Origin of the sequence: Pelagicoccus sp. SDUM812003, assembly GCF_031127815.1 — a bacterium.
Classification (GTDB): domain Bacteria; phylum Verrucomicrobiota; class Verrucomicrobiia; order Opitutales; family Opitutaceae; genus Pelagicoccus.
On the sequence record NZ_JARXHY010000015.1, the window covers coordinates 115,344 to 161,240 of the forward strand.

Here is a 45,897-nt window from a genome sequence, read left to right on the forward strand (position 1 = left end):
AATTGCTTGGCCTTGGCCAGGATGTCCGCGGACTCCTGCTCGCTGAATCCCATTTCCACCAGGTCGTCCGCCTCGACGTCGAGGAAGAGTTCCGGGCTGATAAGTCCGTTGTTGACGAGGCGCTCCGCCGTAGCCGGATCGATGCCTTCGATCTGATTCAGACCTTCCGCCGCTGCAGCTTGCTTGGCCTCGAGGGTGACTTCCTTCACTTCCTCCTTCATAATGTCAATCTTCCAACCGACGAGCTTGGAGGTGAGGCGGGCGTTCTGGCCCTTCCGGCCAATGGCGATGGCGAGGTCGTCCTCGGAAACTTCGATCGTGATGCGGCGGTTGCGCTCGTCCATGATCACGTTGCGTGGGATCGCTGGCTTGAGCGCTTCGAGAGCCATCTCCTTGGGATCCTCGAAATAACGAATGATGTCGATCTTCTCGCCACCCAACTCGCGCACGATGCTCTTGACCCGAGCTCCACGAGCCCCGACGCAGGCCCCGACGGGATCGACCTTGGGGTCGCTGGAAGTGACCGCGATCTTAGTGCGGTAGCCCGGCTCGCGGGAGAAGGCTTCGATCTTCACCGTGCCGTCCGCGATCTCCGTGACCTCGAGCTCGAAGAGGCGCAGTACGAACTTGGCATTGGAGCGGCTGAGGATCAGCTCCGGCCCGCGATTGGTGGCCTCGATTTTCAAAAGGTAGCAGCGGATGCGCTCGCCCGGGGCGTAGTCCTCGCCGGGAACCTGGTCGCGCGATGGCATCATGGCTTCCGCCTTGCCGAGATCGACGATCAGATCGCCGCGCTCGCGACGGCGCACGATGCCGCTCACGATGTCGCCCACCTGATCCTTGAAATCGTCGTAGATGCGCTCCTTCTCGAACTGACGAAGGCGCTGCATGATCGCTTGACGAGCGGTCTGGGCCGCGATGCGTCCAAGATAAGCAGGGTCGATATCCTTCTCGTAGACGTCACCGATGTTGAAGGTATCGTCGACCTGGCGGGCCTTTTCCAAGGAAATCTCCGTCTTCGGATCGCTCACGGAATCGACCACATCGAGCAGCGCCCAAGCCTGCATCTTACCATTTTTCGGATCGATGGTAATCTTCAGCTCCTGTCCAGCGTTAACGCCCTTCGCCGCGGCGTTCTTAATAGCCGTGATGATCGCGGAGATCATGTCCTCACGACCGATCCCCTTCTCCTTTTCCATGTACTCAAGGACTGAAAGAATTTCGCTGCTCATGCTTGTGGTTGGTATCTAATTGAAAAAAAAAGCGGGTCGGCGACCCACTTTCAAAGAAATTGAAATTGTGAAGCGGGCAATAAATTTCCCGCAATAGATAAAGTCAAGCATGGCTTAGGAGCAGCCGTCCCTGCATTATTAGAACAGCTCCGCCTACTCCGGTGGTGGAGCAGGACCTCCGGGCAGGATCTCCCAACCCCAAATCCACCCTCTCGTAGCCGCGATTTTGCAAAACGCGCGCCCCTCCCAAAACGCGCTCCACTCCCTGCGCCAACCCTCACACCCCCCTTCGATCTTCCCTCTTAAACGTTACTTTTTCCTTCTTCAATTCCTCTCATTCCCAACATCCCCTGCAGCCAGCCGTTTCCCATCGGAAAGCGACGCGGCTCCAGCACATGCGCCTGACGCAGCGAACGGGCCATCTCCGACGGACCGTCGCCCATCGGCCAATGAAACCAAAACGGAAAGCAATCGCAGCCAAGCTCCGCTTCCACCAAGGGAAGAAACCCGTCGCAAATCAGCGTATTAGCCCGGGCTCCTCCCACCGATCGAGCCAGCACCAGCTCCGTCAGGCGATCCCCCAGCTCGGCGATGCCCAACTCCCTGCGGAGAACGGCGCTGCCCCAGTCCGTTTCCTGAACCGGCAAGCTCGATCCCTGGCAAAACGCCTGATTCCCAAATTCCGCCAGCAAGTCCGGCCAGCATGGGCGCGTCCTCACCCAGGCAAGGTACTGCTGCAACCGCAGGCGCGGGTGATTCGCCGGACGGCTTCCCCGCGGTCGCCAACGATCTCCCCCCGCCAGCCATAGAGCATCCGCATCCACCGACCCATCGAGCAGCCCCAGCAAAGGGAAACGCTCCGCCACCATCAGCATGGGCACCCGATTTCGCGCGTAGCCCAGCACCTCCAAAGCCGTCTGGTGACAGGCCCCCTCCCAGCCGAGACGCTCGATGCGCTTGGCTGCGAAATAGCGCTTCGCCCGCCAACGCTCCCGAGCTCGCTCCACCAAATACAAACGCCGCTCCTCGCGGCCCCGTTCCATCAATCGCTCCACTTGCTCGCTGAAACGCACTCCCGTCGAAGCGATGATCGAGTCGTCGCAAGCGTATTCCTCCAGCGAATACCAAAGCGCAGGCATCAGGGCGGCGCATTCCAACAGGTCGCCATTCTCCTTGAAAACCGGCCGATCGCGAGAACGCGGCGGATGGTAGACCACATGCAGGGCCACCTTGTTGTAGCCCGCGTCAAACTGATGACCGTGAGCATTCCAATCGCCCAGGCAAAAGTGCACCTCCACATCGCCAACCACCCGTTCCCCATCTACCAGCAAGCGAGCATCGAGAAAATCGGGGCCATCGAGGCGATTCCAAACCCCTGGCGATTCCACCACGATCGACCGGCCCGCCCGATCGCAAAGCCGCTCCTGGTCAAAGGCTCCCTCCAGCCAAATGCGCTGCAACACCAGCTCGCTGACCTGAAAGGGTCCATACGGCCCGTGAAATTCCTCAACCGACAAGGAACCGGACGAAATCGACATTCAAAGATGGGTTTAGGGTAACAAGATAGGATTCGACCCAACTCTAAATCCTCGCACGCGCCACGCCCAAGCAAAAAACGCTTGCCCGCCCTCATCACCTCAAAAGCTCCCCCTCCCACCGCGCCCTCCCTCTCCTGCAACGTTTCTTTGCAACCTCGCAAAAAAGAGTTGCCAGACGGGCCATCTCGCCGAGGCGCCGAAAAAATTAACGTGACTTTCGACGCCTCGTCGTGGCAATGATCCGAACGAGAGCATGACCCAGCAAAACGATCCAAAGTGGGAAGTCGTCGACGAAATTCCCGGCGAACGCCCCAAAGAAGCGCCGTCTCAGCCCGCCAAAACACCGCTATTCAAGCGAAAAACCCTATGGCTGGGAGTCGGAATCGGAGTGGCGCTCGTCTTCGCCATACCCGTTCTGCGAATCCTCGCCGGCAACCTGATCCGCGCCTGGTGGCTCTGGCTGCCCATCGCCGCCTACTACCTGTACCGCCGTCTCAGGTAGGGCTCGTCCGCCGCGGCGAGCCTCCCTCCAGCGATCAACCTCATTCTGCCGCAGCATCCCGCTCGCGCAGCGATCATTCCCATTTCCACTCCTGTAGGTCGGAGCGCCGACCCGATACCCCCAAAAGTCGCCTCAGCGCCCCGCCCCACATGAAAGGTGGCGCTCGACGTCCCCGGCGGGCGCGAAAAGATGGGCAACCGCCAAGAACGCGAAGGTCACGAAGCTGCTTTGCGAATTGCTGGTTTGGCTGAGGAAGGGGCTGATGTCCACTGGCTTCGAGAGAGGGGGAATTGCCACAAAAAAGCCTCAAACGATCCGCACTCCTACCTGTAGGTCGGGGCGCCGACCCGCCCCCCTTTACAACTCACCGCCACGTCCTTCAAGGGTGTGCAAAGGTGGCGCACGACGTCTCCGGCGAGCGTAAGAAGATTGGCAACCGCCGAGGCCACCAAAAGGCCCCAAAATGTCGAATTTGTTGTAGGCCGCCGCGCCAAATGAATCACCTCGCCGCGTCGATCTACAAATCGATCCAAACGCCCTTACGCTCCTCGACAAGGCGTCAAATGGCGGACCATGAAGGGAAGTGATGCAATTCACTCACGGAGCCAACATGCTGAGCAAAATGGCGGAGTTCCGAACGAAGCGAGAACTGTTCGCGAAGCGAATACATACCGACTAGCGAAGAGAGGACATCCAAGGAGCGAACCGACGAAGGCAAGGGACGCAATCTCTCGAAGGGTGCCGCTGAAAGTGGCGGAGAGTACCGACGAGCGCAGTGAGGACACCCGAGGAGCGCCAGCGACGCAGGCAAGGGATGCAATCCCTCGAAGAAAGCCGCTGAAAGTGGCGGAGAGAGAGGGATTCGAACCCCCGGAACCTTTCGGCTCAATGGTTTTCAAGACCACCGCATTCGACCACTCTGCCATCTCTCCATTGGTCTAGGCGAAACAGGAAGTTCCGCCCTACGTTTTGTCAACCGCTGATTCCGATCGCACCCTTCCATTGTTTCGCTTACGCTCAAATGTCGGCTACGCTTCGGAACTCCGCTGATCTGGGCGAAAGAGGACGTTTGGCCCTGCCTTTTGTCAATCTCAGATTGCCAAGAACCTGCCCCGCGAATGCTCTGATTTCACCCAAATAGCATTTTGATCGAGCTGCATGCGTCTCGCCCCCGCTAGACCGGGTCAAATACAGTGGGTTCGGATTCGGAGGTCGTTTTGCAAATCGAGAACTCCCACTTCATTGGAAATTTCGATGAGCCTCTTCAAGGACTCTCGACAGCCGATTAAAAGAGATTGTCCGCAAAACGAGCTGGATGCTCAAGGATGCCCATCCTTTCCCGATTATGGGGAGAACTCTCTACGTTCTCGACAGCGTCCTCCCATTAAGTCCCTAATTCACCGATAAATCCAACCTTTGATGAAAATCCGGAAAGCCCTCATCACTCTCGCAGATCCCAATCAGAGCACCCTTCCTCTGCAAACGCTCATCGATCGAAAGGGAGATCGTAAACCCGCTCTCGAGCTAATCCTAGACGAAGCCGCCTCCGCCGGAATAGAGGAAATCATCCTTATCGTGTGTCCCGCCGACATCGAGCCGTACAAGAAAGCAGCGGGCAAACATCGCGAAAGCCTGCGTTTTCTGGAGCAGGAATCTCCAGCTGGCTACGCCAACGCCATTCTGCTCGCTAAGGATGCGATCGGCGATGAGCCGTTTCTCCACTTGGTGGGCGACCACTTATGCGTTTCCAACCGATCGATAAGCTGCGCACAACAACTGGTAAAAGTCGCCGAACAGTCTCAATCCTCCGTCTCGGGAGTGCAAGCGACGCGTGAAAATCTGATCACCTCGTTCGGGGCGGTAGGAGGCCGGCTCGAAGGTCGAGAAAGCGGTCTCTATCGGGTCGACACGGTATTGGAGAAACCAACCCCTACAGAAGCGGAACTGAGCCTTCTCGTCCCAGGGCTAAGAGCCGGATTCTACCTTTGTTTTTTTGGAATCCATGTATTGAGTCCGACCATTTTCGAGATTTTGGAAAGTACCACTCGATCCAACGAGCGCGGGGCTCGCAGTCTTTCCTTGGCCCTCCAAAAACTCGCCGAGAAAGAAAAAGTGCTCGCCCTTGAGATTCATGGAGACCGCTTCGATATCGGCTCCGAATACGGGATTTTCTTCGCTCAACTGGCTTTGGCCTTATCCGGGGAGGATAGGGACAAAGTCATGAGCGGGCTCCTTGAGCTTGTCGCCCAAAAGGTGAAAAGCTAACAGATCGAAGGACTAGTCATGTCACTGATCGACCTTATCACCACCGAGGACGAAGCCCTTCGTAACACCTCGCTTTCCAAAGCGTGCGCCTCTCTATCGCTACAAGATTTGCTAGGAGAAGCCGAGCGACTAGAAACGTTTCGGCAGTCGGAAAACAGCTTGTATAAGAAGGTTCGAGCGCTGTTCTTTCTACACTCGATCCATCGTTACCACCTTCCGTCGCGTTCCGAGTTTCCCGACCGCGGCAAACTACCTTATCAGGCCCACTTGATGGTCTTGGAACGCCGATTCGAAGAAGCAATTTCGCTGATGCTGAGCGAAATGAAAAAGGCTGGAGCCAACGATACCCTATCCAGCGCCCTTGCCCACGCCTACCACGAACTCGCTTTCCAAACCTTGGCAGATCAGGTGCGCCAAACGGTAAGGTCCACTCGAGGCAATACATGGATCTTCCGCATGGGACACAGCCTGGATCATCCGCTAAAGGTGAAAAAGGAGCTGCTTCAAACTGCGTCGCCTAAATCCGCCTACCCGCTGCTCCGCGAGCAAACGGCCGTTCGCATGGACCTGACGCACTGCGCCTGGAGTGACATCTTTTTCCTCGGTATGGACTTTCCGGAAGGGGCTCGGGTCATCAACGTCTCCGTCGATCTCGGCGTCCACGGGCGCGATGATGCAACGAATCCCCCCGTCGAGGCCTATCTTCGCGTGATCGACACGCCTGTGCTACGACTGCGAAGCATCGACCTCGGAGCGACCGCTGACATTCACGAGATCGACGAGGTTTTCGATTTCGCACGCGACTACCTTGGTCTCCTCAAAGCCGCTATCATTTCGGCGGGGATCGTGCCTCCAGGATTAGAAGGATCCGGTCTTTCGATAAAGAGCGTCTTCTCCACCCTCATAGGACCCGACAAAGGCCTCGAGATCGTGAGCAACGTGAATAGAATCCCCAAAGGCTCGCGCCTCGCGGTTTCAACCAATCTGCTAGGAGCCCTCATTTCCCTCTGCATGAGAGCGACCGGACAAACCCAACGCCTCTCTGGGCCGCTGACAGAAGATGAACGTCGCGTAGTGGCAGCCAGAGCGATCCTGGGCGAGTGGCTTGGCGGCTCCGGAGGTGGCTGGCAAGATTCCGGTGGCGTTTGGCCCGGCATAAAAATCATCGAGGGACAAGAGGCCACCGAATCCGATAGCGAATTTGGAACGAGCAAAGGCACCCTCCTACCCCGACATCGCCTTCTGGACTCCACCCAGATCGGCTCCGCATCCAGAAAAGCGCTACAGGATAGCCTAGTCCTCGTTCACGGAGGCATGGCTCAAAACGTCGGGCCAATCCTCGAAATGGTCACAGAGAAGTATTTGCTTAGAGACGACAAGGAATGGTCCTCCCGTCTGCAAGCCCTCGACAATTTCGACATCATTCTCGAGCGGCTGAAAGCCGGCGAAGTGAAACAGCTCGGATCGCTCCTCACCGAGAACTTTTTCGGCCCCCTTCACGACATCATCCCGTGGGTTAGTAACATCTATACCGAATCTCTGATTCAGGACGTCAGAGACGCTTTCGGAGAGGACTTTTGGGGCTTCTGGATGCTTGGCGGCATGTCAGGTGGCGGCATGGGCTTTATCTTTGATCCGAAACGAAAAACCGAAGGCCAAACGTTTCTATCCGAAACTATGCTTCGAAGAAAGAAGCAGTTCGAGCACTCGCTGCCCTTCGCCATGGATCCTGTCGTTTACGATTTCTCCATCAACGAAAACGGCTCCACCGGCACATTGCTCGAAGGCGAGGACGCCCTGTATCCGTCGGATTACTACATGCAAACCCTGCCAGGTTTGCTTCGCATCAAAGCAAAAGACCTCGATCGGACCCAACAGAACGATTTACGCCTCTTCACCCTCGCCAGCCAACGATCCGACAAAGGCAAGTTTTCGACAGTCGAGCTGTTGGATCGACTTTTGCCAACCCAAAGCGGGTCGAAGAACGAAACGGACGACCTTCAGTCGTTGCTCCACCAAAACGGTTTTGATCGAGAGCTTCACGAACAAATCAAAAGCGACGTGAAAGCGGGTCGGATCGGTCTGGCCATGAATCGACTTTCGTCTTCCGTTGAGATAAAGGACGTCGCTCCAGAGCAGCTTTTCGACGCCGAAAAGGCCAAAAGCGATGAGCTTATCGAGATCGGGACAAAGGCGATTGAAGACGGAAAGGTCGGCGTGGTCACCTTCGCCGCGGGCGTAGGCAGTCGCTGGACTCAAGGAGCGGGAGTCGTAAAGTCATTGCATCCGTTTTTCAAATACAGCGGAAAGCATCGCAATTTCATCGACATCCATCTCTCCAAATCCGCTCTCACCGCAGAGCGATTCGGCGCGAATATCCCGCACGCCTTCACCACCAGCTACCTAACGCACGCCCCAATCGAATCCTACCTGAACGGAGAAGAGAAAAAGCAGGGCGTCACCGCTTATCTCTCCCCCGGAAAATCGATCGGTCTTCGCATGATCCCGACCGAGCGCGATCTCAGATTCGCCTGGGAAGAAACGGCTCAACAAAAACTGGATGAGCAAAAGCAGAAGATGCTCGAAAGCGTTCGGGCCGCGTTGCTCACCTGGTCAAAGTCTCAAGGCGAGGCAAGCGACTACACGGACAACCTCGCCGCCCAGTGCCTCCATCCCGTCGGTCATTGGTACGAAATACCAAACATGCTCAAGAACGGGACCTTGGCCGCGATGCTGGAAAAGCAGCCAAGCCTTGAATACCTTCTCAGCCACAATATCGATACCCTAGGCGCATCGATCGATCCCCTGCTCCTTGGTTGGCACATTCAGCAAGGAAACCACCTATCCTTCGAAGTGATTTCCAAGCGCAACGAGGATCGCGGTGGCGGTCTGGCAGCCATCGACGGAAAGCTTCGCATCCTGGAAGGCATGGCCCTCCCCCGCGAAGAAGACGAATTCAAGCTCACCTACTACAATACAAATACCAGCCTCATCCGCATCGACTCACTTCTCGAACTTTTTGGGCTCGATCGAAGTTCCTTAAGTCAGCCTCAACGCGTAGAGGACGCGATTCGCGAACTCGCTCTACGCATGCCCACCTACCTGACTCTCAAGGACGTCAAAAAACGCTGGGGCGAAGGCCAGGAGGATATCTATCCTGTCAGCCAATTCGAAAAGCTATGGGGAGACATGACCGGACTTCCGGGAGCGAAATGCGGATTCGCAGTTGTACCCAGATCTCGAGGACAGCAACTAAAAGATCAGTCCCAGCTCGACTCATGGGTGAAAGACGGCTCTGCAAAACACATCGAAACGCTCTGTCGCTGGAGCTGACCCGCCTCCTCCGAAGCGTACCCGAACAGATCAAGCCAAAGCGCTAGGGCGTGGCCGCCGGACCGTACCTAGTTTCACCGCTGAATTCGCAATTCGAGAAGAAGATATCGGCCGCTGACCCGCCTTCGCCTTCGCACCAATTGAAGACAAAAAAGAATCGGTGCCCATCGATCTCATCAGTGATTGAAGCGATTCCAGAGAATACGGACGGAAAGGTGGATATAGAGGCTTCAACGCTCTTTGCCGTCTTGCGAGCTCAACCGCCTCCGCGAACTCCGCGTCCACTGCGGTTGAACCCAATCAGCCCTTAGGCATCAGCGATTCCCTCCTACTCAACAATCACCGCCTGATAGTAGACAGCCCCTTCGATCGCTTGCGGGTCCCTCAACGTCACTCGGTTCCCGTCGAGCTCGATCTCCAAGCCCTCTACTGGCGTCCACTCGCCGCCACGCAGCGAGTCAGTCTTCACGAGGGCGAAATCGACTCCTGAACGGTACATCACTTCAGCCACAGCATGACCGTTTTCTACCCGGAAATCGACCAATTCGATAGTCCCGTCCGGCGCAGCCACCGTGACCTCGATAGAATGCGTCGTTGTTTTCACTCCATCGAAGACTTCTACTGTTATGACCGCCGTACCGTGCTGGCGAGCTGCTGGCGTGATTTGCAAAGTGCGGCTTGTGCCCGTTCCCGACAGGACAATGCCTGACTCTGGCACGAGCAGCGTGTTGCTTGAGCTCACGCTAACCTGCAGTTCGGCAGGCGAGGTCTCGCCATCGCCGATGGTGAAACTGAGTCCATCGACGGACTGACCAGAACCAAGCTCCAGCTCGCTTGCCAGCCCCACGATCGTCGGGACTTCATTTTCGCTGACCACAATCTGAAAGGATTGACTGGCCGAATTCACCCCATCGCTTACCGAAACCGTAATGCTCGCCTCGCCAGAACCGCCCTGACTGGTAGCGAAGCGAAGCGAACGGCTCTCGCCCGTTCCCATAAGCTCAATTGACTGCGACGGGATCAGCCCCTCGTTCGACGAAGCGACCGTGACCAACAGGTCCTCTCCTGCCGACTCCCGATCGGATACGGAAACCGAAATCCCGTCCACCACAACGCCATCATAAACCGCTAGATCCTCGATCGCGGAAACCGTCGGCACATAATTCGGCAGAACCGAAACCAGGAAACTGGTTTCGACCATCTCCGCACCGTCGCTCAGGAGAAGCGTCACTTCCGACGAACCGGCCGTGGTCCGCACCGGATCAACCGACAAACTCGCCACGCCCTCCACGATTTCAAGCGATACGCGATTCAGCGGCAGCAGCTCTAAGTTAGAGGAAAGGATTTCAAACGACAATTCGTCGAGCGAGGACTCCGCATCGGAAACATCCACGGGGATCGCGGCAAATTGCGTTTCATCTCCACGCAAGACTTCCAAGTCCTGAATCGTGCCCACCGCAGGCGCAGTGTTGTCAGCCGCTCCGACAGAAACGTTGGTGTAGCCGGAATATCCGAACTCGTTGTAGGCGCGAACTCGATAGGAATAAGGGATGCCGGGGATCACGCCCTCATCGGAATAGCTCTGAACATCGGCGCTCACTTCGCCGATCACCTCGTAGCCCACCCCATCCAGCGATCGTTCGATCTCGAATCCGACTTCGTTGTCGGAATTGTCCTGCCAGGTCAGATTGAGCGTGCCCGCCGCGTTGGCAGCCGTTGTCAAGAAGAGCAAAACAGCGAGAGAAGCGGCTCGCAGCCCCCCCGTGGGAAGTCGGTTCGATCGGGCATCGGAAAAGTCTGTGTGGGTAAAGAGTCTGAGTCCCATGATGGGCCTCGAAATCGCCTCGCAAAAGACCTTCTACAGATCCCGGCCCAAAAATGAACGATCTCACGCTCGCCCTAGTCAGCGTTCACACAAATGCAGTGAGTATCTGAAGCGCAAAGTCCTTGGGGGAGGAAAACCACCCAGCGGTGAGGAAACCCAATCACGCGCTAGACCCCATACCCTAGCTCGCAGCGCTCGATGGCGGATCGCTAATAAAAGCCTCAAACGATCCGCACTCCTACCTGTAGGTCGCCGCGCCGACCCTGTAGGTCGGGGCGCCGACCCGACACCCCACCAACGCCTCAGCGCCCCGACCCACAAGAAAGGTGGCGCTCGACGTCCCCGGCGGGCGCGAAAAGTTGGGTAACCGCCAAGAACGCGAAGGTCACGAAGCTGCTTCGCGAATTGCTGGTTTGGTTGTGGCAGGGGCCGATGTCCACAGGCTTCGAGAGAGGGGGAATTGCCACAAAAAGCCCCAAACGATCCGCACTCCTACCTGTAGGTCGCCGCGCCGACCCGACACTCCCCAAAGTCGCCTCACCGCCCCGTCCCACAAGAAAGGTGGCGCTCGACATCCCCGGCGGGCGCGAAAAGATGGGTAACCGCCAAGAACGCGAAGGTCACGAAGCTGCTTCGCGAATTGCTGGTTTGGTTGTGGCAGGGGCCGATGTCCACTGGCTTCGAGAGAGGGGGATTGCCACAGAAAGCCCCAAAGGATCCGTGTAGGTCGCCGCGCCGACCCGACACCCCTCCAACGCCTCTCCGCCCCGTCCTACATGATTGGCTTGAGGGTGGCGCTCGACGTCCCCGGCGAGCGTAAAGGGAGCCTAAAACCGATGATCAACCTTCGCCAAAGCAAGATGGCCTAAGGCCAGCCTGATCAGGCCTTCCTAGTCTCGAAATTAATATCAAGCAAACCGCTACCGCTGTCCCAGAGATGGAGCGGGACCTCCAGGCACGCTTCCCCTCATCCGATCGCAACCAGCCTCCCCCATCCCGCAATCGGGGAAACTCGCTTTCTGCGCAGGCAAACGGGTTACGGGTTGCAATGAAACCCCTAGATCAGCCAAATACCGCCCATTCCTAGCCGCCATTCGCCCGCTGAGCAATTAAGACCATCTGCCGCCTCAAGTTTCCCTAACTCCAACCGTAAAAAAGCCTAAAAGACCACTGCCCTCAAGCCGTGGATCAATCGTATCGCAAGTGAGGTTTGGGCGCCGCCCGGGACCTCCGACAGAACAATCATCACCAAAACAATTCCAGAAGACTGATCCGCAGCGTTCTTTCGCGACCTCAGCGATCAATCCCATCAGCCATTAGCCATCAACCATCAGTCATTCGAGCTCCGCTCGACCACCTGTGCCTTCACCTCCCACAGCTCATTTGATGCAATCCAAGGAGCAGAAACAAAGCTCTTCTAGCGAACCGACAGAAACAATCTGTCGCGTTTTCTCGCGTGCGGACCGAGACAATTGGAAACGTGAGCTAGCATCGCTCGATCCAAGCGCCCAGTTTCTGGCCAACGAATGGGCATCGTTGCTGGAAACGACCTACGGCTACAAAACCCATTTGGTGACTCTTAAGGCCGGCGACCAAACAATAGCCGCCATCCCTGTTTCGGTGGTCCGCTCCACGCTTACCGGAAGTCGAGCGATTTCGATGCCTTTCTTCGACTTATGCCCCCCCATCGCGAAAACAGCCGATTTAGCGAAGTCACTCTTCAACGAACTGCTCTCCTTCGCTGAGAAGCAAAAATTGGACTATGTCGAAGCGCGTGGCTGGAGCAACGAATCCACCTGCGGAACTCCGTCCTTAAGTTTCTACAATCATACCGTCCCCCTTTCTGAAGGACCGGAATCCATATTCAACCGTTTCTCTTCGTCGAACCGACGGGCTATCCGGAAGGCGCAGAAGGAGGGGGTCGACGTCGGCATCTCTACAGGCATCGAAGCCGTCAAAGACTTCTATCGCCTTCAGTGCATTACCCGGAGACGACATGGATTGCCGCCGCAGCCGTTCACATTCTTCAAGAACCTACACCGCGAGATACTTTCCGAGGGAAAAGGCGTAGTCGTCTATGCGAGGGTCGAAAACCAAACCGTCTCTAGCTCCATCTATATGGAACAGGGAGACACGGTACACTATAAGTACGGCGCCTCGGACCTCGCCTACCAAAACGCCCGCTGCAACAACATCGTTATGTGGAAGGCTCTGGAGCACTTTTCGCAAAAAGGACTGAGGGTCATGGATTTTGGACGAAATTCCCCGAAAGGCCAAGAAGGTCTAAGAAGGTACAAGCTAGGCTACGGAGCCGAGGAGAAAACAGTTCACTATCATCGATACAGCCTGAAGAAGCAGGCTGTGGTACCTATGTCAGACGATATTTACGGCTGGCATAACGTTGTATTCGCGAACCTGCCAGCTCCACTCGGACGCTTGGCAGGAAAACTCATTTATAAACACATTGCATAGAAAACAGGACAAAAGTCTTCCTGCCGAAAAACCTCAACCTGCTCTTGTATTCAGCAATACCAAACGGAACACTCTATGAATAATCCCGCACCCAACCCTGCGAACACCGGATTTAAAATTACACCAGGCGACGTAATCTTCACGCTTTTCCGGCATAAAAAGAAGATCATCTTTTTTATCGTCCTGGGAGCGTTTGTAGGCGCAGCCGCCTACCTCACCGCGCCTTTGCCTCATGTTTCGCATGCTAAGCTACTCGTGCGCTACGTCACCGAGGCGAATGACTTCATCTCTCTGGACAACGAAACGAACGTCGTGAGGCCCGGCGGTCGAAGCAATACCGTCATGAATGCGGAACTGGAGATTCTTCGCAGTTCCGATATCGCGCGAGCGGTTGCGGAGAAGGTCGGACCGCAAGACCTACTCGAAGGGAAAGGGGAAGGGACCGAAGAGCAACTGCTTGACGCCGCCACTTTGCTCGTAGCCTCCAATATGGGCATCGGAACTGCCGGTTGGGACAGTACCGTGATCGGCCTCAGCTATTCGCACGCTCAACCAGATATCGCTCAGGAAGTACTTAAAACGACTATCGAAGAATATCTCAAGAAGCACACCGAAACTCACCGTGCGAGCGATAGCTACAACAACTTCCTTTTGCAGCAATCTGACCATTTGAAAACCCGCTTAGCTCAAACGGAGTCGGAGCTCCAGCGCGCCCGCCAGAAAGCGGGGGTCGTCAATCTCGCAGATGCGAAGATCGCCCTCAGCCAAGAGATTGCGCGCATTCGCCAAGCGGTCTTCCAAACAGACGCGGAACTTGCGGAATACAGGAGCGCCTTGGAGGCCTTCAAACAGATTCAGGCGCCTCTTAGCGAGACCGTCGAAGAAGGAGACGAGGTCGAAAGTAGCAGCGAACTAGCCGAGCTTGCCAACGCTATCGAGCAATACGAAAGCCTTCGATCGACTATCGATGTGCAGAGGTCACGCGAACGCGCCCTGCTGCTTCAGTTCACTGAAGAAAACCCACGCGTGAAGTCCGTTAGAGCAAAAATCAACGAGACCGAAGCGAAGATGGCCTCACTGGTGGAGACGTATCCTAACATCCGCGCCACCGCGATTACTTCGGACCCCAAAACGAAAACAGGTCTCAACCCTGAGCTCGAGGTACGGGCCCAATCAATTCGCATTCGCGCTCTTCAATCTCGCTCCGACGTACTCAAATCCCAGTTGGCGGAACTGTACGAAGAAGCGAAGCGCATCGATGAGGTTGAAGTTGAAATCAATGAACTCGAGCGTCGTCGCGCCCTTGAGGAAGCTAACTATAAAAACCTCGTCGTTAGTCTCGAGAGCACACGACTTGAAGAGGATCTTCGCGCCAGTCGCACCAACAATATCAGCGTCATTCAGTCCCCTTCGCTCGGGGCAGTTGACACACGACAGAAACGCAAGCTCGCCGCAACCGCAGGCGGCGGCGTAGCGGCCATCGGCCTGGTTTGGGCATTTCTTGTCGACCTACTTCTCGACCGATCAATCAAGCGACCGACTGAGATCCAACGAAATCTGGGCATCCCCCTCTTCATGAGTCTCCCTGACCTGAACGACAAGCGCTACAAGAAAGCGGGACGCAAAGCCAGCCGACAGCAGCTGCGACAAGCAGGTAAAGCCAAGCTTCGAAACGCGAATAAGAACAAACGAACCTACGCTCCCAATTCTCCAACGCTCAAAGCAGCGGCCTTGTCCAAGCCAGAAGAATACGGAACAAGCGCGGTCGAGTCGAACAATCAGCAAATAGCGCCATGGGATGATGAATACGCCTTGAGCGAGCACTTCGAAGCTCTTCGCGACAAGGTGATCACCTATTTTGAAAGCAAGAACCTCACCCATAAGCCAAAGCTCATCGGCATGACAGGTCTCGGTCAGGAATCGGGCGTCACCACCATCGCGTCGGGCCTGGCGGGTAGCCTTTCGAAAATCGGCGAAGGAAATGTTCTCTTGGTCGACATGACCCTAGGGCAAGAAACCGCTCAGCAGTTTTACAAAGGAAAAAGCATACTCGATCTGGATCAAGTGCTCGACTCGAGCGATGACGCCAAAATGCACAACAATTTGTACGTCGTAGCGGAAGGCACCAATGGCACCAAGCTGCCGCGCATCATGCCTCAGCGCTTCAACAAGATCATGCCAAAGCTGAGAGCGAGCGACTTCGACTATATCATCTTCGATATGCCTCCTGTTAGCGCCATAAGCTCAACGCCTCGCCTCGCCTCCTTCATGGACGTCGTCCTCATGGTCATGGAATCGGAAGAAACCAACCGCGACGTCGCGAACCAAGCACTAGAGCTGTTATCGGATTCCAAAGCCCACCTCGGCGGCATCCTAAATAAAACCAAAAGCCATGTCCCCCGTAAACTCGAGCAGGACCTGCTCTCGCAAGCATAGCATGCGAAGCAGGATCAGTGATCGGTAATCTGCAATCACCTATCGGAAATCAAAAAGAGAAATCTCAATTCTACCGACTCGATGCCCTCGTATAAAGATTTCGAAGAACTGCCGATTTGGAAGGATGCTAGAGAACTGACAAGAGAAGTTTATATGCTAACGAACCAAAGAGAATTCAAAAACGACCGCGGACTGAGGGATCAATTGCAGAGATCAATTGTATCCGTTGGCAGCAATATCGCGGAAGGGTTTGACCGTTCGACCGACAAGGACTTCGCCCACTTTTTGAGTATCTCTAAAGCATCGATAGCGGAGGTTCGTGCCCAGCTATACTTTGCCCTCGATCTCGGATATATCACAGATGCTCAACAAACGGAAACGAACCGCAACCTCAAGCAACTTGGCAATCAGGTTGGCGGATTCATTCAGTATCTACGCGGCGAGAAAAGAAACCGTGCCGCGATCAAGAATCATGGATCATGAATCAGGAATCTAAAGCCTCTCCAGATCCACGATTCGCGGTTCCCGATCGCACATCTCACGATGCGATAGATTCGAAATCTAGCGTAGCAAGGGATCCTCGATCACAGATTCAAGATTCGCGATCAAGCGCAGCTTGCGATTCGAGATCCGAGATTCAAGATTCGCGATCCGCCAGCGGACGCAAACGCAAGGTCGTCCTTGCGGTTGCTTCGGCTGGCGGCCACTGGGTGCAGCTGCGTCGTCTTCATCCTGCTTTCGAAGGGACTCGACTGCTATACGCCACTACGCGTGAAAGCTATCGCTACGAAGTTGAGAATGACGGTGCCGAATTCTTCGTCATCCCAGATTGCAATCGTTGGGATAAAAAGGCCCTCATAAAAAGCGCTTTCGCTATTACACGACTGATCATCAAGCAGAAACCCGATTTCGTAATCACCACCGGGGCAGCTCCAGGCTATTTCGCAATTCGCATTGGAAAGCTCTTTAGCAAAAAAACGGTGTGGCTCGATAGTATCGCGAATGCGGAAGAGCTCTCCCTGTCTGGGCAAAAAGCCGGCAAACATGCCCACCATTGGATCACCCAATGGAAGCACTTGGCTAGCGATTCTGGACCCCACTTCTTCGGCAACGTCCTGGGAGACAACGCCAGAGAAGAGATCGCCAATGACTCATCACTCATCCCTAATCAAAATCAGCGATCAGCCATTAGCCAAAAGTCATCTGACGCAGTCAACAGTCAGCCATCTGAGCCCAGCTCATCTCCATCAGCGATGAACGATAAGTCATCCGCCATTAGCCATGAGCCATCTGGGCAAAGCCCAGCTCAGCCATCTGAACCCAGCTCAGCTCCATCAGCCATAAGCAATCAGCCATTAGCCATTTCCAACCGTCACAAGGATCAACTAAAAATCTTTGTGACGGTTGGAACCGACCTGCCCTTTGACCGGCTCGTGAAAGCCGTGGATTCGTGGGTTGCGGAAAATCCTGATTACGAAATCTTCGCTCAAATAGGCGAGTCTACCTGGACTCCTCAAAACATCGCCTACTGCAAATTTATCGAGCCCTCCGATTTCGCAAAGCGATTCCGTGAAGCTGATTTCATCGTCTCGCACGCAGGCATGGGGACGATTCTCACTTCTTTGCAGTATCAAAAGCCGCTTCTCGTCATGCCACGGATAGCAGCGAAAGGCGAACACCGCAACGAGCACCAGCTAGCCACCGCAAAACACCTGCAAGCGCTAAACCTGATCAATGTAGCCCAAGACGAGACAGAGCTACTCACGATCCTCAACTCCCTCCATCAGCCATCAGCCATTAGCCATCAGCCATTGGTCGAAGGTCATGATCACACATCATCTCCTCAGCACAGCGAAACAATCAGCCATCAGCTACCGAGCGAAGCGACACATCGACGCCGCGAAGCAAGTGCCAAGCACAGCGACACCAACATAACATCAGTCATCAGCCATCGGCCGCAGGCCGTCATCGGTCCCTACGCATCCGAATCCCTTCTCTCACAGCTTAAAACCTATATCCAAACTGCTTAGTCACTGGAAATTGATCCTCTAGCATGAACAACAACTCAAATCACCTTCGAATCAGCATCTTCGGCCTCGGTTATGTCGGGTGCGTGGGAATAGGCTGCCTTGCCAGCCAAGGACACACCATGATTGGCGTCGATCGCCAGCAATCGAAAGTCGACTTTATCAACTCTGGAAAAGCGACTATCATCGAAAAGGATATCGATGGGCTGATGGAACAACAGTATCAAGCGGGTCGCGTGTCCGCTTCTACTGATAGCAAGAAAGCGGTGCTTGAATCAGAGGTCTCCTTTATCTGCGTTGGGACTCCCTCTACCTCCCAAGGTCATTTGAATCTCAACGCGATATATAAAGTCGCAGAGGAAATAGGAGCGGCCTTGAAAGAGAAAAACGCTCAACATGTCGTCGCGGTGAGATCAACCGTGCTACCCGGCACCTGCGAAAAAGTGGCGGCGATTATAGCCGAACACTCCGGAAAAGCTGAGGGCATCGACTTTGCAGTCGTTTCAAATCCTGAATTTCTTCGCGAAGGGTCTGCGATCAAAGATTACCGAAACCCTCCCTTCACCCTGATTGGCTGCCAGCACGACTGGGCAGTGGAAACGATGCGCAAGGTCTATGCCGAGCTCGATGCTCCCTTTCTGCCTGTCGCTGTCCCCCTAGCGGAAATGATGAAGTACGTCTGCAATTCATTTCACGCCCTGAAGATCACTTTCGCTAACGAAGTTGGTAACATTTGCGACACGCTCGGCATTGATGGTCGACAGCTGATGGAAATCTTCTGCAAAGACACCAAGCTGAATATCTCTCCCGCCTATCTGAAGCCAGGTTTCGCATACGGCGGTTCTTGCCTTCCCAAAGACCTGAAAGCCCTTCGCACCATTGCTCACGACAACTATCTGAAGAGCCCGGTATTGCACGCCATCGAATCCAGCAATGAGTACCAGAAAGACCTAGCCCTCAACAAGATTATGGAAGCTGGGAAACGGAAGCTCGGATTCATCGGACTAGCGTTCAAGGCAGGCACAGACGATCTCAGAGAAAGTCCCATCGTAGAAGTTATCGAGAAGCTGCTAGGAAAAGGCTACGAGATCAGCATCTACGACCCGCACGTACATATTTCGCAGCTCACTGGAGCGAACAAGGAGTACATACAAAGTAAGATCCCTTACATCTCACGCTTCATCACCAATGATTTAGACGAAGTCATAAATGCATCCGAGGTTCTCGTCAGCGTCAATGTCGACGCGACTTCCAGAGAAAAACTAAAGGCTCAAGGCAACACTACCCAGCTCATCGACCTGTCAGGATCACTATAAAAAAATTACTCCCAAACAGCCTAAAACGACTTACAATATGGAAAAATTAGTCATAGAAGCCGGACGTGCTGAGAAGCACTATTGGAAAGACCTCTGGCGCTACCGCGAGTTATTTGCCTTCCTCGTCTGGCGAGATATCTTGGTCCGATACAAGCAAACAGTAGTCGGTGTAGCTTGGTCCCTAATAAAACCCCTGCTCACCATGCTTGTTCTCACCTTTGTCTTCGGGAAAGTGGGCAACATGCCATCAGGAGGCGTCCCTTACCCTCTACTGGTATTTTGCGGAATGCTTCCTTGGCAATTCTTTGCATCGGGCCTTTCTGAAAGCGGCAACAGTCTTGTTGGCAACTCAAGCTTGATATCAAAGATCTATTTCCCCAGGCTGATAGTGCCAGCCAGCAGCGTCATCACCAGCTTTGTAGATTTTATTATATCTTCTGCATTCCTAACAGCACTCATGGTGTGGTTCCAGTTCCTCCCATCGAATAATATCATTTTCCTACCTGTATTCATGCTGCTAGCTTTTTCTGCGTCCTTCGGAATCGGCCTTTGGGTGGCCGCCCTGATGGTTCGCTACCGTGATTTCAGGTTCATCATTCCATTCGCTGTCCAATTCGGACTCTACATATCTCCTGTAGGGTTTCTCAGCAGCGTTGTACCAGAACAGTACCGGCTAATCTACTCGCTAAATCCGATGGCTGGCGTCATCGATGGCTTTCGTTGGAGTATACTCGGAGGAGAACACGACATATACATAACAGGACTACTCTTGTCCTCAGCTATGATCACAATCATACTAATCTCCGGAATTGCCTATTTTCGTAAAACAGAAAAAACCTTTGCCGACGTAATATAAACACCATGTCCAACACAATAATTTCTGCAGAAAACGTAAGTAAAAGGTATATAATCGGACACCAGCGATCGAAAGACGATGGATTTCGGCACGTCATAGAGGATGCGCTACGGGCTCCTCTTCGGTTGATGGGCTCGAAAAAGGAACTACGTCCAACAAAAGAGGAGTTTTACGCACTCAAAAACCTTTCATTTGATGTCAAACAAGGCGAAATACTAGGCATCGTTGGACGCAACGGAGCCGGGAAAAGCACCTTATTAAAGGTGCTTAGCCGCATCACCGAACCAACATCAGGAAGAATCAGCATTAGAGGACGCGTCGCAAGCCTGCTCGAAGTGGGCACTGGCTTTCACCCAGAACTCACTGGACGCGAAAATATCTATCTTAATGGCGCCATCCTCGGCATGACCCGTGTGGAGATTAAACGCAAATTTGATGAAATAGTAGCCTTCTCCGAGGTCGAACGCTTTCTCGACACTCCTGTCAAACGCTACTCATCTGGTATGTATGTGCGATTGGCTTTCGCCGTCGCAGCTCACCTCGAACCCGAGATACTTATCATTGATGAAGTGCTGGCTGTTGGTGACACACAGTTTCAAAAGAAATGCTTAGGCAAGATGGGCGAGGTAGCAAAAGGCGGCCGCACAGTACTTTTCGTGAGCCACAACATACCAGCCGTACTTCAACTGACAACCCGCTGTATCCTTCTTGAAAATGGTAGTCTAACTTTCTCTGGGTCCCCTAAGGATTGCGTAGCGATGCACACAGGGAACGGAGCGATAAAGAACCAGACAATATTCGACCTCACCAAACACCGCCGAGAGCACGATACAAAAAAACTGGCTGAATTTACCGAGCTCTCAATTGAAAGACCCACCCCCACCTTCAGCCCAAAAGAAGATATCGTATTCAATGCGAAATTCAAAACTTCAAAGGAAATAAGCAATTTCAGATTCAGCCTGACCATTTACAACAACAACAACGAGACTCCAGTTGGCTGTTCCTTCGGAAAGACTATCAATCAAAGAATCGAGGCAAACAACATCGGCCGCCACGAAATACGGATACCAAACCACAGGCTTGCACCAGGTAAATACCATATCGGAATCGCTATAGGTAAAGGCGACCACAAAACCGGATTCACAGACTACGACATCGTACTGAACACATTACATTTCGAAATACTGCCAGTCGAAGGAGAAGAAGGGACGCTCGCTCACTGGAACGAAAACTGGGGCAACATTGTTCTCGATCAACTGTTGACAAAAAATTTGGCTTAACCTCAACGCCAAAAATTTCAAGATGCCCAAAGTCAGCATAATAATCCCTGCATATAACCATGCAAACCTCATATCTCAAACTATTGACAGCGTACTCAACCAAACATTCACAGACTACGAAATAATCGTTATCAACGACGGATCACCAGATAAAACAGAAGAAGTCCTCCAACCGTACATAAGACAAAATCTGATAATATATAAGAAGCAAAAAAACATGGGACAATCCCATGCAAGAAACATAGGACTTACAATCGCAAAAGGTGAATACATCGCACTACTTGATGACGATGACATCTGGCCACAAGACAAATTGGAATGGCAAACTAGATTCCTCGATGAAAACCCGAATACAGGAATGGTAGTAGGCACATGTGAAACGATTGAAGAGACACCGAAAAAATACACAACTACGGAATCATACTCTATCCTCTCCTTTGAATCTCTTCTCATTCAAAACCCAATAATATCACCAGGACAAACTCTAGCGAGGAGGGATACGTTAGCAAAAACGGGAGGGTTTTCGCCAGAAATATGGGGCGCTGACGACTGGGATATGTACCTAAAAATTTCAAAAATCTCTACAATAGTATTAAGCCCTAAACTAGGACTGCACTACAGAGTCCACGCCAACAATGCGTCAAAACGTTTAATCCCGATGCTTAACAACACGATTCGCGTATTCGAAAAACATATAACAAGCGTGCCAAAAGAGAGACAAACAAAAACCGCAAGACTAGCATACCGATGGTTTTACACATTTTCGATCAAGCCTAGAACAAGTTTACTAAAGCACCTAATACGAAGAGGAAACACAATACTTTCAATTAAAACTACCATAGAGATCCTCAATCTCCTAGCCGCACTTATATTGAACAGAAATTTTCTAACTTGGTGCATCCTCAGAAGGACTAAAACCGAACTCAATTCATCTACAGGAATTACTTCGACAACGCCAAAGTGAAAATTGCAATCGTCAACGAACACTGGTCCGCGGGAGCCACCCGCTGTGCAAAAGACCTGCAACGCGGGTTGCAAGACCGACATGAAGTTACCTACTTTCCCGAAGAACGCCTTTCCCAAGAGCAACAACTCAAACAGCTTGAGAAGTTAGCGCCCGACATCGTACATCTACACTCCTACTACGGTGATCAGCCCTACTCCTTCATCGAAGCGGTCGCAAAACGCTACCCTACCGTATTTACCCCGCATGACCCGCGTCCCATCGGCAGTACGGAATTAAAGTGCTGGAATTGCGAAGCGTATAGGACTTGTTTCAAATGTCCGATAATCGGAAACCCGAAGCGGTACTCCCTAATAAAGCACAACTACTTTTGGGAACGCCTTGAAAAACGTCGCATTCACAACCGACTTCCCTTGCGCACTACCGTTGTATGCGTAAGCGAATGGATGAAAAAACGAGCCTCGCAAACAGAGCTGGGACGCCTTCGACTAAAATGCATTCACAACGGAGTCGATTCGGAAAAGTTCAAGCACGATCCTGAAGCCAGAGGCAAACTCAATATACCCAAGGGGAACAAGGTCCTCTCCTTCATCGCTCATCATGCAGGCTGGAAACTGGACGAACGAAAAGGAGTACATATACTTGCCCAAGCCCTCACCGAGCATGTACTCCCCAAGCACCCAGACGTTATCGTGTTGGCAGTAGGTGGAGGCATGATCCCCAATATTCCCAATGTTCGCCCCATTGGCTACGCGTCTCCGGATACCTTGGCAAAGTACTATTCAGCGTCCGATATATTCGTAGCGCCCTCCCTCGCCGATAACCTGCCCTACACTGTTCTCGAGGCTATGGCTTGTTCTACCCCTGTAGTCGCCTCGGACATAGGTGGGATTCCGGAAGAAATAGAATCAGGCATTACTGGCCTAACTTTCAAAACAGGTTCTGCTCAAGCTCTCGGAGAGGCACTTCTAAAAATGCTCGGCAGCCCTCCCGAAACTCTTAAGCAAATGGGCGAGAAGAGCCGTCAACGGATAGAGAGAGAGTTTTCTATTCCTAGATTCGTGGCTGAATACGAGAAAATCTATGAAGAGCTGGTGCCGAGCGTTGCTCGGATTGGTAATCGGTAATCGACTGGTTCAATTGAATCGCTAATGGCTCATCACTGATGGTTTATATCACAAAAATGCATTTATCCTCAGAGCGAAGGTTACAAATGAAACAACAAATAAAGAGTCTATTTAGTAACCATTGTGGACCTTTGTGCACTTTGTGGTTAATAAACTCAAAACACGTATCCTCTCATGAGTCGAATTAGCGACATTATAAAGAGTCTCCTTGCGGGTCGCGGCTACACCCTGGAAAAAGAAGTACCCGAGACTCCTCCTACGCTCAATAGGGTCCTCGAGCGAATCAGGGACTCTTCGAAAGAGCCCCCCCACGTTCTTTGCATCGACAACGAAGTACGTATGCAATCGGAACTCCTCGATGTGTTTTCTCTGGCCCAAGTGTCTTTTGCCACCCCCCTTGAAGACTCTCCCGCATCCGCACCACCCAGCAAACCGTCAGGAAGTTTTCTCGCAGTTATCGATGTCGATACCCATCCGCTGGATACACTTTTTAGCTCCTTCCCTTGGTTGAGCGAAGCGAATGATATATTGGTCTGCGCCAGACTCGGTTCTTACGTATGCTCTAAACTCGATGCCACTTCCCAAAACCACTTGATTGAACGAACAGGCTTCAGGATCCAAGACGCTCTCATACCTCAACGACTCTCCTATATTCAATCTTCTTCAGCCCGAGTCGTACTTCATTACGCAAAGACCGACACCAGTCTAACTCAAGCCGAACGGTACCGCTGTAATGAGGCCCTCGCCTTCCTAAGCCAGCCTATAGCCTCCTCCACCCAGAGCCGTCTGCTCGCTGGACGAGGAAGCTTCGGCTTCCAGGCAGGAGTGTTCAACCCCGGTGCCATCCAAAAGGACGGCAAGACCCGTCTGCTCGCCCGAGCGGAACGAGCCCCCTGGCACGTGCAAAAGCGTGATCCATCGAAATTCTACGTCTCCGCCGAGGCCCTTCTCCTTACCCTCGACTCCGAGCAAACTATCGAAGCAGCTAGGCGGGTTCACCAAAAGATGCCGCCCTCGAAAACACCTTCTCGCACTGAAGACTTCCGGCTCTTCAGTTGGCTTGGCCAAACCTATTCCAACCATGCGGTACTCAGTGAACCAGAAGCCAAAGCGTCCGCGCAACAGACCATCGCCTTCGACCAACTAAAATCGTCGGTGGCAATCTCGACCCTCGATATCGAAACCGGAACGCTCACCTGGCAAGCCTACCCCAGCCTCGACCGACCCATCCAGCGCATCGAAAAGAATTGGGCCTTCTTCACGCAAGGCGACGAGCTCTATCTGCTCTACTCCACTAGCCCTTATATTCTTCTCAAAGCAGACAAAACAAAACCATGGCACTTCCAAACGATCATTGAAGAACCGATTGGCTTACCGATTGATGGAGACGGCCTTTCTATTCGCAATAGCATAAATCCTATCGACTACGACCAAGACCACCTCCTGCACATTGTGCATAAGGTGTATCCAGATAAAACGTATGCCTACTGGGCACTTTTAATAAACAAAATCAACCTTCGTACCTGTAAGGTTAGCAATCGCCCACTTATCGCCAACCACCAGAGCCGAAGTTCTTCAATCTGCTACCTTAGCTCTACAGTTCTATCCAAAGGAAAGCTAGAACTCTTCACCGGCTTAGACGACTCTTCACTTTCGACGACCGAGGTTTCAAAGGAATTACTCGAAACGACCTGGGTGCCGCTAACCTGTCAATAACCAGCGAAGATGAGTATTCCAAATAGAGCTCCTCAATCAGCTTGCGTCATCATAGCAAGCTACAACCGACCCGATCTGCTCAAACAAACGCTTGAGTCCCTCGAATCAGTTTCACCAGTCCAGAATCTGGATACGAGTATACTAATAATCGAGAACGGAACCAGCGCTCCAACGTTGAATCTCGATTCCGACAGAATCGGCCCGTTCAAGGTCCAGTACCTCCATACTCCCATTCAAGGAAAATCAGCAGCCCTAAATCTGGCAGTCAAAGAGACCAAAGCTGACATATTGGCTTTCACGGATGACGATGTAAGATTTCCGAGAGATTGGCTCTTTGAGATAACTGAACCTATCATCTCCAATGAAGCAGACGTCACTGTTGGAGGCTGCAGAATATCAGAGGAATTGAATCGCAAATGGATGACACGCTACCATAGACCGTTTTTAGCATCCACCGAATACCTAGACGACACAGATCCTTCCGAATTCGCCGGAGTAAATTATGCATGCCACCGTCGAGTCTTTGAAAAAGTGCCCGAGTTCGACACGGAACTTGGGGGAGGTGGACTTGGCAATTGCGAAGACTCGATTTTCGCCAAGCAATTGAAACAAGCAGGGTTTCGCTTCGCTTCAAAAACTAAGAACTTCGTAATACACCATCCCGATTCCTCTCGTTTGAAATACCAAAGCTGGTTAAAAGCCTCCGCAGCTAAGGGAAAGTCCGAAGCATACGTTCTGCACCATTGGGAACATCGCAGCATCGCTTTCCCTTTACTCAAATTGGCTTGGTTAAAAACCAAGCTATCCACAAGAAGCCTGCTCTCCTCCAAACAACCACGGATCGAAGAGGGCATCAAAGCTTGGGAAATGAGTTATCGTGTCGATATCGCTATTATCTCTCACTATCTAAAAATTCACAAAGAGCCTTACAAATACGATCTGCTAGGGCTGAAAAAGCTAACGCCAAACGAGAACAATGCCTAAAGCAAAGCTTATAGCGATTCACTTACCCCAGTACCATCCAACAAAAGAAAACGACGAATGGTGGGAGAAAGGGTTTACCGAGTGGACAAATGTCACCAAAGCAAAGCCACTCTTCACCAATCACTACCAGCCAAGACTGCCGGCCGATCTAGGTTTCTATGACCTTCGCGTTCCTGAAGTCCGTGCTGCTCAAGCCGAGCTTGCTCGAAATGCCGGTATCGAAGGATTTTGCTACTGGCACTATTGGTTTGATGGTAAGAAGCTCCTTGAGCGACCCGTCGAAGAAATTGTCAAATCAGGAGAACCAGATTTCCCCTTTTGCCTCGGTTGGGCAAATCACACCTGGAGCAGCCATTGGATCGGTGCTGAACGAAGAACCCTCATCGAACAGACCTACCCGGGGCCCGAAGATCACGAGAAGCACTTCTACGACGTGCTGCCCGCACTAAAGGATCAACGCTATATCTGTGTTCACAAGAAACCGATGTTTGTCATTTTTAGGCCCGCAGAGATTCCCAACTGCAAAGACTTTATCGATCAGTGGCAGCGCTTAGCCAAAGAAAACGGACTGAACGGTATTCATTTCGTAGCTCACTTGTTCGATGACGAGCTCGAATACCCGTATTCAGAAAATGGCTATGATGCAGCTGTCGTCACGAACGAACTAAAGCTAATGAAACGACGTTTCGGCGACATCGTAGGGAGGCGCTTAAAAAACGCAAATTCCCAATCTAGCCTCTCCAATAAAGTGTTTGGCTATCTCGATACTCTTAAATGCATCACCAGATTGACCGCGCTTAGAACCTTACAAAGACTTCTTCGCCGCCCCGGAGGTATCCATTATTACGAAGATGCCCTTCTCTTTTTAAAGGCAGAAGGACCAGCGAAAAAGGGGCAATATCCATCGATCGTCCCCGGCTGGGACAATACAGCACGAGCTGGAAGGAAGGGAATTGTACTACACAATTCCACACCAGAAAGATTCAAGTCTCACGCGGTAGATATATTAAAATCAGTTTCACAAATTCCCGAAGAAGAACGCATCGTTTTTATCAAATCGTGGAATGAATGGGCGGAAGGAAACTACATGGAGCCCGATCGGAAATATGGCACTGCGTATCTCGACGCATTGAAAGAAGCGATTTCAGAAACAGAAACACCAAACGCGAATACACCATGAGCCGGCGTATATTATTCATATCTCACTCGGCTGCTCGCACTGGAGCCCCAATCGGGCTCCTTGCATTCATGCGTTGGGTCGTCGAGAACACCGATTACAAGATCTCCACGATTCTTAAAAGCACGGGACCGCTCGAGTCTGAGTTTCGAGAACTCGGCCCCTGCCTCGTTCTCAGAACCAATAGCATCTTCAACAACAGAATCGGTAGAAAAATCGCTAAGGCTCTACCGCAGAGCCTGACGTCACAGTATCGAGCGGTCCATTCATTCCTACAAGGCAAGAATATCGACGTTATCTACTCCAACACGTCGACCAACGGAGAGCTTCTGACCGAACTTGCCAAATACGGAATCCCCGTTCTCACCCATGTACACGAACTCTCCTATTGGATAACGCAAGCGGGTGAGAAAAACTGGAACGAAACGAAAAAAGCATCCTCGTATTACGTAGCTGCCTCACATGCCGTACGCGACTACATCGTAGAAGAAAAAGGCATTCCCAGCGAACAAGTTTCAGTCGTTTACGAACACATAAGGGAGCTCCCAGAAATTCCCACGCCGGAAAAGAGGCAAAAAGCCCGCAATGAACTGGGCATATCAGATGAAGTCATCTTGATCGGAGGTTGCGGTTCTGAGTACTGGCGCAAAGGAAAAGATCTAATTCCTCAGCTACTAATTGAACTTCGAAAGCTACGCCCCGACATAAGCTTCCATTTCCTCTGGCTCGGCTCGAATTGGTCCGACCACGATGAATACACGCTCAGCTACGACCTCAAAACTGCCGGTTTCTCAAGCCATTTCCACAATCCAGGAGAAGTAAAAGATCCCTTCTCGCTCTACGCAGCCCTAGACAGTTTCGCACTGCTCTCACGAGATGACCCCTATCCACTCGCCTGCTTGGAAGTGGCAGCCATGCAGATCCCCATCGTCTGCTTCGAAAACTCGGGAGGCATCCCAGAACTAACCCACAGGGACGCTGGGTTAACAGCTCCTTATCTAGATATGGCGGCCTTCGCCCAAAGCTTAATCAAGCTTACAGAGTCAACCGAACTCCGCGAGCGGATCACCAAAAACGCGCGAATCAATGTTGACCAAGAAAGCACCCTAGAGGCTACCGCTCCGAAACTACTCGAAGCCCTAGAGGATGCAGCAAAACTTGACAACTAGCCGCGACTTTGAGCAGCACCCCAATCGGCAAAATGAAAATACTAAGATTCGCTCACTGCTTTAACTCTGGAGGAGGAACCGAACGCTACCTTGAGGATCTGGACACTGCTCTTCTTGCGAAGAATCCATTCACCATATTCCGAATTCAATTCTCAGAGACGGGGGAGAAGGAAATAAGCGAAAAGCAAGTCGGCCTCGGAAAAGTCATCACCATAGGACTTCCAAGACATTCAGACGACAAGGGACCCAAGCAGGAGCGAACTCAATCGAGGGCAAAGGAGCAATTTAGAAACCACGTACTCTATAACCCGCTAGTTTGGAATGCCTTCACTAAACGTAAAATAGCGAACTACGCGCTCAAAAAAGAAGCCGGCCAAGTGATCGGTGCAGGGGTTGCCGCAAAAGAGATTTTTAGAAACCACAAAATCGACCTTTGTATGATGCACTTTTTCGGAGGCTCAGACGCCGAAGAAGTCATTCTTGCAGCTCGAAAAGTGAAAGTCCCCATAGCCGTACAAAACCACTACTCCAACGACCGCTTCCTTCATCTCGCGATCAGAAAACACGCCATGTTAGCTGATGCGACAAGCGGAGTCAACTCCCTGCAAGTTCCAAAATACCTGAAGGGCCAGTTTCACAATCTTTCCGACGGGATCGACACAGAATTCTTCACCCCAATCGAAATAGACCTTGAAGCACAGAAGAACGAACAAGTCATCCTCTTGCCCGCCCGCGTCGTGCCGGAAAAAGGACAGGAAGATCTAATCGAAGTCCTTTCCAAACTCCACCAGGACTTTCCTAAAGCCCGAATCGCCTTCGCCGGAAGAGCGACTGATGAAGTTTTCAACAAAAAGCTGCGCCAAAAAGCGGAACAATACGGCATTCTTCAAAATGTAGAATTCCTTGGCGACCTAGATGTGCATCAGCTGAAGCAGCAATACCAAAGATCCTCCTTGGTCGCTTTTCCATCTTACCATCACGAGGGATTGGGCCGCATAATCGTGGAGGCCCAATCGATGGAAAAACCCGTAGTTGCATACGCGACTGGGGGAGTCCCAGACGGAATAAAGGACGAAGAAACAGGTTTCTTAGTGAAAACAGGAGACATCAAAGGCATGACCCAAAAACTAGCAGTCCTTCTTAGGTCCGATAACCATAGGACAGCCATGGGACAAAAGGGCCGCAAATACGTACTAGAGTACTTTAGCTTGGAAGCTCTAGCAGCAAGACACCTTGCGTTTTATCAGGAGGTAGCCGTAAACAAATCAACACAAAAGTAGGGCCCCAAAGTCCATGCCTCCAACTCTAGCACTTTTACTAACAGTTGCGTTTATAGTATTCGCAATTTCTCGTGAAAAACAAAGAGCTGAAAGAGCTAGTTTAGCCATTATATGGCCGTTCCTATGGTATTTGGTAACGTCCAGCCGACCAGTCGGTGTTTGGTTCTCCATTTGGAACATACCGATTTTATCTGCAGGAGGTGCTGCAGAAGGAAGTCCTGCAGACCGTCTTTTCTACGCAACTCTCACCCTTATTGGCTTCATAGTCCTCTACCAGAGAAACCTAAACTGGTCCCAACTGTTTTCCAGAAACAAGCTACTTATTGCTTTCCTAGTCTTCCTATTTCTTAGCATAACCTGGTCAGACTACATGAGCGTCTCTTTCAAGAGATACATAAAACTCCTGGGCTCATTCGCGATGGCTCTAATAATCCTCACAGATCGCAATCCCCTTATTGCTCTAACAACCGTAATACGCTGGACCGCCCTGATCCACGTACCACTTTCCATACTCTTCATACGGTACTTCAGGCATCTTGGTGTTTCATTTGACTGGAGCGGCACCGCTTACGCCTGGAATGGATTATCTACAAGCAAAAACACGCTAGGGCAAGTCGTTGTCATAGCGGCAATATACTTTCTTTGGGAAGTTTCTAAAAACTGGAAAACCCACAAGTTCAAAAGCATAAACTTCGTCTATCTACTCTTATCGCTCTATTTACTGAAGGGATCGGACAACTCAGTCAGTATGACATCTGTTTCGATCTTTGCCTTGTCAGTCTTCATATTTTATCAACTCCACAGAATCCGAAACAAAAGCCAAAATTACTACGGATTCATCAAACTAGTGATGACTGGGACTTTTTTTCTTTTGGGCTTCATGATACTACACAGCATCTACATCTTCTCGGAAGACTCTCCACTCGGCTGGCTCATCACCAAACTCGGCCGTGATATAACATTAACGGATCGGACGTACATTTGGAGTGATGTCTACCGAATAGCAGCTGACAGCCCCCTACTGGGGACCGGTTTTGGTGGGTTTTGGATAGGTAAAATCGCGAACATTCCTTGGAACGCTTCAATGACTTGGGTATTAACCCAATCCCACAGTGGCTACATAGACACCTACCTTCACACAGGCATCATAGGGGTAATCTTTCTTGTATCAATAATCAACAAAACAAGCAAAAGACTATCCCTGTTTATCCACGAAGATTTCACACTCGGAAGACTTTTGATAATCATCTTTTTAGCGATCGTATACATCAACATAACTGAATCCACATTTCTCCGAGGCGATCACCACATGTGGTTTCTCTTCCTTTTAACAGCAATTAGCATACAGGTACCAGCAAGCAAAGGCAGCTAACTGGAGACATGAAACTTTCCATTGTGAGGACCGATTCCTACTGTTCATATGAATTCAAAACGCCATACGAGAGAAAACCCGCTTACTAGATTTAGCGATTTTCAAAAAACGTAAGCGTGTCGCGAAGCGCCACGCTTACCTACGAGGCGGACATCGAAGTCGTCGTTCACGGCAATGCCGAGGCGAGAGAGGCTGCGCAGGTGGTTGAGGGTCTACCAGAAAAGCTCCTGCATGAGCGTCGGGTGTTGCGCACAGGTGCGCTCGCCCCGCGAAGCATGCCCAGGCGCGATGCGCGAAGCGCGGTCGCGTCTCAGACGTCCGCAAGCGAGATGCTGTGACAAAGCTGGGCGAAGAGCAGACTGACGACATGACTCCACGCCGAGAACGTCCGAGCGTATTTCTCCTGCTCGAGTTCCCGTGCGATCTTCGCGGTCGCGTGGGAAGGTATGAACTTGCAAAGCTGGGCGAGTACGCAGAGCCTCGTTCTGGCTGGTCTTTTTCTTTTATTCACTCGCCAATTCTTGGTGGAATCGGCGGCCAGCCACCTTCTTTTTATCCTGCTTTCAACTACAGTCCATGGGATGACTGTGACTCGTTTTCATATCTTTAACTTATAGTCACTTAAAATGATAGATTGACATAGAAGGCGATGCCCCCCCTTGAGACCAAAGTGGTTTTTACAGCGAACAAAACCAAGATCCTCGAATCCAATCTGGACAACCTCCCTTTACCGAATACCTCTTGACACCAGAATCCAACCCGAGAGGCCTCGTTATTTCTAGCAGATAAAAAGTGTGATCGGTTCATGCGAAATGAGTGAGAAAAAACTTAAAAAGTACGAATACATCGACGCCCTAAGAGGCATAGCGATCCTTGCCGTATTTATGATACATGTGGCTCAAACAGCAACCCCATCATCGAGCGCATTGATTCGAATCACAAACTTCGGGCATTTAGGAGTACAACTCTTCTTCTTGACCAGTGCCTTGACACTTTTCCTTTCAATGGCGTCCAGAAAGGGAAACGAGAGCCACCCAATCACGTTCTTTTTTATCAGACGTTTCTTCCGAATAGCGCCAGCATTCTATCTGGCACTGATTGTCTACCTCATCCACAACGGCACATCAGCCAGCTATTTCGCCCCCAACGGAATATCTTGGTGGCATATAGCAAGCACTGTCTTCTTTATCCACGGATGGCACCCAGAGACCATAACATCTGTAGTCCCAGGAGGCTGGTCCATTGCAGTAGAGATGACATTCTACGCAATAATCCCATTCCTGTTTAAGACGATCAAATCAACGCATACCGCTGTAGCTGCCTTTATCGGATCCGTGATACTATCAATCATAGTACACACCATCCTCATCAATCACCTCCTGCCCTTCTTTCCTCAAAACGAGCAATACCTCGTGAAGGATTTTGCATACTTAATGTTCTTCAATCAACTTCCCGTTTTCATTCTCGGCATCCTCATCTACCATTTAATAAAATCGGAGGCTTTGAGGAAAAACTCAGACACATCATTGCTCTTCTCATCCCTTTCGCTCCTCCTCCTTTTTATGACCTACATGGGCTCTCCTCCTCCTCTCAAAATGCCCGAGCACATCTACTCCAGCATATGCTTTAGCCTACTAATAATATCCCTCTACGCTCACCCGCTCCCCCTTATTGTAAATAAACTCACAGTCTCAATTGGAAAACTAAGCTTCAGCCTGTACCTAAGCCATTTCCTAGTAATCGATTTGCTAAAAACCTTCGTTCCAGATGGATTTCACCTAAACAAGAATATAGGGTTCATTGCATTTTTCTCAGCCGCTTTTGCGCTATCAGCAACGATTTCTTACATTAGCTACAGGACCATAGAAGCAAATGGCATTAAGCTTGGCAGAAAGATCATTGCACGAATTCAGAAAAAGGCAGCACAGTGACCAACAAACAGGCGTTGGCATAAGGATTGGCTAGCGCCTTTCGGGTTCATCACGACAAGTGACAGGTCAGGAATAACCCCCAGCAACTCTCTGACGCCAAGTCTCAAAAGGCTGCAAGAAAACCCGCTGCAGTAGATACGATAAAACCAACACGGTTAAAGTCGTAAACTCACCTTGCAGCATGGGCACATTAAAACGCGAGCAATAAGCCCCTACAATCAAAGCAATGGTGAAGTGCAGCAAATAGACAGGATAGGACAACTCACCTAGATTCCTATCCCACTTGAGATCACGAGACAGGGTAAATAGAATCGGTATGATTATAACCCACAATGCCATCAGCAACTGCCCAGCCCCCCAAGCGAGGAGATCGAAATGCTCAACTGAAGAGCGATGCAAAATAGACGAGAGGTGGGTGTGTCCAAACAAGAACAGCAACAAACAAGCCCCAAAGTAGGGAATCGTGCACCACCCCAAATAGTTGCAAAAAGCAGCGGACCGTTTTCTCAGCTTCCTGAAATACAGAGGATTAGACAACATCAGACGGCACCCCAGCATCCCCAACAAAAAATTAGAAAGCTCAAAAGGAAAGAACCTGTATGACCATGGGTCGTTAGTGAGCCCTGTCATACTGTAGAACCAAACACGCAAAACCAAGGAGGCCAAAGCCACCAAGGCGACCCTCTTCCAAGATAGTTTAGAAACGAGAACAGGAGCCAAAGCATAAAAAGCAAGCTCAACCCCCACAGACCACGCCTGCGGAATCCAGAGGTATAACCAAAGTGGTTTTTCGCTATTCTGAAAGTTCTGGGAAAACTGCAACATACCTTCTGGCGAAGATTCCAGGAACATGACCCAGTCCTGGAAAATCAGAGAAAAATTAGTGAAAGCCGCAAATGCGCTGGAAAAACTAACCCCCTCCCTCAAATCGACCGTCTGCGAGAGCGTGAGCCACCCGCCAAAGCCCAAGCCCCACCAGCAAAAAGACATCCCGACCACACATAGCAAAACAAGAAAGTAAGGTACATAGATTCTCAGGATTCGACTGCGATAAAAAGAAAGCACGCTTCCATATTTTCCGCTAGCGAGGACAAACTGCATATAGAATCCAGACACGATAAAGAATATCTGAACAGCCTCTCGGCCTGAGTGCATAGCCCAAGGAAGCACCTTCTCCGAATGGGCAGCAACCACACAAACCGCAAGATAGACTCTCAAGATGCCCATACCGCTAACTCACAGGCCTCTTTTTTTGATGTCCAGACAGACTTGGGCGTTTGATCGTGTATGTAAAATGTAGGCAGCACAAAAACGGAGTTAGCAAATTGCGTACCCAACGCTTCCGCCTGAAGTAGAATCCATGCAGCCAACAACACAGCCCCTTTGTAACAATCAGCGCAACAAGACCTTCAACCTCGACCGAAGCCTAAAAACCTTGCGCAGTCGTACAATGAGTGGAGGGGTGTATTTGTAAACATAGTTTACAGCTCCACATTCAGAGCCTGAACCTTCCTCCTTTTGCACTACCTCATCGGATCGGACTTGAACGTTGTCCACACCATAGCCCAACATCTTTTTCATATTCCGCGGGCTAGCATTCCAATCTCCCCTTTCGATGTAACCAGGAAAGCTGTAGCTCAAAATCTCTATGCCATCCACGCCTTTCATCTTGAAATAGCAAGGTTGATGAAGTCTCTTCAAACAACTCGACATCAGAGCGGAGCACCAACTGAATGTTGAATGGCCAATCACTAGTTCCTTAGCCCTCATAAATGTTATAATATCTTCGATGCGCCCCCCATGTTTCTTCAAAGAGACATTATCCCTTTTGAGTAGTTCAGAGATAACTGGATTCTTCATGTCCGGCTGAGTGACTAGCAATACACTCTTGTAATCTCCCCCATCAAGGATCCGCTCATAGTACGCTAAGGGCGGTTGTACGTAGCCTGGAACTCCCGAAGTGATCGCATCTTCGCTTTTCCAATCATCCCTGAAAACATCACCGCTTCGTACGTGAATAACCAAATCATAGGCCAAATCTGGAGTTTTCACTTGCTCCAGTTGCTCTGCAGTAAAGATCAAAGGACGTATATAATCTAACAAGATTTCTCTTCTTTCGGAGTCTAAGTCTAAAGCAAACTGAAAGCACTCTTCCTTCAGAAAAAAATCGCCTAACAGATTATTGTCGCAGTTAACATTCTCAGAGCTCCGAAAATCCAATTCACGCGAACGGAATATAGAATGCTCAGGAAACACCAGCAGTGAAGCTGTTCCCTTAGCTACATTGACCGCATTAGACAATTGAATTATATTATTCGCAAACCCACCAATCCATCGTTTAATCTCGATTTTATACCCAACTCCCTGAAGAACCTCCCCCGAGCCACCAAGCTTTACATTATCCATATTATTTAAGTAAAATAATCGCCCCCCCAAAAAAAAGGTGCCTATTAAGCCTGATCGATGCTATTTAAACCTCAAGTTGCTGGGATCGCTAGGCACTCGAGGTCCGAAACCAGGATGCGGATACAAATATGGCACGTAATGCAATGCCCAGCTACTTCCATTCCAGCGATACAACTCACCATCAGGCATTTCACCATTTGTCTCATTCCACTCTCCCTTATCTGTCACCCAAAAGCCGACTCCAACCTTTGTCGGCACTATTGCCCTCATCTCTGAGAAAGTTCCAACACCTACTCCACTTGACCCATCAAAGCCCCCCCCGTGGACCTGCCTGAAATAATCACGATCCGAGCGTACAACATCTTCCCAGCCAAAGCTCGCATTCTCGTCTCCAGTCTGGGACCTGTAATGATTAAGAGCTTCTTCTTTAATTACTTTGTAGCTAAGAGGCCACGCTGACCCTCCCTTCAAATTGTTCCAGACGTACATCGGTTGGCCTACCGCAGTACGCCAATCCCCTGGAGTTTGATACATACCCCTACCAATCTGATCACGAATCGGATAGTCAGCTGGAGTCTGAAAATTGGGATAAAACGCTCCGTTATTATTAAATACCCCATATTCGGTTAAATAAAACCAAGCCATATTGGAGGCATTTTCAGCATCTGCAGCATTATCGAAAACCATGCCCGTTCCTCCTCTCATTTCGATGGCTGGCCAGGCTCCATCTGTTTTAGTCCAACGATTGCCATACACCTCCATATGCCGCACGCCGAGCTGTGGACCCCCATTCGACCAAACGCCATGACCATCGACTTTAATGCCACCATTGATGGTGTTGTATCGAACGACAACTCGAGCGGCAGAATTCGCGTCGCAGACATAGCCCGATCCATTCCAAGTACAGTTCTCGATAAAAACATTATTCGAAGACCCGAGAGTATTCGGAACATCCCAAGCATTCGTAGGTCCTCTGACAAACACTAATTCAGCGTTCCCCGCGTCACCCGTAATTACACAGTTATCAATTAGTCCACGCTCTGAATATTGGATAAATCCGAAATAGCCCCCTTGTCCTCCTTGTTGTACATACTCAACCTCCGTCACCCGCCAATCCTTAGCCGCCCCTGTCGAAAACAGATTATTTTTGGCTTCTGGTGAATCGTAAAAACTAATCCCCTTCAGGGTAGCTCCATCCGTGAGAGAAATCAAAGTCGTGGTCCACCCCGGCGTTGCGTCCTTGCCAATATCAATGATCGTCTCTCCAATTCCAGCCCCCTGAAGAGTGACCGGTCTGTTGATCGAGATACCGCGATCCCAAAAGAATCGACCTTCGGGAATGCCAATAATATCGCCTGAACTAGAATCCTCGATCGCTGAACGGATTTGGAAATACTCCCCATTGGTTGTATACACATTCCCCTCCTTAGTCCACCCTGGAACTGGCGAGGAGTACTTAAACGACACGTGACCATGAGTAAGTCCCCAACCACCAGTACTGGTAAGCTCTCCTCCTTCAACGCGAGTAGCGCTCCCGAAAGCGCCAATGTCCTCTTTCCCGATAAACTCTCCTCCTCCTGGTAACCTAGGGCTACTATAAGCATTCACCCACTGGTCCCCTCCGCTTCTCTCGCTACTCATGAGTGCGATGACTTGATTAGGGCTGACCTCGATTGGCGTCGAGAGACGCCCCCAAACAAACTCTCCAGCGTTAACTCCTTTACAATCAACCTCAACCATCCCCATTAGAACATCAGATTCGAGATCATATACTGAAAGAGTGTGGCTTTGATTGTTGCCATGAAGAACCCAGCGACCAAGTTCCGTTATAACAACAGTCTCTCCTGAGAAGTTGGAAAAAAATGCACCAACCTCACCCTGGAAATCATTTCTATTTACATTCCCAGGTGAAACTACATTGTAAAACACAGTGTCCGCTAAAATTTCCTCTGAGGAGAACAAACAGAAGCTCGAAATTAACAGTATACTAAGGCGAAAACACATCACATTATCCTTCCAGTATTAGTTACCTATTTTCATATATCGCATCCACTCTTCCATTACAATCAGACTAAACAGAAGCTTGTGGTTATCTTGGCGACCGCTCTCGTGAGCTTTTCTTAACTTTCCTACCTCAGAATGATCTAGGTAGTTGAAAATCAGTGATTTTGAGTCCCCTAAAAAGTCGGCATGCTTTCCTTGTTCTTCAGACTTGAACCAGTCGTCGACCACGTTGACAGCAAACCCTCGCTTCTTTCGGTTCACGATCTCGCGAGGCAGATAAGACCCGCAAACTTCCTTATGCAGCCACTTTCGCTGGCGGCCTCTGACTTTCATCGACGCGTCGAGTTGCTGGGAAAACTCTACCACTTCTCTGTCAAGAAAGGGTACGCGAAGCTCTAAGCTATGCGTCATAGAAAGTTTGTCTGCATACATGAGCAACTCGTCCGGGAGCGACGAACGAATTTCAAGCATCTGAAAACCTCCGAGCTCATCGAGGTGCTCCATCTGTGGTTCCAACTCGGACCAACAATCAAGAACCACTTGCCCGGGATCTCTCGATACGAGGCCATCCTGGAACAAAGCGTCCACCTGAGAGCCTGGCATTAGACTGAATACATCTCGGTATCGGGCAAGCCTGTCTGATTGGTCGAGAGACTGAATGCCTCTCTTGAGCGTTTCCTGACGGGGCAGAGCTGAAATCGCTGCTCCCGCGGCTGATCGAACGAAGCTAGGCAGGCGTCTCCACTTCTCGCCATGAGCAACCCCCAAGTGACGGTTGTAACCACCAAAGAGCTCGTCCGGTCCCTGGCCAATCAGGGCTACGGTGACATCTTGGCGGGCGCGCTCGCTGACAAAGTACATCGGTACGATCGAGGAAGAGGCTATGGGCTCTTCTAAAATACTGACGATCCTTGGCAATTCGCTCTCGAATCGTTTTCGATCGATATGGACCGTGTGGTGATTCGAGCCAAGAAGCTTGGCCGTTTCAGCGGCGTCATCCAGCTCATCATCCTTGAAACTGCTGCCATAACCTACCGTGAAGGTTGGCCAATTCTTGCCATAAAGATTCATGAGCGAAAGCAACATGCCAGAATCCACGCCTCCACTTAGCAGCAGTCCCACGGGCACATCGCTCACAAGATGACGCTCCATTGCGTCCTTGTAGAGCTGAAGCAAACGCTCCTTAGCCTCGTCGTCAGTCAATGGAGGCGAGAAGCGTTTTGGCGTAAAGTCATAATAGCGACGCCGTTTCAAATTTCCATTCTCGACATATAGAGCTTCGCCCGGCGCTAGCTTTTTAATCCCTTCGTGAATCGTGTAGGGAGCTGGAGTATAGCGATACCTCAGAAACAGATTAAAGGCGACGGGATCCACATTCGGTTTCGTTGGAAGAACCGCGAGTATGGGACGAATCTCCGACCCAAAAAGGAGAGATCCATTCGATACATGGTAGTACACCGGCTTTATCCCCATAGGATCACGAGCCACGATCAAACGACGCTTGGAAACATCCCAGATGGCTAGTCCAAACATCCCGTTCAACCGATTTAGAATGGAATCACCCCATTCCAAGTAACCATGGAGAATGACTTCCGTGTCGCTCCCGCCCTTGAAGCTATGCCCCAATTCGAGAAGCTCCTTCCTCAACTCACGAAAGTTGTAGATTTCTCCATTGAAAATGATCCATGCGCGTTGATCTGGATCGCACATCGGCTGGTGCCCAGCGCTGCTGAGGTCGATGATCGACAAGCGCCTGAAGCCGAGCCCCAAACCGCCATCGACATGGATACCCGAATCATCCGGTCCGCGATGCGTGATGGTGTCCGCCATCCGTTCGATGGTTTCCCGTTCGACAGGTTGATTGGTCTTGAAGTTGAATTGGCCAGCTATGCCGCACATAGGTCTTTGTCTTGAAAGGATCTCAATCTTTGCGGTGGTCAGCACGATTGAAGCCAACGCCATGAGATCGCTAACTCGTAAACGGATCTCAGGCAGCACACTTTACCCAAACCCTATGGTCAAACTTCATTTAGACTTAGAGTTAAGATCTCAATTCATAGAATTTTCAACCCCTACGTCCCAAACTCGATTTCTCTCAATGAAACGAATTCATTGCCGATAGCTATTTAGTTGTAAAACGCCTTACCTGACTCTAGCCAGTTGCCGATTAGTCCCAAGCAATGCTCTTCAATAGCTTCGCCTTTCCCATCTTCTTCGCAGTTGTGCTGCTTGCCTACTGGCTGCTCAAGCGATCCATTCGCTACCAAAACGCGTTGCTGCTCATATCGAGCTACTTTTTTTACGGGTGGTGGGATCCACGATTTTTGACCCTCATCGCTATCTCCACGGCGCTCGACTACTCCTGCGCGCGACTAATTCAGGGCGACCGATTCAACGCGAGCGACCGGATCAAAGTTGGCGCCTTTTCCATTGTCTCCTTCACCCTTTTTCTCGGCCTTGACTTTTCGGCGCTCGGATCACTCGCCGAGTTCAACCTAACGCTGCTTTTTGAACCGCTTCTCGAAAACAGGTTTCTCATAGCCGGACTGTCGATAACCGTCGTAGTGTCGAGTTGCCTCGTTCCACTTGGGAATAAACTTACACTTGAAGCGAGGAAACGGCTCTTTGTTACAGTATCCGTCGTCTCAAACCTGGTAATTCTTGGGATCTTCAAATACTTCAATTTCTTCGCCAGCAGCCTTTCCGAGCTTCTTCAACTCGCGTTTGGGTACACCCCTAACGAACTGACTCTAAATATCATACTTCCGGTTGGAATATCCTTCTACACGTTCCAAACAATGAGCTACACGATCGACGTGTACCGAGGGAAACTCACGGCTTGCAGAAGCCTACTCGACTTAGCCACTTATGTCTCATTCTTTCCCCAACTGGTAGCCGGACCAATTGAACGCGGAGCGCACCTTCTTCCCCAGTTTCAGAAACCTCGAAGCGTTTCGATAGAAAACATCAAGAGCGGACTTTGGCTCATCCTTTGGGGACTATACAAAAAGGTGGTTATCGCGGACAATGTCGCAATCATAGTGAATACTACATTCGGCCCTTGGGACAAACTTGATACCGCCCTTACGACACCGCAAGACGGTGTTCGCATACTCGTCGCAGTGTACGCATTCGCTTTTCAAATCTACTGCGATTTCTCAGGATATAGCGACATCGCTCGGGGCACCTCCAAGCTGATGGGCTTTGACCTCATGCTAAACTTCAAACTGCCTTACTTTTCGAGATCTCCCTCGGAATTCTGGCAACGTTGGCACATCAGCTTATCTTCGTGGCTCAGAGACTATCTATACATTCCCCTGGGAGGAAATCGATCTGGTTCCTTCGGAACTTACCGAAACCTCATGCTAACCATGCTGCTTGGGGGATTGTGGCACGGCGCATCATGGACCTTTGTACTCTGGGGAGCATACCAAGGGGGAATCCTTGTAGCCTATCGATTATTCGCACCGAATATCGGGATTAAAGAGACGAAGGCATCAACCGCGCTTTTCCAGTGGTTTTTCATGCTTCAACTGACCTGTATCGGCTGGCTGATTTTTAGAGCGCGCAACATGGAAACGGTTCTGACTTTTCTCGAATCCATTTTCACAAGTCTTAAAATCTCTTCCGATGCGATCCAGAACCTAGGCACGCTGCTTTTCTACATTTGGCCACTTATCATCTTCCAGTTAGTCCAGTACTTCAAACGAGATATGGAGCCGACTCACAAATGGCACTGGTTCGCTCAAGTCAATATATGGTTGTTTCTCCTTTGGGGCATCATATCGCTAGCAAACAGAAGCAGCCAAGACTTCATCTATTTTGCATTTTAGTATAACCTCGTGAGCAAGACAAAAAGAATACTTTTATCGTTCGCCTTACTTCTGTACGGAGTCTTCTTCGGCGAGGTATTTCTGAGACTGTTTTCTCCAGTCCCCATGCTTCCTCGCTACGTCAAATCAACGCCTTATGGAATCCGAGGAAATAGCGAAAACAAGACCTATCGCCACAAAACAGCAGAGTATAATATCGAAATAAGAACAAACTCCAAAGGAATACGTTCGTATAACGAGATCCCCTACGAGAAACCAGCGAGCACGAAACGCATCGTTCTATTAGGAGATTCCTTCGCAATGGGATATGGGGTAAACCTAGAGGACACGTTTAGCCAAAGAATGCTCGAATATCTCCGAGCAGAACTCGATACGCCCTTAGAATTAATCAACCTCGCCACTTCAGGCCATGGCAATGGAGAGGAACTCATCGTGTTGAGAGAAGAAGGCCTCAAATACGAGCCAGATCTCGTATTGCTAAGCTGGCACCCGACGGACCTCGATGACAACATCCGCTCTGGACTTTTTGCGATCGACAACGGTGAGCTCGTTCAGACTTCTCAAGAGTACCTTCCCGCCATGAAAACGAGAGAGCGTCTCATGAACATTCCAGGATACGAGTTCCTGATCGCTCACTCCCAAGTCTACACCCTAGTCAGAGAAGAAGCTGCAAAAGTCATCAAGCGACTACTGGTATCAAGTCCGAAGAAATCAGCAGAAAAGACCAAAGCGGCCCCAACGGCTCCCACTTGGACTAAAGAAGATCTTAGCTTAGCAATCTTGAACGAAATCTATGAAGAGTGCGAAACGCGGAATGCTAACTTTCTCGTTCTCGATGTCCCAGAGCGGCTAAGCAGAACTTCTTTCCAGTCTCGATTTCCAAAGTCGAATACCGAACTCCCATACCCAGTTTTTTCACCCTTGAGCTCTTTCTCAAACGTGGAAGGCAACCCCAAACTCTACTGGGAAAAATCCCACGGTCACTTTACACCTCTAGGTTGCGATCTTGTTGGCCAAGGCCTCGCCAAAACCATTCTTAGTGAAGGACTTCTCGGCGACTAACACAAAGCAAAAGCATGCCTATCCCACAGCCATAAGCCTAACACTATGAAACGAGTTCTCCTCATCTCAAACAAGGTATTCCACTACCGAGTTTCCAACTACAACTATTTCCATCAACGCTTCCGCGAAGAGGGGTACGAGCTTTTCGTCAGAGCGGACGAATCACAGAAGAACAATCCCTACCCTATCGACTTCGACTACCAGGAAATCGATTTCAATTTCAAGCGGTACAAGGAAGAGATCCAAAAGATAAAGCCCGATGTTGTCTTCCTTTTCCTGCATCTCAAAAACCTGATCATCTGGCCTCTCATGCTCTGGTTGAAGGCGAAGGGCATTAAGTTCGTCTACTGGAACAAGGGTGTTAATCTCGAAGTGAAACACCGTTGGATTCGCGACAAGCCATTTCATCTCGTGCACTCGCTTAGCGATGCCATCCTGCTCTACTCGGAAAATGAGATCGGAGACATCAAGAAAAAGCATCATTCGAAACTTTTCGTAGCGAATAATACCATCAACCTGACAGCCTTCCCCAAGATCAGTGAAACAAAGGAAGAGATAAAGCAGGAGTTCAATATACTCTACAAGAAGTATGTTCTTTTTGTGGGAAGAATGCGACGCATCAAGCGAGTTGAGCACCTTATCGAAATATTCAATAGCATCGATGATCCAGACCTTGGATGCGTCATCGTCGGTGACTCCATGGACTACGATATTCCCTCGATGATCTCGAAGGAAAACATTCTCTATCTCGGCCAGGTCTTCGATCCCAAAAACGAGAAAGTAAGCAAACTGTTCAAAGCAGCCGACCTTTTCTGCATTCCCGGCGAGGTCGGTCTCGGTCTCAACGAGGCCTTTCATTGGGGACTTCCTGTGCTAACGGAGAATTGCTTCCAGCCCCCAGAGATTCAATACCTCAAAGATGGCATCAATGGCTACATGGTTGCCGAAAACGACACAGCTTCGTTGAAGGAAAAGCTGATGCTCCTACTAACAGACGATGCCCTCAGAGAAAAATTCTCCAAAAACGCGAAAGAGGAGATCGAGAAGAACGGATCCATCGAGAGGATGTTCTCCGGTTTTCTGGATACAGCCAATTTCCTCACTAACTCTTAAGTTCACTCGAACCGCAGCGCCTTGAAACAACAGATCCTATCCGTCCTCGAAAACTACTCAACCTGGCTTTCCCGATTCGGCGAAAAGTCACAGGACCACCAAGATTTTTTCGCCAGCAAAGTTGGGCGATCGGCAAAAAACCTATACTACAAGAGCCCTAAGATCGGTACGCTCGCCGTCGCTCCCATGGTGGCTTGTGAGGCGTTCTTCCCATGGACGCGCCGATTGTATTTCCCCAAACAGAGGCTACCCATATCCGACGCCCACTTCGCCATGGGATTCGCTGCCCTCTACCGACTGACGCAAAACGAGAGCCACCTTGAACGGTCAAAGCACTTCCTCCAAGTTCTCGAGGACACTCGTTGCCCTAAGTACTCCGAGTTCTGCTGGGGGTATCCATTCAATTGGCAAACCGTTCACTCTACGATCGAGGCGGGCACTCCTCTGATAACCACGACGCCCTACTGTTTCGAAGCCTTTCGAGACCTTCACCGAATTGACGGAAATGACAAGTGGCACGAAATCATGCTCTCCGTGGCGAAGCACGCGCTCGTGGACTACCAAGACGTGCCCACCGGAGATGAATCGGCCACTTGCACTTACATGCCCTACGGCCGTACTCATGTGGTAAATGCAAGCTCCTACCGAGCCGCCCTCCTCTATGCTGGCTGGAAACTGACGGGCGAAGACGCATACAAGGAAACCGCGGATCGAAACATACGCTTCGTGCTCGAATCGCAAAAGCCGGACGGTTCCTGGCCCTATGCCACCGACGGATCCAGAGACTTCGTCGACCACTTTCATACCTGCTTCGTCATGAAAGGGCTTATCAAGGTGAACACCTTCGCTCCCAACCCCGCGATCGAACGTGCCCTCGAAAAGGGAATCGACTACTACCTTGAGCACCTTTTCGACGAAGATGGCCTACCAAAACCGTTTGCCATCGCTCCTCGCATGACGGTTTACAAGCGCGAACTCTACGACTGCGCCGAGTGCATCAATCTGGGAGTCTTATTGAGGGGAACAAACTCCAAACTCGATGCCGCCGTCGATCACACAGTCAAAGAGATCACGTCAAACTGGGTTCAGAAATCAGGCGCTTTCCGAAGCCGCAAGTTGCTGGTCGGTTGGGACAATGTTCCCATGCATCGCTGGGGCGGTTCGGAAATGTTTAGAAGCCTGGCGCTCTATGCGGAATCGTGTTGCTGACATGGCATCAGGACACGGTCGAAATCAATAGAACAAATAAAAGCTCAAATAACGGGATCACCGATCGAATAAAGATCGGTGATTCGGCCACAAACGTTGCCCCAATCGAATCTCTTCCCGAGCTCGCGAATTTCATCCGGTTTGAATCGAGCCGAATTGGCAAAATACGATTTCAAGGCCCTAGTGAGATCAGCAACGTTTTCTCGTTCGAAGAGAATTCCAACTTCTGGCGTTACGTACTCTGCCATCGAACCAACATCTGACGCGACTATTGGTACCCCAAAGACAGGCGATAGAAACACCAGTCCACTCTGATATATGTTACGGTAGGGAAGGCACAGAACGTCGCTCGCTTTGAAATAGATCTCGATCTCCTCGTTAGGGATGAACTCTTCTCTCAACACCAGCTTTCCCTCTAGATCGGGACTTTTGAAGAGCTCTTGCACTCTCTCTTTGTAACTGGAACTTCGATACGTCCCAGCAACAACCAGCTTCAAATTCTCCAAAGGGATATCTTTCGCTGCTTTTAGCAAGAGATCCAATCCCTTGTACTCATCAATCTTGCCGAAAAACAAGACGACCCTATTGGTCACGGAGAGACCAATTTTGGCACGAGCTTCTTCTCGCGAAATCCCTTTCACCGGAACGACTTCATTCAGACCGAGTGAAAAGCGCTTCACCCTCCTCGAAGGGACATCAAAACAATCAATCAACTCGCTTCCAGAGCGCTGAGTGTTGGCGAGGAGGAAATCCGGAAACCGGTAGACACATCGGTACACCCAGCGAAACAGTCGACTGTCGGTTTTGCTATGAGGGAGCGTATTGTGGACCGTGTAGACAAAGCGAGCTCCCGAAAGCTTGAACAGCATGCCAAGGTAGAATGCCTCGAAGAGAACAAATTCATTCCTAAAGATACCTGTGAAATGAATAGCATTTGGCCGAAACCGCAGGACGAGAAGACTCAAACGGTAGTAGTATAAGAGCAAGTTGGCCATCTTTTCGACCGAGCGCCTGTCTTCGTCGTTGCTTCCCCTGAGATTCACGCAGCTCGCTCCCAGTCCAATCAGGGCATCGTGTGTGTCGTCGCAAGACACCACAAGGGGGCGGATATCGTTTGCCAGAAGGCCTTTTACAAAACCTACGGTGTAATTCACCTCAAACCCATGAGGTATCACGATGCATTTCTCTGCTTCTGGCATGTTCTTTCGTATAACGTCCTCCTTGGCAATGTATTGAGACAAGATCAAACAGAACCGATCTAGAGTTCAGCAAAGCACCGACGTCAAAATCGCTTCACAAAAAAGCCGCACGGCCAAAGCCGTGCGGCGAAAGTTTCAAGTGTTAGCTCAGAAGCCGACTACTTGCGGAAGCGACGAGCGATTCCAACGAGACCGAGAAGGCCGAATCCGAGAAGAGCGACGGTAGAACCAGTGTCTGGAACCTTGACGTCGGTATCGTGGCTACCGCC

At 50.8% G+C, this 45,897-nt stretch carries 31 protein-coding genes and 1 tRNA gene (1 of these 32 cut by a window edge); 23 read left to right on the forward strand and 9 right to left on the reverse strand.

Annotated features, from left to right (window positions below; all coding sequences use genetic code 11):
- Positions 1–1,232, reverse strand: partial view of a transcription termination factor NusA gene (nusA, locus tag QEH54_RS18300; protein WP_309020153.1) — the 5' portion only. Its footprint begins 28 nt before the window's first position; the window shows 1,232 of its 1,260 coding nt (coding positions 1–1,232); the start codon lies at positions 1,230–1,232; its stop codon lies off the left edge, out of view.
- A gap of 302 nt (positions 1,233–1,534) precedes the next feature.
- The gene (locus tag QEH54_RS18305) at positions 1,535–2,770 is read right to left on the reverse strand and encodes a DUF2851 family protein (RefSeq protein WP_309020154.1); all 1,236 of its coding nucleotides are present in this window, start codon (positions 2,768–2,770) and stop codon (positions 1,535–1,537) included.
- A 253-nt stretch (positions 2,771–3,023) separates the two neighbouring features.
- Between QEH54_RS18305 and QEH54_RS18310 the strand changes: the two genes are divergently transcribed.
- Positions 3,024–3,272, forward strand: a complete 249-nt coding sequence (locus tag QEH54_RS18310; RefSeq protein ID WP_309020155.1) for a hypothetical protein — start codon at positions 3,024–3,026, stop codon at positions 3,270–3,272.
- An 844-nt stretch (positions 3,273–4,116) separates the two neighbouring features.
- On the opposite strand, the gene QEH54_RS18315 is transcribed toward QEH54_RS18310, so the two are convergent.
- Positions 4,117–4,204 (reverse strand) — tRNA-Ser (locus QEH54_RS18315).
- Between the two features lie 487 nt (positions 4,205–4,691).
- Between QEH54_RS18315 and QEH54_RS18320 the strand changes: the two genes are divergently transcribed.
- Both QEH54_RS18320 and QEH54_RS18325 read left to right on the forward strand, forming a co-directional pair.
- Positions 4,692–5,537 carry a sugar phosphate nucleotidyltransferase gene (locus QEH54_RS18320; RefSeq protein ID WP_309020156.1) on the forward strand — a complete coding sequence of 282 codons (846 nt, stop codon included), beginning with the start codon at positions 4,692–4,694 and terminating at the stop codon, positions 5,535–5,537.
- 18 nt (positions 5,538–5,555) lie between these two features.
- Positions 5,556–8,870, forward strand: coding sequence for a UTP--glucose-1-phosphate uridylyltransferase (locus tag QEH54_RS18325; RefSeq protein ID WP_309020157.1), 3,315 nt, complete (start codon positions 5,556–5,558; stop codon positions 8,868–8,870).
- A 328-nt stretch (positions 8,871–9,198) separates the two neighbouring features.
- Here the strand turns inward: QEH54_RS18325 and QEH54_RS18330 are convergent, their stop codons facing one another.
- Positions 9,199–10,602 (reverse strand): fibronectin type III domain-containing protein, encoded by a 1,404-nt coding sequence (locus tag QEH54_RS18330; protein ID WP_309020158.1) that lies wholly within the window; start codon positions 10,600–10,602, stop codon positions 9,199–9,201.
- A 1,629-nt stretch (positions 10,603–12,231) separates the two neighbouring features.
- On the opposite strand from QEH54_RS18330, the gene QEH54_RS18335 reads away from it, so the two are divergent.
- The 16 genes from QEH54_RS18335 (at position 12,232) to QEH54_RS18410 (ending at position 32,802) form a co-directional block, all read left to right on the forward strand.
- Positions 12,232–13,167, forward strand: coding sequence for a GNAT family N-acetyltransferase (locus QEH54_RS18335; RefSeq protein WP_309020159.1), 936 nt, complete (start codon positions 12,232–12,234; stop codon positions 13,165–13,167).
- 75 nt (positions 13,168–13,242) lie between these two features.
- On the forward strand, positions 13,243–15,603 hold the full coding sequence (locus QEH54_RS18340) for a hypothetical protein (protein ID WP_309020160.1): 2,361 nt from the start codon (positions 13,243–13,245) through the stop codon (positions 15,601–15,603).
- An 81-nt stretch (positions 15,604–15,684) separates the two neighbouring features.
- Entirely contained in the window at positions 15,685–16,086 is a 402-nt protein-coding gene (locus QEH54_RS18345) for a four helix bundle protein (protein WP_309020161.1), read from the forward strand.
- Positions 16,083–17,633 carry a glycosyltransferase gene (locus QEH54_RS18350; protein WP_309020162.1) on the forward strand — a complete coding sequence of 517 codons (1,551 nt, stop codon included), beginning with the start codon at positions 16,083–16,085 and terminating at the stop codon, positions 17,631–17,633. Before QEH54_RS18345 ends, QEH54_RS18350 begins: the two co-directional genes overlap by 4 nt.
- Positions 17,634–17,656: 23 nt before the next feature.
- Complete coding sequence (locus tag QEH54_RS18355; RefSeq protein WP_309020163.1) at positions 17,657–18,946, forward strand: UDP-glucose/GDP-mannose dehydrogenase family protein; 1,290 nt, start codon at positions 17,657–17,659, stop codon at positions 18,944–18,946.
- A 37-nt stretch (positions 18,947–18,983) separates the two neighbouring features.
- Positions 18,984–19,802 (forward strand): ABC transporter permease, encoded by an 819-nt coding sequence (locus tag QEH54_RS18360; protein WP_309020164.1) that lies wholly within the window; start codon positions 18,984–18,986, stop codon positions 19,800–19,802.
- Positions 19,803–19,807: 5 nt separating this feature from the next.
- Positions 19,808–21,082, forward strand: coding sequence for an ABC transporter ATP-binding protein (locus tag QEH54_RS18365; protein WP_309020165.1), 1,275 nt, complete (start codon positions 19,808–19,810; stop codon positions 21,080–21,082).
- Positions 21,083–21,104: 22 nt separating this feature from the next.
- On the forward strand, positions 21,105–22,046 hold the full coding sequence (locus tag QEH54_RS18370; RefSeq protein WP_309020166.1) for a glycosyltransferase family 2 protein: 942 nt from the start codon (positions 21,105–21,107) through the stop codon (positions 22,044–22,046).
- Entirely contained in the window at positions 22,043–23,173 is a 1,131-nt protein-coding gene (locus QEH54_RS18375) for a glycosyltransferase (protein WP_309020167.1), read from the forward strand. Before QEH54_RS18370 ends, QEH54_RS18375 begins: the two co-directional genes overlap by 4 nt.
- Before the next feature lie 339 nt (positions 23,174–23,512).
- Complete coding sequence (locus tag QEH54_RS18380; protein WP_309020168.1) at positions 23,513–24,889, forward strand: hypothetical protein; 1,377 nt, start codon at positions 23,513–23,515, stop codon at positions 24,887–24,889.
- A gap of 9 nt (positions 24,890–24,898) precedes the next feature.
- Positions 24,899–25,873 carry a glycosyltransferase family 2 protein gene (locus tag QEH54_RS18385; RefSeq protein ID WP_309020169.1) on the forward strand — a complete coding sequence of 325 codons (975 nt, stop codon included), beginning with the start codon at positions 24,899–24,901 and terminating at the stop codon, positions 25,871–25,873.
- Positions 25,866–27,053 carry a glycoside hydrolase family 99-like domain-containing protein gene (locus QEH54_RS18390; RefSeq protein WP_309020170.1) on the forward strand — a complete coding sequence of 396 codons (1,188 nt, stop codon included), beginning with the start codon at positions 25,866–25,868 and terminating at the stop codon, positions 27,051–27,053. The genes QEH54_RS18385 and QEH54_RS18390 overlap by 8 nt, the downstream gene beginning before the upstream one ends.
- Complete coding sequence (locus tag QEH54_RS18395) at positions 27,050–28,219, forward strand: glycosyltransferase family 4 protein (protein ID WP_309020171.1); 1,170 nt, start codon at positions 27,050–27,052, stop codon at positions 28,217–28,219. The genes QEH54_RS18390 and QEH54_RS18395 overlap by 4 nt, the downstream gene beginning before the upstream one ends.
- Positions 28,220–28,251: 32 nt before the next feature.
- A complete protein-coding gene (locus tag QEH54_RS18400) occupies positions 28,252–29,499 on the forward strand; it encodes a glycosyltransferase family 4 protein (protein WP_309020172.1) in 1,248 nt (415 codons plus the stop codon).
- Positions 29,500–29,512: 13 nt separating this feature from the next.
- Positions 29,513–30,871 (forward strand): O-antigen ligase family protein, encoded by a 1,359-nt coding sequence (locus QEH54_RS18405; RefSeq protein ID WP_309020173.1) that lies wholly within the window; start codon positions 29,513–29,515, stop codon positions 30,869–30,871.
- Between the two features lie 812 nt (positions 30,872–31,683).
- Positions 31,684–32,802: an acyltransferase gene (locus QEH54_RS18410; RefSeq protein WP_309020174.1), complete on the forward strand. Its 1,119-nt coding sequence runs from the start codon at positions 31,684–31,686 to the stop codon at positions 32,800–32,802.
- A gap of 66 nt (positions 32,803–32,868) precedes the next feature.
- Here the strand turns inward: QEH54_RS18410 and QEH54_RS18415 are convergent, their stop codons facing one another.
- The 4 genes from QEH54_RS18415 to asnB all read right to left on the reverse strand — a co-directional run bounded on the left by QEH54_RS18415 (position 32,869) and on the right by asnB (position 39,174).
- The gene (locus QEH54_RS18415) at positions 32,869–34,029 is read right to left on the reverse strand and encodes an acyltransferase (RefSeq protein ID WP_309020175.1); all 1,161 of its coding nucleotides are present in this window, start codon (positions 34,027–34,029) and stop codon (positions 32,869–32,871) included.
- A gap of 165 nt (positions 34,030–34,194) precedes the next feature.
- Positions 34,195–35,208, reverse strand: coding sequence for a hypothetical protein (locus QEH54_RS18420; RefSeq protein WP_309020176.1), 1,014 nt, complete (start codon positions 35,206–35,208; stop codon positions 34,195–34,197).
- 60 nt (positions 35,209–35,268) lie between these two features.
- Positions 35,269–37,170 (reverse strand): glycosyl hydrolase family 28-related protein, encoded by a 1,902-nt coding sequence (locus QEH54_RS18425; protein ID WP_309020177.1) that lies wholly within the window; start codon positions 37,168–37,170, stop codon positions 35,269–35,271.
- A gap of 60 nt (positions 37,171–37,230) precedes the next feature.
- Positions 37,231–39,174, reverse strand: a complete 1,944-nt coding sequence (asnB, locus tag QEH54_RS18430; RefSeq protein ID WP_309020178.1) for an asparagine synthase (glutamine-hydrolyzing) — start codon at positions 39,172–39,174, stop codon at positions 37,231–37,233.
- 218 nt (positions 39,175–39,392) lie between these two features.
- Here asnB and QEH54_RS18435 point away from each other — a divergent pair, with 218 nt between their 5' ends.
- The 4 genes from QEH54_RS18435 to QEH54_RS18450 are packed head-to-tail and all read left to right on the forward strand — an operon-like array spanning position 39,393 to position 44,429.
- Positions 39,393–41,045 (forward strand): MBOAT family O-acyltransferase, encoded by a 1,653-nt coding sequence (locus QEH54_RS18435; RefSeq protein ID WP_309020179.1) that lies wholly within the window; start codon positions 39,393–39,395, stop codon positions 41,043–41,045.
- A 9-nt stretch (positions 41,046–41,054) separates the two neighbouring features.
- Positions 41,055–42,107, forward strand: coding sequence for an SGNH/GDSL hydrolase family protein (locus tag QEH54_RS18440; RefSeq protein ID WP_309020180.1), 1,053 nt, complete (start codon positions 41,055–41,057; stop codon positions 42,105–42,107).
- Positions 42,108–42,152: 45 nt separating this feature from the next.
- Positions 42,153–43,220: a glycosyltransferase family 4 protein gene (locus QEH54_RS18445; protein WP_309020181.1), complete on the forward strand. Its 1,068-nt coding sequence runs from the start codon at positions 42,153–42,155 to the stop codon at positions 43,218–43,220.
- Positions 43,221–43,241: 21 nt separating this feature from the next.
- Positions 43,242–44,429, forward strand: a complete 1,188-nt coding sequence (locus tag QEH54_RS18450; protein ID WP_309020182.1) for a hypothetical protein — start codon at positions 43,242–43,244, stop codon at positions 44,427–44,429.
- Between the two features lie 44 nt (positions 44,430–44,473).
- Here QEH54_RS18450 and QEH54_RS18455 read toward each other — a convergent pair whose 3' ends face one another.
- Positions 44,474–45,628: a glycosyltransferase family 4 protein gene (locus tag QEH54_RS18455; RefSeq protein ID WP_309020183.1), complete on the reverse strand. Its 1,155-nt coding sequence runs from the start codon at positions 45,626–45,628 to the stop codon at positions 44,474–44,476.
- Between the last annotated feature and the right edge of the window lie 269 nt (positions 45,629–45,897).

Coding starts and splice junctions, on each gene's coding strand:
- QEH54_RS18310 (WP_309020155.1), top strand. CDS start 3,024: ATGACCCAGCAAAACGATCCAAAGTGGGAAGTCGTCGACGAAATTCCC.
- QEH54_RS18390 (WP_309020170.1), top strand. CDS start 25,866: ATGCCTAAAGCAAAGCTTATAGCGATTCACTTACCCCAGTACCATCCA.
- QEH54_RS18400 (WP_309020172.1), top strand. CDS start 28,252: ATGAAAATACTAAGATTCGCTCACTGCTTTAACTCTGGAGGAGGAACC.
- QEH54_RS18420 (WP_309020176.1), bottom strand. CDS start 35,208: ATGGATAATGTAAAGCTTGGTGGCTCGGGGGAGGTTCTTCAGGGAGTT.
- QEH54_RS18355 (WP_309020163.1), top strand. CDS start 17,657: ATGAACAACAACTCAAATCACCTTCGAATCAGCATCTTCGGCCTCGGT.
- QEH54_RS18455 (WP_309020183.1), bottom strand. CDS start 45,628: ATGCCAGAAGCAGAGAAATGCATCGTGATACCTCATGGGTTTGAGGTG.
- asnB (WP_309020178.1), bottom strand. CDS start 39,174: ATGGCGTTGGCTTCAATCGTGCTGACCACCGCAAAGATTGAGATCCTT.
- QEH54_RS18305 (WP_309020154.1), bottom strand. CDS start 2,770: ATGTCGATTTCGTCCGGTTCCTTGTCGGTTGAGGAATTTCACGGGCCG.
- QEH54_RS18385 (WP_309020169.1), top strand. CDS start 24,899: ATGAGTATTCCAAATAGAGCTCCTCAATCAGCTTGCGTCATCATAGCA.
- QEH54_RS18415 (WP_309020175.1), bottom strand. CDS start 34,029: ATGGGCATCTTGAGAGTCTATCTTGCGGTTTGTGTGGTTGCTGCCCAT.
- QEH54_RS18365 (WP_309020165.1), top strand. CDS start 19,808: ATGTCCAACACAATAATTTCTGCAGAAAACGTAAGTAAAAGGTATATA.
- QEH54_RS18405 (WP_309020173.1), top strand. CDS start 29,513: ATGCCTCCAACTCTAGCACTTTTACTAACAGTTGCGTTTATAGTATTC.
- QEH54_RS18435 (WP_309020179.1), top strand. CDS start 39,393: ATGCTCTTCAATAGCTTCGCCTTTCCCATCTTCTTCGCAGTTGTGCTG.
- QEH54_RS18350 (WP_309020162.1), top strand. CDS start 16,083: ATGAATCAGGAATCTAAAGCCTCTCCAGATCCACGATTCGCGGTTCCC.
- QEH54_RS18410 (WP_309020174.1), top strand. CDS start 31,684: ATGAGTGAGAAAAAACTTAAAAAGTACGAATACATCGACGCCCTAAGA.
- QEH54_RS18395 (WP_309020171.1), top strand. CDS start 27,050: ATGAGCCGGCGTATATTATTCATATCTCACTCGGCTGCTCGCACTGGA.
- QEH54_RS18360 (WP_309020164.1), top strand. CDS start 18,984: ATGGAAAAATTAGTCATAGAAGCCGGACGTGCTGAGAAGCACTATTGG.
- QEH54_RS18370 (WP_309020166.1), top strand. CDS start 21,105: ATGCCCAAAGTCAGCATAATAATCCCTGCATATAACCATGCAAACCTC.
- QEH54_RS18325 (WP_309020157.1), top strand. CDS start 5,556: ATGTCACTGATCGACCTTATCACCACCGAGGACGAAGCCCTTCGTAAC.
- QEH54_RS18345 (WP_309020161.1), top strand. CDS start 15,685: ATGCCCTCGTATAAAGATTTCGAAGAACTGCCGATTTGGAAGGATGCT.
- QEH54_RS18445 (WP_309020181.1), top strand. CDS start 42,153: ATGAAACGAGTTCTCCTCATCTCAAACAAGGTATTCCACTACCGAGTT.
- QEH54_RS18340 (WP_309020160.1), top strand. CDS start 13,243: ATGAATAATCCCGCACCCAACCCTGCGAACACCGGATTTAAAATTACA.
- QEH54_RS18320 (WP_309020156.1), top strand. CDS start 4,692: ATGAAAATCCGGAAAGCCCTCATCACTCTCGCAGATCCCAATCAGAGC.
- QEH54_RS18380 (WP_309020168.1), top strand. CDS start 23,513: ATGCAATCGGAACTCCTCGATGTGTTTTCTCTGGCCCAAGTGTCTTTT.